Origin of the sequence: Camelimonas lactis (genome assembly GCF_004342915.1) — a bacterium.
GTDB classification, from domain to species: Bacteria; Pseudomonadota; Alphaproteobacteria; order Rhizobiales; family Beijerinckiaceae; genus Camelimonas; species Camelimonas lactis.
In genome coordinates this window covers 515358-573028 of the sequence record NZ_SLWL01000001.1, presented here as the reverse complement: position 1 = coordinate 573028, position 57671 = coordinate 515358, and the positions used below count along the sequence as shown (strand labels likewise).

General features: G+C 67.3%; 41 protein-coding genes (1 of these 41 only partly in view). 28 read left to right on the top strand and 13 right to left on the bottom strand.

Annotated features, from left to right (window positions below; translation table 11 throughout):
• Nucleotides 1-44: 44 nt before the first annotated feature.
• The gene (locus EV666_RS02410) at nucleotides 45-1994 is read left to right on the top strand and encodes an SDR family NAD(P)-dependent oxidoreductase (protein WP_132002381.1); all 1950 of its coding nucleotides are present in this window, start codon (nucleotides 45-47) and stop codon (nucleotides 1992-1994) included.
• A 285-nt stretch (nucleotides 1995-2279) separates the two neighbouring features.
• Here the strand turns inward: EV666_RS02410 and EV666_RS02405 are convergent, their stop codons facing one another.
• The 4 genes from EV666_RS02405 to EV666_RS02390 form a co-directional block, all read right to left on the bottom strand.
• Nucleotides 2280-2627 (bottom strand): hypothetical protein, encoded by a 348-nt coding sequence (locus EV666_RS02405; RefSeq protein ID WP_132002378.1) that lies wholly within the window; start codon nucleotides 2625-2627, stop codon nucleotides 2280-2282.
• A gap of 382 nt (nucleotides 2628-3009) precedes the next feature.
• A complete protein-coding gene (locus EV666_RS18855; RefSeq protein WP_425359561.1) occupies nucleotides 3010-5034 on the bottom strand; it encodes a translocation/assembly module TamB domain-containing protein in 2025 nt (674 codons plus the stop codon).
• Nucleotides 5035-7361: 2327 nt separating this feature from the next.
• Nucleotides 7362-9413, bottom strand: a complete 2052-nt coding sequence (locus tag EV666_RS02395; RefSeq protein ID WP_132002372.1) for an autotransporter assembly complex protein TamA — start codon at nucleotides 9411-9413, stop codon at nucleotides 7362-7364.
• Nucleotides 9414-10029: 616 nt separating this feature from the next.
• Complete coding sequence (locus EV666_RS02390; protein WP_245514160.1) at nucleotides 10030-11265, bottom strand: ABC transporter substrate-binding protein; 1236 nt, start codon at nucleotides 11263-11265, stop codon at nucleotides 10030-10032.
• 478 nt (nucleotides 11266-11743) lie between these two features.
• Here EV666_RS02390 and EV666_RS02385 point away from each other — a divergent pair, with 478 nt between their 5' ends.
• Both EV666_RS02385 and EV666_RS02380 read left to right on the top strand, forming a co-directional pair.
• Entirely contained in the window at nucleotides 11744-12229 is a 486-nt protein-coding gene (locus EV666_RS02385) for a Ros/MucR family transcriptional regulator (RefSeq protein WP_132002369.1), read from the top strand.
• Between the two features lie 844 nt (nucleotides 12230-13073).
• Nucleotides 13074-14000: an MBL fold metallo-hydrolase gene (locus EV666_RS02380; protein WP_132002366.1), complete on the top strand. Its 927-nt coding sequence runs from the start codon at nucleotides 13074-13076 to the stop codon at nucleotides 13998-14000.
• 275 nt (nucleotides 14001-14275) lie between these two features.
• Here EV666_RS02380 and EV666_RS02375 read toward each other — a convergent pair whose 3' ends face one another.
• Both EV666_RS02375 and EV666_RS02370 read right to left on the bottom strand, forming a co-directional pair.
• Complete coding sequence (locus EV666_RS02375) at nucleotides 14276-15034, bottom strand: DUF1499 domain-containing protein (RefSeq protein ID WP_245514183.1); 759 nt, start codon at nucleotides 15032-15034, stop codon at nucleotides 14276-14278.
• A 260-nt stretch (nucleotides 15035-15294) separates the two neighbouring features.
• Nucleotides 15295-16923, bottom strand: coding sequence for a long-chain-fatty-acid--CoA ligase (locus EV666_RS02370; RefSeq protein WP_132002360.1), 1629 nt, complete (start codon nucleotides 16921-16923; stop codon nucleotides 15295-15297).
• 246 nt (nucleotides 16924-17169) lie between these two features.
• Here EV666_RS02370 and EV666_RS02365 point away from each other — a divergent pair, with 246 nt between their 5' ends.
• The 3 genes from EV666_RS02365 to EV666_RS02355 all read left to right on the top strand — a co-directional run bounded on the left by EV666_RS02365 (nucleotide 17170) and on the right by EV666_RS02355 (nucleotide 20952).
• Nucleotides 17170-17592 (top strand): MarR family winged helix-turn-helix transcriptional regulator, encoded by a 423-nt coding sequence (locus EV666_RS02365; RefSeq protein ID WP_132002843.1) that lies wholly within the window; start codon nucleotides 17170-17172, stop codon nucleotides 17590-17592.
• Between the two features lie 159 nt (nucleotides 17593-17751).
• A complete protein-coding gene (locus EV666_RS02360) occupies nucleotides 17752-19206 on the top strand; it encodes an amidase (RefSeq protein ID WP_132002357.1) in 1455 nt (484 codons plus the stop codon).
• Between the two features lie 375 nt (nucleotides 19207-19581).
• Complete coding sequence (locus EV666_RS02355) at nucleotides 19582-20952, top strand: aspartate aminotransferase family protein (protein ID WP_132002354.1); 1371 nt, start codon at nucleotides 19582-19584, stop codon at nucleotides 20950-20952.
• A gap of 61 nt (nucleotides 20953-21013) precedes the next feature.
• Here EV666_RS02355 and EV666_RS02350 read toward each other — a convergent pair whose 3' ends face one another.
• Both EV666_RS02350 and EV666_RS02345 read right to left on the bottom strand, forming a co-directional pair.
• Nucleotides 21014-21931, bottom strand: a complete 918-nt coding sequence (locus EV666_RS02350) for a DnaJ C-terminal domain-containing protein (RefSeq protein WP_132002351.1) — start codon at nucleotides 21929-21931, stop codon at nucleotides 21014-21016.
• 325 nt (nucleotides 21932-22256) lie between these two features.
• Nucleotides 22257-22589 carry an RT0821/Lpp0805 family surface protein gene (locus tag EV666_RS02345; RefSeq protein ID WP_245514159.1) on the bottom strand — a complete coding sequence of 111 codons (333 nt, stop codon included), beginning with the start codon at nucleotides 22587-22589 and terminating at the stop codon, nucleotides 22257-22259.
• Between the two features lie 510 nt (nucleotides 22590-23099).
• Here EV666_RS02345 and pdxH point away from each other — a divergent pair.
• The 4 genes from pdxH (at nucleotide 23100) to EV666_RS02325 (ending at nucleotide 25403) form a co-directional block, all read left to right on the top strand.
• Complete coding sequence (gene pdxH / locus EV666_RS02340; RefSeq protein WP_132002345.1) at nucleotides 23100-23717, top strand: pyridoxamine 5'-phosphate oxidase; 618 nt, start codon at nucleotides 23100-23102, stop codon at nucleotides 23715-23717.
• Nucleotides 23718-23737: 20 nt separating this feature from the next.
• The gene (locus EV666_RS02335; protein ID WP_132002342.1) at nucleotides 23738-24247 is read left to right on the top strand and encodes an NUDIX hydrolase; all 510 of its coding nucleotides are present in this window, start codon (nucleotides 23738-23740) and stop codon (nucleotides 24245-24247) included.
• Between the two features lie 26 nt (nucleotides 24248-24273).
• A complete protein-coding gene (locus EV666_RS02330) occupies nucleotides 24274-24837 on the top strand; it encodes a TIGR02301 family protein (RefSeq protein ID WP_245514158.1) in 564 nt (187 codons plus the stop codon).
• Nucleotides 24838-25148: 311 nt separating this feature from the next.
• Nucleotides 25149-25403: a hypothetical protein gene (locus EV666_RS02325; protein WP_132002339.1), complete on the top strand. Its 255-nt coding sequence runs from the start codon at nucleotides 25149-25151 to the stop codon at nucleotides 25401-25403.
• A 1044-nt stretch (nucleotides 25404-26447) separates the two neighbouring features.
• Here EV666_RS02325 and EV666_RS02320 read toward each other — a convergent pair.
• The gene (locus tag EV666_RS02320) at nucleotides 26448-28406 is read right to left on the bottom strand and encodes a potassium transporter Kup (protein WP_132002336.1); all 1959 of its coding nucleotides are present in this window, start codon (nucleotides 28404-28406) and stop codon (nucleotides 26448-26450) included.
• A 434-nt stretch (nucleotides 28407-28840) separates the two neighbouring features.
• Between EV666_RS02320 and fabI the strand changes: the two genes are divergently transcribed.
• The 6 genes from fabI (at nucleotide 28841) to EV666_RS02290 (ending at nucleotide 38728) form a co-directional block, all read left to right on the top strand.
• On the top strand, nucleotides 28841-29671 hold the full coding sequence (fabI, locus tag EV666_RS02315; RefSeq protein ID WP_132002333.1) for an enoyl-ACP reductase FabI: 831 nt from the start codon (nucleotides 28841-28843) through the stop codon (nucleotides 29669-29671).
• 8 nt (nucleotides 29672-29679) lie between these two features.
• On the top strand, nucleotides 29680-30387 hold the full coding sequence (locus EV666_RS02310; protein WP_245514156.1) for a histidine phosphatase family protein: 708 nt from the start codon (nucleotides 29680-29682) through the stop codon (nucleotides 30385-30387).
• Between the two features lie 467 nt (nucleotides 30388-30854).
• Nucleotides 30855-34931, top strand: a complete 4077-nt coding sequence (locus tag EV666_RS02305; protein ID WP_132002330.1) for a Pls/PosA family non-ribosomal peptide synthetase — start codon at nucleotides 30855-30857, stop codon at nucleotides 34929-34931.
• A 138-nt stretch (nucleotides 34932-35069) separates the two neighbouring features.
• Nucleotides 35070-36182, top strand: a complete 1113-nt coding sequence (aroC, locus tag EV666_RS02300; RefSeq protein WP_132002328.1) for a chorismate synthase — start codon at nucleotides 35070-35072, stop codon at nucleotides 36180-36182.
• 149 nt (nucleotides 36183-36331) lie between these two features.
• A complete protein-coding gene (ribB, locus tag EV666_RS02295; protein ID WP_132002325.1) occupies nucleotides 36332-37414 on the top strand; it encodes a 3,4-dihydroxy-2-butanone-4-phosphate synthase in 1083 nt (360 codons plus the stop codon).
• A gap of 132 nt (nucleotides 37415-37546) precedes the next feature.
• Nucleotides 37547-38728, top strand: coding sequence for an ROK family protein (locus tag EV666_RS02290; protein ID WP_132002323.1), 1182 nt, complete (start codon nucleotides 37547-37549; stop codon nucleotides 38726-38728).
• Nucleotides 38729-38730: 2 nt separating this feature from the next.
• On the opposite strand, the gene EV666_RS02285 is transcribed toward EV666_RS02290, so the two are convergent.
• Together EV666_RS02285 and EV666_RS02280 are read right to left on the bottom strand one after the other, a co-directional pair.
• Nucleotides 38731-39378: an FMN-binding negative transcriptional regulator gene (locus EV666_RS02285; protein ID WP_132002320.1), complete on the bottom strand. Its 648-nt coding sequence runs from the start codon at nucleotides 39376-39378 to the stop codon at nucleotides 38731-38733.
• An 18-nt stretch (nucleotides 39379-39396) separates the two neighbouring features.
• On the bottom strand, nucleotides 39397-40329 hold the full coding sequence (locus EV666_RS02280; protein WP_132002317.1) for a histone deacetylase family protein: 933 nt from the start codon (nucleotides 40327-40329) through the stop codon (nucleotides 39397-39399).
• 205 nt (nucleotides 40330-40534) lie between these two features.
• On the opposite strand from EV666_RS02280, the gene EV666_RS02275 reads away from it, so the two are divergent.
• Entirely contained in the window at nucleotides 40535-41122 is a 588-nt protein-coding gene (locus EV666_RS02275; protein WP_132002314.1) for a L,D-transpeptidase, read from the top strand.
• Between the two features lie 62 nt (nucleotides 41123-41184).
• Here EV666_RS02275 and EV666_RS02270 read toward each other — a convergent pair whose 3' ends face one another.
• Nucleotides 41185-41880, bottom strand: a complete 696-nt coding sequence (locus EV666_RS02270; protein WP_132002311.1) for a hypothetical protein — start codon at nucleotides 41878-41880, stop codon at nucleotides 41185-41187.
• Nucleotides 41881-43247: 1367 nt separating this feature from the next.
• The gene (locus tag EV666_RS02265) at nucleotides 43248-44585 is read right to left on the bottom strand and encodes a dihydroorotase (protein ID WP_132002308.1); all 1338 of its coding nucleotides are present in this window, start codon (nucleotides 44583-44585) and stop codon (nucleotides 43248-43250) included.
• Nucleotides 44586-44825: 240 nt separating this feature from the next.
• Between EV666_RS02265 and ygfZ the strand changes: the two genes are divergently transcribed.
• The 11 genes from ygfZ to EV666_RS02210 all read left to right on the top strand — a co-directional run.
• Nucleotides 44826-45716: a CAF17-like 4Fe-4S cluster assembly/insertion protein YgfZ gene (gene ygfZ / locus EV666_RS02260; RefSeq protein ID WP_132002305.1), complete on the top strand. Its 891-nt coding sequence runs from the start codon at nucleotides 44826-44828 to the stop codon at nucleotides 45714-45716.
• An 84-nt stretch (nucleotides 45717-45800) separates the two neighbouring features.
• A complete protein-coding gene (locus EV666_RS02255; protein WP_132002302.1) occupies nucleotides 45801-46475 on the top strand; it encodes a DNA-3-methyladenine glycosylase I in 675 nt (224 codons plus the stop codon).
• A gap of 100 nt (nucleotides 46476-46575) precedes the next feature.
• Complete coding sequence (locus tag EV666_RS02250; RefSeq protein ID WP_376885976.1) at nucleotides 46576-47241, top strand: HD domain-containing protein; 666 nt, start codon at nucleotides 46576-46578, stop codon at nucleotides 47239-47241.
• A 601-nt stretch (nucleotides 47242-47842) separates the two neighbouring features.
• Nucleotides 47843-50677 carry a DUF2339 domain-containing protein gene (locus tag EV666_RS02245; protein WP_132002299.1) on the top strand — a complete coding sequence of 945 codons (2835 nt, stop codon included), beginning with the start codon at nucleotides 47843-47845 and terminating at the stop codon, nucleotides 50675-50677.
• A gap of 54 nt (nucleotides 50678-50731) precedes the next feature.
• Entirely contained in the window at nucleotides 50732-51010 is a 279-nt protein-coding gene (locus EV666_RS02240) for an exodeoxyribonuclease VII small subunit (RefSeq protein WP_132002834.1), read from the top strand.
• A 154-nt stretch (nucleotides 51011-51164) separates the two neighbouring features.
• Complete coding sequence (dxs, locus tag EV666_RS02235; RefSeq protein ID WP_132002296.1) at nucleotides 51165-53090, top strand: 1-deoxy-D-xylulose-5-phosphate synthase; 1926 nt, start codon at nucleotides 51165-51167, stop codon at nucleotides 53088-53090.
• Nucleotides 53091-53096: 6 nt separating this feature from the next.
• On the top strand, nucleotides 53097-53855 hold the full coding sequence (locus tag EV666_RS02230; RefSeq protein WP_132002293.1) for a TlyA family RNA methyltransferase: 759 nt from the start codon (nucleotides 53097-53099) through the stop codon (nucleotides 53853-53855).
• Nucleotides 53856-53983: 128 nt separating this feature from the next.
• Nucleotides 53984-55264, top strand: coding sequence for a class I SAM-dependent RNA methyltransferase (locus tag EV666_RS02225; protein ID WP_132002290.1), 1281 nt, complete (start codon nucleotides 53984-53986; stop codon nucleotides 55262-55264).
• Entirely contained in the window at nucleotides 55261-56715 is a 1455-nt protein-coding gene (locus tag EV666_RS02220) for an FAD-binding oxidoreductase (protein ID WP_132002287.1), read from the top strand. Before EV666_RS02225 ends, EV666_RS02220 begins: the two co-directional genes overlap by 4 nt.
• Before the next feature lie 318 nt (nucleotides 56716-57033).
• A complete protein-coding gene (locus EV666_RS02215) occupies nucleotides 57034-57459 on the top strand; it encodes an ElaB/YgaM/YqjD family protein (RefSeq protein WP_132002284.1) in 426 nt (141 codons plus the stop codon).
• Nucleotides 57459-57671: the 5' end (the start) of a hypothetical protein gene (locus tag EV666_RS02210; protein WP_132002281.1), read on the top strand. Its footprint extends 306 nt past the window's final position; the window shows 213 of its 519 coding nt (coding positions 1-213); it begins with the start codon at nucleotides 57459-57461; its stop codon lies beyond the right edge, outside the window. Before EV666_RS02215 ends, EV666_RS02210 begins: the two co-directional genes overlap by 1 nt.

The window sequence follows — 57671 nt, the reverse complement described above, 5'->3', positions numbered from 1 at the left end:
GTACAGCACAGTTTCGCCGTTCGTCGGCGCATCCGGGGAGCACCATGGCGTCGCGACGCGCGATCAGGACCATCCTGCTGAACCTGACGGCGGATCTCGTCGTCACCGCTGGCGCAACGGCGCTCGCCTTCTTTCTGCGGTTTCAGGACCAGCGTCTTGGCGTCTACCTGCATGATCTGCCGCTGATTCTGGCTGGCGTGCTGCCGCTGGCGGCGATCGTGTTCCTGATCGTGCGCCTGCCCCAGTCGAAGTGGCGCTTCACGTCGCTGCCCGACATTCTGAAAATCGCCAAGGCCTCGCTGATCCTGTCGCTGCTGCTGCTGGCCTTCGACACGGTGATTTCGCACCCGGACCTGCTGGGCCGCAATTACTTCGGCCGCGCCTGGATTCTGCTGTTCTGCCTGCTGGAAATGCTGCTGCTGGCGGCGCCGCGCGTCGCTTACCGCGCCCTGAAGCAGCGACAGCTCACCTCCGCCTCCCCGGCCAGCAAGCGTGACGCCGCGCTGATTCTGGGAACCGGCATCGAGATCGAAGCGATCCTGCGCGGCATCGAGCAGGGCGCCCTGTCGCGGCTGCGCCCGGTCGGCGCCCTCAGTCGCCATGGCGCGGACGCCGGCCAGTCAATCCGCGACATCCGGGTGCTCGGCGGTTTCAACGACCTGGCCAGCGTCATGCAGGGCCTCGCCGCCCGCGACCAGGCCCCCGCCATCGTCGTCATGGCCCCCTCCGCGCTCGCTGACGAGGTCAACCCTGGAACCATCCTCACCACCGCCCGCCGCTTTGGCGTGGAAGTGCTGCGCACCCAGGGGCTGGACGAAGGCGCGCAGAACGTCTCCGCCCGGCTCGCGCCAATCTCCATGGAAGACCTGCTGCTGCGCCCGGCGATCAGCATCGATGAGGCCACCATCACCACGCTGGCGGCGCACCGGCGCATCGCCATCACCGGCGGCGGCGGCTCCATCGGCGGCGAGCTGGCCCGCCGCCTCGCCCGCTTCGGCGCGACGGACATCCTGATTCTGGAAAACTCGGAGCCGGCGCTGCACGCCATTCTCGAGGACCTCGGCCGGGTCCCTGGCTGCAACCCGGTCGGCCGCATCTGCGACGTGCGCGATCGCGACCGGCTGTTCGCCATTCTCGGCGATTACCGGCCGCAGATCGTTTATCACGCCGCCGCGCTCAAACATGTCCACTATCTGGAGAAGGACTGGAGCGAGGGCGTGCGCACCAACGTCTTCGGCGCCATGAACGCCGCCGACGCCGCCATTGCCTGCGGCGCCGAAGCCTTCGTGATGATTTCCACCGACAAGGCGGTGAAGCCGGTGTCGATCCTCGGCGCCACCAAGCGCCTGGCGGAAATGTACGTGCAGGCCAAGGACGCCGAGCTGGCGGCGCGCAACGGCGCGACGGGCGATGCGGAAGCGCCGCGCCTGACGCGCCTCGTCGTGGTGCGCTTCGGCAACGTGCTGGGCTCAAACGGTTCGGTGGTGCCCAAGTTCCGCGAGCAGATCGACAAGGGCGGCCCGGTCACCGTCACCCACCCGGACATGGTGCGCTTCTTCATGACCATACCGGAGGCCTGCGATCTGGTGGTGGTGGCGTCGTTCCACGCCATCGACGACCCGGACAAGGGCACCTCGATCTATGTGCTCAACATGGGCCGGCCGGTGAAGATTCTCGATCTCGCCACCCGCATGATCGAGATGGCCGGCCTGCGCCCCAACGTCGACATCGACATCGTCTTCAGCGGCATGCGCCCGGGCGAGCGGCTTGAGGAAATCGTGCTCGACGACGGCGAGGCCACGCGCGACGTCAACCTGCCCGGCATTATCGCCGCCGACCCGAGCTTCCCGGACATCAACGAGCTGGAGCGTTGCCTCGACGCCCTCGCCGGCGCGGTGACGCGCGGCGAAAAATCCAAGGTCTACGGCGTCATCCACACGGCGCTGCCGACCTTCCCGGCGACGCCAGAACAGGCCCCCCAGGCGGTCACCTGAGGGCGCTTCCCTCCTGGCGTGGGCCGGCCCCGCCCGCCCTCGCGCGCATACCCTTGCGGGCCCGTTATCCGGCCTCCGCTGCCGCCTCCGGGCGTCTTCCGGCCGCCGTGACGCCACGCCGCCGTTACTGCACGCCCCCGCCACCGTGGCTGGATGCGTCGCGACCATCCGCGCAATGACAGGAGCCTCACGCACCAACGGCGGCGACCGCGCCGCAGGCGCACGTCTCGCGTTGACCATCAAAACCGCCGGCAGGCAGAGCGATATCCGCCGCCCGAAAAAGCGTCAGAAGCCGTTGTAATTCCGGGAATTGGCCAGGCGACGCCCATTGGCTCCCACCTCGGCCTGCTTCACATCCTCGCCAATCAGCTCATAGAGCTGCGCGTCGGTGATCAGCGTGCCGGCGAAAACCCCGGCCCCATCCGCCCCCGCGCCGCAAACGCATGGCCCGCCAGAAGCGGTGACGAACACGCGGCACCAGCGGTGCAGGGCCGCGGCGTTGAAACAGACATTGCGCGGCGCGCCAAGCGGATCATTGTACCGGTTGGTCGCGCCCGGAAACGCCCAGGTCGCATTCGCCTGGTATGCGGGAAGCGACTGCGCCGACGCCACCGAAGCAGCCGAAACCGTCATGCCCGCTATCGCACAGAAGATGGCCCAACGCTTCATCCGCCGCCCCCCAACATCGCGCCTTGCTCACGGCCCCGTGAAAGCGTGAGGCTCCGGACCGTGGAGGGAAAACCGGGCCGCTGGCGACAACGTCGCCAGCGCCTCCCGACATGTCCATCCCCAGAAGGAACACCCCGCGATCACACGGCGAACAAATCAGCGGCCTCACCAAAACGTGAAAACCTGGGGACAATAGTAGGGCGGCGATGGGGCGGCAACAGCTATTGCCGGCAACCGGCGCTTTCCAAACGAAAAATAAACGAATGGGCGCCCTGGCCGGCCCCACGCCATGAGTTTGCTGGCCCTTTGGACGCCCGCGCTCCGGAGCGCTGCTCCGGGTTTGCGGTCAGTACTCCCATTCGGCGCCGATATTCACCGACGTGTTGCCGGTGGCCCCCACCAGCCCCTGGACCCGGATATGGCGCGTCACGTTGACATTGACGCCAAGGCCGGTGGTTTCCGGTGAGGTGCCGGGCTTGACGCTGAACCGGATGCGCTTGCCAAGCGCCCGGCTGACCCGCGCCAGAAAGCCCTGATTGCTGTCCCCGTCCATGTCGGAGCCGCCAAGCCCGAGCGTGCGGCGCAGGCTGTCAAACGCGCTGTCGCCGTCGCCGGAGAACTGGGCGGCGATCTGCGCCAGTTGCAGCGCCTCAAGGCCGGAGAGCTCGCCGGCCGACTGGCCAAACAGGATGCGCGAGATCACCTCTTCCCGCGACATCGCCGGGCTGGAGCTGAAATCAAACGCCGGATCGCTGGCCGGGCCGGAGATCTGGATTCGCGCCGTCACGCCGCCGGCGATGGTTTCGGCGATGAAATCCAGCTCCGGGCTGAGGGTGCCGCTGAAGGTGACCTGGCCGCGCGTGAAATCCAGCGTCTGCGAGCCGAGATCGAAGCTGCCGCTGCGCATGGTGAAGCCGCCTGTTGGCGCCGGCGCCGACAGGGTTCCGGCGATGCGCAACTGGCCGCCCAGCACCGCGTTGATGCCGCGCCCACTCACCTGGATCGTGTTCTGTGACGTCACAATCAGATCGAGAACCGCGTCAAACGGGGTGGAGCGGGCCCCCTGGACGCGGGCGCGCTGTTCGAGCGCGAGGCGCGCCTTCGCCTGTGGCGTCGGCGCGATCTGCCGGACGTTGGCCAGCGGACGCAGCGAGCCCGGCAACTGGTTGGGGACGCTGATATTGAGCGAACGGATGCTGATGGTTCCGCTGATGCGCGGCCGGGAGGCCAGCGGCCCCGCCGCGGCAAGATTCAGGTCTGCAGCCGCGCGCGCCATGCCATCGTTCATCAGCAGGGCGTTGGAGCCGGTGATGCGGAACGAACCCGGGAAACCAGCCGCCGGATCGACGCGCACATTGCCCGTGACGGCAAGGGAGCCGCCGTTGGGCGTGGAGGCGGCGATGCGCTGCACCACTATTTCCTGGCCGCGCGCGATGATCTGGCCATTGATATTGGTCAGGCGCACGCCGGTGACAGCGTCGGAAAACGCCCCGCCAGACAGCGCGCCGCCGCCGGTGATCTGCGGGTGCGTCACCGAACCGCCCACGCGCACGTCCAGATTGGCGGCACCCGTGAGACGCCGGCCCGCCGGCGCGAGCTGGACATTGGCCACGCCCAGATCAATCCGTCCCCGGGCGCCGATGTCGAGGCGCCCGCCAGGATCGAGCGGCGCGCTGCCGGTAATACGCAGATCGGCGATCCGGCCGGCGGTCACCGTTGCATTCAGCGAGGTGCGCCCTGCGCCGTCCAGCGCGCCGCTGGCCGCGACCGTTGCCGGCGGGAGGCCGGCGGCGCGCACGGCGGCGGCGGAAACCCCGCTCAGGTTGAGCCGCCATTGGCCCGACGGAACCAGCGACGAACCGCGCACGGTCGCCTCGCCGTTCAGCACGCCGGTCAGGCCAAGGCCGGGCGCGAAAATCTCGGCGACGGACAGCGGCACGGCGCTGGCGCCAACGTTGAGGTCCAGCGTTTTGCCCAGCCTGCCCTGGGCGGTCAGCCGCCCGCTGCCCAGCGCCACCGCCAGCTGCCGGATATCGACGCCGCCGTCGACAATGACCAGGCTGGCCGGCCCGGCGAGGCCAATGCGGTGGGAGCCGCGACGCGCCGTGAAGCTGGAGACGTCGACCCGCGTCTGGTCCCCGGGCGTCAACCGCGCCTTCGCGTCCAGATCGAACCCGGCCGCTGCCGCCGCCAGCGTGATGTCGGTGGCGGCGCCAGCGCCCCGCGCCTCCAGCCGGGCGCGGGTCAGGGGCTGGCCGCCGACAACGGCGTTGTCGATATTGACGAAGCCATCCGCCGAAGGGCGACGCAGAACGTCACTGGCCCGCAAGTCGGCGTTGAGGCGATCCGCCCTGATCTCGCCAAAGCGCATGCGCGTCCCATCCGCCCGCACGGCGACATTCTGGCCGCCATCAACGCTTTCAAGCGTCAGGTCAGCGTTCAGCTGCCCGGCGAGCTGGCGCAGGGCCAGGGCCGAAATATCATCCAGACTGCCGGCCCGCACCGTAAGCTGCCCCTTCGCCAGATTGGCCGCGTCGATGGCGAGCGCGCCCCGGGCGGTGACGGAGCCCATGGCGAAGTCCAGCCCCCGGATGTCCCAGCCGCCGGCGGCAAGGCGCGCCGCCTCGACGACGCCTTTCACCGGTTTGCGATCAAGCTCGCCCGTGAGGCTGGCGTTGGCGACCAGATTGCCGGTGAGGTCCGTGGCCTTCACCGCCAGTTGCAGCAGCGGCGCCGGCCGGCCCAGCATGGAGCCGTCGCGGATGCTGAGCGTCGCGGCGGCGTCCGGCCGGGTCAGCGGCCCGGTCAGGCTGGCCTGAAGCTCCCCCCTGCCGGTCATGCGCCGGTCGGCGTAGCGCAGGTCGGCGATGCTCGCCAGCGCCTCGATGGCGGACTGGTCCTCCCGCGCCTGCCCATTGACGCGCATGGTGGCGTGCGCGCCGGCGAGCGTCAGATTGTCGAAGCCGAAGCCGCCGCGCGGCGCCATGTCCACCGCGCCAGTCAGGGTCACCCGGCCGCCGCTCAGCCCATCGACGGCTTCGATGCCCGTGCCCAGATCGCGCGCGCCGCCATTCAGTTCGGCGCGGATGCGGTTGAAACGCGGCTCGCCGGTGAGTTTGGCGCCAAGGTCAAGCGCGCCGCTGATCCGCATGCCGGTGAGCAGGCGCAGACGAGCCAGATCCGGAATTTTCGCCGACAGCACGCCATCCAGCCGGCGGTTGCCGGCGACGCCCTTGAAATCGACCGCGCCGGAGGCGGTGGCCAGGTTGAAAACGTCCACGTGGGCCGTGCCATAACGCCCAAGCGCCGCCCGCAGCGTCAGGGTGACCTTGTCGCCGATCGCCGCGTCGAGGCCCTTGTCGGCCAGGGCGATACCCGAGGCCGCGGCGTCCGCCCGCACATTGAGGCGGGTGCCGCGCTCACCGATCACGCCGGTGGGCTCCGCGTCCAGCGTCGCTGTGGCGGCGGCGATGCTGCCGGTCGGCAATTTGGCCCTGGCCAGTTCAAGGCTGGCCTTCACGGTCGGCATCGACGGCTGGCCGGTGACGCGCGCGTCGAAATTCAGCTTGCCGATCTCGGCGTTGCCCGTGCGCAGCACGCCGCCGTCATTGGGCACGGCCCCGGCCATGATCCTGACGTCGAGCTGCTTGCCGGAGGTCATGCCGCCGCTGATGGCAAGGCGCGCCGCCTCGGCCTGCACCGCCACGTCATCAAGCCAGAAGGCGCCGTCGCTGTTGAAGAAAATGCGGCCGCCAAGCCGGGTGTCGCCGGCGAACACCGGCGCCACGGGGGCGGGAAGCACCCCGGAGACACGCGCGGCCATATCCAGCGCCATCACCCGGCCGCCGCCGGAAACCTGTTGCTGGGCCTGATCCTGCTGCGTCAGCCGGGCCGAGCCGCGCGCGGAAAGATCCGGGCCGCCGTCAAAGTTCAGGTTGGCGGTGAAATCATCCAGCGGTCCCGCGCCGTCCACGTCCAGCTTCATCGGCGGCAGCCCGGGAATTGACGCCAGCCGCGCCACCAGGCCGCCCGCCGGCTCGTTGGCGTGCAACTGCACCTTCAGGTGCTTGTCGGCCGGCGTGAACGCCACCTGCACATTGAACTGCCCCGGCGCGTCGAGACGTTTCGCTTCCAGCCGGAAATTCAGCCCCTGGGCCGGATCGCCCAGCCGCGCCTCGCCATTGGCGCCAATCTGCGCGGCGACGCCGGCAAAGGCCTCGCCAAGCGACAGGTCCTTGAGCTGGAACGCCCGCACAATCACTTCCACCGGCAGTTGCGGCAGCAGCGGCTCGTCGCCTGGCGGCGTCACCTCGCGCTCCGGCGGAACCGGCCGGCGGATCAGCTCCAGCGTGCCGATCTCCAGCCGGTCGATCTCCAGCCGCCCCGACAACAGCGCCAGCCGCCGCCAGATCAGCCGCGCCTCGTTCAGGCGCAGCCACGGCCCCTGGCGGTCGGAAATCACCACATTGCGGATGGTGGCGTCAGACGACAGCGCGCCGTCCACCGCCCCCACCGACACGGTGGCGTTGTCGGTCGACAGCACCCGGGAAATCAGGTCGCCCAGCACGGTGCGCTCGGAATCGTCCGAGCGGACATCCTCCGGCGCCAGCACCCACGCCAGCGCGCCCAGCGCCAGCAGCACCAGCGGAGCCAGAACAAGGGCCTGCCAAAGCGACCGGTTTTTGAAAAGCCGGATCATCAGAACGACTGCCCTATGCTGATATACATGCTCACCGGCCTGTCACCCTTGCGCCGGTCCAGCGGGAAGGCGAAATCCGCGCGGATCGGGCCGATGGGCGTATAATAACGCAAGCCAATGCCCGCCGCTTTGTACAGCTTGTCCTTCAGGTGCGGCGTGGTGCTTTCGAAGGCGTTGCCCGCGTCGAAGAATGGCACGACGCCAATGGTGTCGGTGATCTTGATGCGCGCCTCCAGGTTCACCGTCAGGAGGCTGCGCCCGCCGACAACGAAACCGAACCTGCCGTCCTGGGGACCAAGCGAATTCAGCCGGTAGCCGCGCACCGACGCGGCGCCGCCGGCATAGAAGCGGTGATTGGCCGGGATATCGCTGAGCTTCGGCCCCCCAAGCATGCCGAGCGTCACCCGCCCGGCCAGCACGATGCGCGCGTCCTCATCCACCGCGTAATAGGTGGACGCCGTCAGCTTTCCTTCGGTGAAATTCACTGTCGATCCGAGGAACGACGGATAGGGCGTCGCCGAGGCCACGACCTTGAAGCCCCGGGTGGCGTCCAGCGGATTGTCGGTGGAATCATAGGTCACCGAAACCGGCGTTCCAACCAGGGTGTAGTCGATCGACGACAGCACGTCGCTGGTCTGGCCACGCTCGACTTTCAGGCCGCCCTGAACGGAAAACACATCGCTGATGCGATGCCGGATCGACGCCGTCGCCTGCACGTCGCGCACGGTATAGCCGCCATAGCGGTCGCCGCCGGTGCGGTCGCGCTCGGCCATGGCCTCAACGATCAGGTCGTTGCGCGTGCCGCCCAGCGCCGGCTTGATGAAGGTGGCGCGAAAACGCCCGCCAAAGTCGCCCTCATTGAGATCCGCCACGCCCTTGCGACGGGTGCCGTCGTTGCGCGGCGCAACGAAGATGCTGCCTTCGAGCCGCAGTTGCTCGGCGCCGCCGAACAGGTTGCGATGCTCCCAATAGGCGCGCACGTTGGGACCATCCACCGTGGAGTAACCGGCGGAAAAGCCGATGACGCGCGGCAGCCGCTCCGTCACGTCGACGAAAACCGGGATGCGCCCCTCGGCGTCGAGCCGGTCCGGCGTGGTGACGCGCACGCCGCCGAGAATGGGAAGCTGGGTGAGCGAACGGCGCGTGTCCGCCAGCTTCTTTGGCGAATAGGGCTCGCCAGGCTCCAGATAGATGAACGAACGGATGACGCGCGGATCGACGGTGGGGCCGGCGCCTGGCCTGGCGCCGCCCGCATTGCGCACCTCCACCTCGCCGATCGGCGCCATCTGCCCCGGTGAAACGACGATGGTCGCCGCCATGGTGCGCGTGTCATGATTGACGGTGGCGCCGATATCGACGCCTTTGGCCAGCGGATAGGACTGGGCGCGATACCAGTCGACGGCGCGGGCGCTGGCGGCGCGCAGATCACCGGCGCGCGCCGGGTCGCCATCACCGATCTTCAAAACATTTGGCGGCAGTTCGGCGCCGGTCAGCATCCGCCCCTGGGCGTCCTTCACCGCCACGGACGACAGGGTGTACTGCTCGCCTGGATCGACGCTGACGGTCACGGGAACGACCTGACGGCCGCGCATGGCGCTGGCGGCCCGGCCGGCCGCCTGCAACGTCGCCTCGCTCACCGGCAACTGCATCCGCACTCCGGCCACGTCAATGCTGACGGCGGCGTCGTAAAAGCCTTCCGCCCACATGGCGTCGACCAGCGGCGCCAGGTCGATGGCGGCGCGCTGCGCCAGCGCCATGCCGTCTGGCGGCGCATCCTTGCGCAAACGGTAAAGCGTTGAGGCATTTTGCATGGCGCTGGCCAGCGACCTGTGGCCATCCGCCTCGAAGCTGACCTCATAGGTCACGGCGTCGGCGGACGGCTCCGGCTTTTTGTCGCCAAACAGGCCAAAGAAATCGAAGGCGCGCGCATCCGTGGCCGCAGCGGTCAGGCCGAGGGTCGCGACCGGCGCGGCGACCGAAGCCAGCGCCGCGCCAAAAACCAGTTCCTTACACCGGGGGGCACGCCATCCACCCCGCGACCGCCTCGTCATACATATCTCCGGCCTGTGAACGGCGTCACAGAAGTTTCAGTCCGCATCGGCGCGGCATGACGCCAGGACGCGGGGATGCTGGCGCACCCGCGTCCTGAAAAGCTCAGGCGCCGCCCGGGCCTGCAGCACCCCGCCCATCAGGCGGAGTGGCAGACCCACAAAGGATCCTGACCGGCGGCGGCAAACTGGCCTGCTGTCTTCCTGCCATTTTTGCCGCCGTCCTGCAGCGTCCCATGCGCAACAGTTCTGATATTGCACGTTTCCACCATGGAAATGGAGGTGTGAGCGGGAGGTTTATTTTCTGGTCGCTGGCAGCAGAATTGTCCGCCGCCAGGCCAACACGTTCGACTTATGGTTCACGCAAGGTGAACGTCACGCCCCCCACTCACAAAGGCGCGAGCCCGCGTCAGCGCTGGCGGGCACGGGCCATGGGACCCGCCCCCCAGGGGACATGATGAGCCAGGAATTGGCGGGCCGGAAACTGGCGCGCAGGAAACTGGCGCGCCAGCAGGCAGCGACCCGGGACACGGCGAACACGGTGATCACCGGCTCCGGCTCGCCTACGCCCCCCCTGTTGGCCTTGCCTCCCGCGCCCGGGACCCTGGGGGCGCAGATCTTACTGCCCTGAGAGCAATGGCCCGAACGGCTTCCACTGGCCATTGGTGAAGCGCGCCAGATAGCCGGAGCGCAAGGGACGGTAGTCGTCAGGCGTCGTGTTGAGGGTAATGCCGTCCAGCAGCATCGGCAGCGCCACGCCTTTCATCGTCGCCGCCTGCTTCATGATGTTTTGCCGCGACAGGTTATCGCCCGCCGCCTTCAGCACCTCGTTCATGGCCCCCGCGACCGTGTAGCCATAAACCGCGTAAAAGTCGGTGGGATCGATGCCAGGCGCATATTTCTTCATGAAGGCGAGATATTCGGAAACGCCGCTGTCGCCCTGCTGGTCGGCGCCCACCGTCTTGAACGCCAGCATGGTGATGATGCCTTCCGCCTTCTCCAGCCCCGCCGGCTTCAGGATCTGGTCGGGATTGATGCAACTGCTGGCGAGAAAACGCATGGGCCGCCAGCCGATTTCCCAGGCCTTGCGAATGGCCTGCGAGCAGGCGCGCGGCGTGACGCCGAGGATCATGAACGCGTCGGCCTTCGTCGCGGCGAGCGCCAGCACCTGGGAGTCGACGGTTGGGTCGGTCACCTCGAACGGCATGGCCGCGGCGATCACCCTGTCGGCGTCGGCGCCCAGCGCCTCGCGCAGGCCGCGCATGTATTCCTTGCCGCTGTCATCGTTCTGGTAAAGCACCGCTACCCGTGCGTCCGGGTTATTCTTGCGCATATGATCCAGATAGATCCGGCCCTCGGTGCTGTATGGCGGCTGCCACGGGAAGGCCATGGTCAGCGGGAAGTTCTTTGGATCATTCCATTTGCCCGCCGAACTGATCAGGAAGATCAGCGGCACGCCCTTGCCGCTGAGATAACGCTGGATGGCGGAGCTGGGCGCCGTGCCCATGGTCGCGAACATGAACGCAACCTGATCATCTTCCACCAGCTTTCGCGTCTGCTCCACCGTTTTCGGCGGCGAGAAAGCATCGTCCATGGAGCGCAGGTCAATCTTGCGGCCATTTATGCCGCCCGCATCATTGATCATCCTGAAGTATGCGGAAATAACCTTGCCCGTATTGCCCAACGCCGACGCCGGCCCGCTATAGGGCATGGTGTTGCCAATGCGAATTTCGGTTTCCGTTACGCCTGGCCCGGTAAATTTGCCGGAGCCGGCGAGCGTGGTTCCGGAAAACAGAAAAGATACGGCAAATCCTGCGACAGCGGACAGCATGCCCGCGCGTAACCACTGGTTCATCGTCATTCCTCCCCATCGGACGGAAACGCCGGCTTATGTGTTCTTGCGTTTCCCCCGCCTGCGCGCGACGCCTGATGGCGTCCGCCCACGAATATTAAACACAAGCCGTCCGCCGTGAGGATTGAAATCGACCGTGGACGCTGCGCGGCCAGAACGCCATCGCCCGATGGCGCGCGCGGGCTGGAACGGGCGCCCCTTCCCACAGGCAAAAGAGAATATCACGCCCATGAATACAACATTCGTCGACATTACGCGCGTAATATACCTTACGCACGTCAATAGAATGGAAATATGTTGATGTGAAAATGCAAAAAAAATTATCCAAATCCGATTTTTTCGGAAAAAACTGTTGCCCCAAATATAAAACCCTCTTAGCTTTGAAAAGGTTGCAACAAATAAATCATTAAAGTCCGCTTGAGCCGATTGCTGGCACGGCTCCAGATCGTTTATGGGCGCTTGTATTTTTTGGAGCAGACTGATGTCACAACCTGAAACAGTAACAAGTCTTATCAATCTCACCGCGCGCATCGTAGCGGCTTATATTCAAAATAATGCAATTGAGCGCACGCAGGTTACGGAGATTATAAACTCCGTTCATGCATCGCTAAACAAAATATCTGGCGCCAAACCCGAAGCTACCGAAACGCAAAAGCCCGCCGTTCCCATTCGGCACTCCATAACGCCAGATTATATTATTTGCCTCGAAGACGGTAAAAAATTCAAAATCATGAAACGTCACCTCACGACGGTTTATGGTATGACGCCGACCGAATACCGGCGGAAATGGAACCTGCCGCCTGATTATCCGATGGTCGCGCCAAATTACGCCAAATCCCGATCCGAATACGCCCGGGAAAAGCAGCGTCACTCTGCCGTGATTCATAATCTCAAGGCAGGAACGCGGGCCAGGGGCCGCGCCCTTGCGCGAGAACATGGCCTGCCGGTTATTGTCCGCCCCAGTTGAACGCTACCCAGGCCCCCATGCAGAAAGAACATCGCGACGGGCGCCGGGCCTGATCCTGACGCCTCCGTTCCCGGAGCGGATGGAAACCGGGCGCTGAAATGAGATGAAGATCATGACGCGCTGACTGTCCCGAACGTGCATCTCGCGGGCCGGAGCGGCTAAGCAATTGCCCAGCCAGCCGAATTGCAAGCCATAGCAGTTTTTCGCAATTCATTACCCAGTGCGTCATGATTAGAAAATTCGCTTTCAATTTTAATATACCTCAATACAAATTGAAAATTATGCGTCATACTTTCGCAGGAACCAAGCATCCTTCTCGTAAATCTGACGCCTGCCACCCGGAAAAAAAACAACAGCCCACATCAAACATTGCTTCCTGGCGTCATATCCAGTGTTACTCTTGCAAAATTTCGCTTTGTCAGGCGTCATTTCCGTCAGTATCTGTCCATACTTACAAGATCACTGGCGCCACAGGGATGAAACCAGCCGCCGGATCGCCCCAACCGGTATGGGTTCAAACGGCGTCCAACGCGCCGCATGACGCCCGCCGCGCGCGCCGCAAAGCCTTTCGCTACCCTTGTCGGCTCACGAGCCATCCCACTTCCGCGCCACGGGGCGTGCGCATTACGGCGCGCCCGGATGGCCGTGGCGACAGGCTCCGGCAACTCGCCCCTCCCCTGCCCTCACGGCTCTGGTGATCGTCGCGAGGCTGCGCTACTTGATAGGGCAGCCCGCCCGGCTCCGGCGAAGACCGCGCGAGACTGCCGGAGAAGGCGCGACAAAACACAAGGACAAGGCGCGTCGCCAGCCATATCTGGCGACGTGCTCCGGGAGAGACAGCGAGATGGCTCAACAGACGTCAGGGGAAGCGCCTTTCATCAAGGAATTCGATGTTCCTGCGGGCGTCGCCATGGAACTCAGCCCGCTGGTCCGGCGCATTCTCGTGGACAACCCGGGCCCATACACCTTCCGGGGCACCAACACCTATATCGTCGGGCGTGGGCGCGTCGCTGTCATTGATCCAGGCCCGGTGAACGATGCGCACCTTCAGGCCATTCTTGGCGCAACCCAGGGTGAGACCATTACCGATGTGGTGATCACCCATACGCACAAGGATCATTCGCCGGGCGCTGCGCCGCTGGTTGCGGCCACTGGCGCCCGTCTGGCCGGCTGCGGCCCCCACCGCCCTTCCCGCCCCCTGGGCGAGGGTGAAGGCGCCAGCCTCGACGCCAGCGCTGATCTGGATTACGCGCCGGATATCATTCTGGCCGAAGGCGATTCCATTTCAGGACCAGGCTGGACACTGACCGCAGTTGAAACCCCCGGCCACTGTCTCAACCATCTGGCCTTCGCCCTGCCGGAAGAGAATGGCCTGTTTTCCGGGGACCACGTCATGGGCTGGTCAACCACCATCGTGGCGCCGCCCGACGGCTCCATGTCCGACTACATGGCCTCGCTGGAGAAATTGCGCGGACGCACGGAGAGTGTCTACTGGCCAGGGCATGGCGCGCCGATCGCCGATCCGCAGCGGCTGGTCCGTGGCCTGCTCGTCCACCGCCGCCAGCGGGAAAACGCCATCCTGGCGCGGTTGACCGAAGGGGATGAAACCATCGACCAGATCGTCCCGCGCCTTTACGATGGGCTGCCGCCGGAACTGGTCGGCGCCGCTGGTCTGTCGGTGTTCGCCCACCTGGAAGACCTGACCAACCGCGGCAAGGTCGTCACCAACGGGCCGCCGAAGCTCAAGGGCCGCTATCGCCCGGCCCCCTGACCGGCGCCCGCCCCGGGCCGCATATCTTCAGCAGGGCGCGCCTCCAGAAGGCGCATCCTCCTCCCAGGATCGCGCTTCACGCCAAGCCGCGCCTTGCCAAAAGCCGCGCCGGCCCGCGCAGATCCGCCACGCTCGCCCAGCGACCCCACCTGGCCAGCCGCAGGCCCACTCCCGCAACTGGCGTGGCGGCGTTCTGGCCAATGAACCCGGGCTTGCCGCAATTTTGCATGTCGCCGGAAGTCCGCCGCACCTTCGCGCATCTTCGCGGTCTGGCGCTATCCCTCATCGACGGCCTGCACCGCCTCATGCAGATTCAGTATCCGCTGCACCCCGGAGCCTGGGCTGTAGCGACCGAACACCGACAGCACCCGCACATCCAGCTGCGCGCCATCCGCCGTCGGCCGCACCCGCACGGCCACGTACTGGGGAAACCGCAGCAGGTCGCTTCTGGCGACAGCCTCGAACTGGCCGCCGCCATCCGGCGCCCCGGCAATGTCCGTCAGCGTCCAGCCGAGTGTGCGCGCCGCCGTTTCCGCCGCCTTCAGCGCCTCGGCCGGCTGCTGGTCCAGGAACAGCGGCAGGGCCATCAGACGCGCCTGATCCTGCGAAGGGCGTTGAACTGGCGGGGCCAGGGGCGGGATCAGGCCGCCGCGACCGGCCACGGCCCCGGCCGTCGTGGCGAAGGCAGGCGGCGAGAATGTATCGGTTGAAATGTCCGTCTGATCGGGCGCGCGCCAAATCTGCCCCGCCAGAATCGCTGGCCAGGCCAGCGCCAGGCAGCTGACGACGAGGCCGTGCATTGCCGCGACGCCGCCCCGCAAACCCTGCCGCCACACCACGACCAGCCCGATGATCGCCAGCAGCAGGGCGATGGCCGACAACGCCCAGCCGGCGCAGATCACGGCGATCACCGGCCACGGCCCCACCTCGCCAAATTGCGCCGTGAGAACACCGCCAATCGTGACGAACAGGCCAAACCAGGCGAGTTTTGGCGAAAACCCGCCCGCGCGCGTCCGCGATTCCGTCAGACGCATCCGCTTCAAGCTGCTCTCTCCATTGCCACGAACATCCGCCCACGCCGGTCCAGCCCAGGCCGCGCCATTTTTACGCCAGCGCCTGGGACACATGAGGCAGCCGGGAGGCGCTCCGCGAAATGCCGGCTCACGAAGCATCCTGCAGGGTGACCGCGCCGCCCGGCGCCTGTCAACAGCCAGCGCGGGGCAACGCCGCCCCGCGCCAATCCGCGACGGGTCGCGCGCGCGGCCCGATCCGGTTACGCCGGCGCGCGCTGTTGTCAGGCCGTGGGCAGGCGATAGTTGGCGAACTGCTCGCGCAACTCCATTTTCTGGATCTTGCCGGTGGCGGTGTGTGGGATCTGCTCCACGAACACCACGTCGTCAGGCATCCACCATTTGGCGATCTTGCCGTCCATCCAGGCCAGGATGCCGGCCTTGTCCGGCGTCCGCCCTTCCTTGCGCACGATCACCAGCAGCGGCCGCTCATCCCATTTGGGATGGGCGACGCCAATCACCGCCGCCTCGGCGACGTCAGGGTGGCCGACCGCCAGGTTTTCGATGTCGATGGAAGAAATCCACTCGCCGCCAGACTTGATGACGTCCTTGGCCCTGTCGGTGATCTGCATGGCGCCATAAGGATCGATGGTCGCCACGTCGCCGGTGTCGAAAAACCCGTCCGCGTCGAGAATCTCGCCGCCCTCGTTGCGGAAGTAGGCGCGGGCCACCGCCGGGCCACGGGTCTTCAGCCGGCCGAAGGTCTTGCCGTCCCAGGGCAACGCCTCGCCGGCGTCGTTGGTGATCTTCATCTCCACGCCAAACGGCGCCGCGCCCTGTTTCACCTTCAGGTCGAACAGCGCCTCCTGGTCGAGGTCGCCATAATCCGGCTTGACCACGCCGCTGCTGCCAATCGGGCTCATCTCGGTCATGCCCCAGGCATGACGGACCGAGATCCCGTAGCGGCTCTCGAACGCCGCGATCATCGAGCGCGGGCAGGCAGAGCCGCCAATCACCACCCGCTCCAGGGTGGTGGGCCGCAGGTCATTCGCCTCCATGTATTGCAGCAGCATCAGCCAGACCGTTGGCACCGCGGCGGTGATGGTCACCTTGCCGTGCTCCAGCAACTCATACACCGAGGCGCCGTCCAGCTTCATGCCCGGCATCACCATGCGCGCGCCGGACATCGGGCCGGAGAACGCCAGCGACCAGCTGTTGGCGTGGAACATCGGCACGATCGGCAGCACCGTATCGCGCGAAGACAGGCCAATGGCGTCCGGCGCCACGCACATCATGGCGTGCAGCACGTTGGAGCGGTGGGAGTACACCACGCCCTTGGGGTTGCCGGTGGTGCCGGAGGTGTAGCACATGCCGGCCGCCGCGTTTTCGTCGACGGTGACCCAGGCGAAGTCGTCATCAACTTCGTTGATCCAGTCCTCATAGGCGACCGCGCCGCGCAGGCTGGTCTGCGGCATGTGGGCGGCGTCGGTCAGCACGATATAGCGCTGCACGGTCGGCAGGCGGTCCTGCAACTTCTCCATCAGATCGACGAAGGTAAGATCGAGAAACATCAGCCGGTCTTCGGCGTGATTGGCGATATAGATGAGCTGGTCCTCGAACAGACGCGGGTTGAGCGTGTGATAAACCGCGCCGACCCCGGTCACGCCGTACCACACCTCCATGTGCCGCCAGGTGTTCCAGGCAAGGGTGGCGATGCGGTCGCCCTGGTTCACGCCCTCCTTCGCGAGGCGCTTCGCCACCTTCAGCGAGCGGGCGCGCATGTCCGCATAGGTCGTCGTATGAAACGGCCCCTCGATGGAACGCGTGATCACCTCCCGGTTCGCATGTTGTATCGCCGCATGATCGATGATCCGGTGTATCAACAGCGGCCAATCCTGCATCAGACCCAGCACGTTCGTCCTCCCGTTCCCATTCTTCCGGTCGCGCGCCCGCCACAGGTTCCGTTCGCGTTCGCCAGCGCCGATCATCGTTCAGGCGCGCCCGATTGCAATGGTTTATATCTGAACCTGTGTGCTGATAAGAAGCCGGCGGACAGCGCCGGTCGCGGCGTTGTCGCATGGCAGGACCTGGAGGCGATATTGAACGCGTCAATCGAACCGCTTCCCGGCGCGGCGGGCCCGGACGAGACGGCGGACGTCATGAAGGTCTGGCTGCGCTTCGTCCGGCTGAACCGGCGGCTGTACGCCGCGATCACGGCGGAGTTGCGCGACATCGCCCTGTCGGTGCCGCAGTTCGACGTGCTCTCCACCCTGTCGGAGTGCGAGGGGCTCAGCCAGCAGGAACTGGCCGACCGCCTGTACGTCACCAAGGGCAACGTCTCCGGCCTGGTCGACCGCCTGGTGCGCGGCGGCTTCGCCGAGCGGCGCCCCCTGCCTGGCGACCGGCGCAGCCACGCCCTTTACCTCACGGACAGCGGGCGCGACGTGGTCGCCCGCGGCCTCGCCATCCAGCGCGCTTATGTAAACCGCACCCTCGGCCGCCTCCCCGCAGCCGACATCGCCGCCCTTGATCGCATCCAGCGCGCCTGGCGCGCCGCGCTTGACGGCGACGCGGCCCCGTAAACCGCCTGCGGACCTGTTCATGGCGCGCGCCTTCTGAAGGCGCCGCGCGCTCCGGGGCCGGCGTCGCAAACAGTTGCGCAAATTCCCCATGAATGTATCGATAGCGCCGCCTGCCAGCGCGCGGGCAGTAGTGAACGATGCGGCAAGGGGGAATACGCCATGGATCTGCTGACACAATCCGCCAGTGACCAGCTCGCGGCGCTGGCGCGTGGCGAGATCACGGCGGTTGACCTGCTCGAACAGGCCCTGGCGCGCGTGACCGCGCTCAACCCGGCGCTCAACGCCGTGGTCGCCATGGATGTGGAAGGCGCCCGCGCCGCCGCCCGCGCCAGCGACGCCCGCCGCGCCGCCGGCAAGGCGCTGCCGCTCGATGGGCTGCCGGTCACCATCAAGGATTCGTTCGCTGTCAAAGGCATGCCCGCCACCGCGGGCGCGCCGCCGCTGAAGGATTACGTGCCGCAGGAAGACGCCGCCGCCATCGCCCGGTTGCGCAATGCCGGCGCGGTGATTTTCGGCAAGAGCAACGTCCCGGCCTTCACCAGCGACTGGCAGGCCTTCAACGCCGTCTACGGAACCACCAACAACCCGTGGGACGTCGCCCGCAGCCCCGGCGGTTCGTCGGGCGGCGCCGCGGCGGCCACCGCCACCGGCATGTCGTCGTTTGAGTGGGGCTCGGACATTGGCGGCTCGATCCGCTGGCCGGCCCATTGCTGCGGCCTGTTCGGCCACAAATCCACCTGGGACCTCGTCCCCATGCGCGGCCACATTCCGCCGGCGCCCGGGACCACCAACCATAACCCGGACCTTGGCGTCGGCGGCCCCATCGCCCGCTCGGCCGCCGACCTCGACCTGATCCTGTCGCTGACCGCCGGCTCTGATTCACCCGATGGCGCGCTGGCCCGGCTGGAGCCGCCGCGCCGCGCCACGCCCGAGGGCCTGCGCGTCGCCGTGTGGCTGAATGAGGCCGAAGCGCCGGTGTCCGCCGCGGTGGCGGGAGCGGTGGCGAGCGCCGCCCGCAGCCTCGCTGACGCAGGGGCAATCGTTGATGAAAACGCCCGGCCGGATTTCAGCTTCTTCGAGGCGTTCGAGGTCTACGCGCTGATGAACCACGCCATCGCCCTCTCCGCCGTGCCGGAAAAGGCGCGCCAGCGCCTCGCCGACAACGCCGCCGCGTTTGCCGCTGACGATCACAGCCACCAGGCCCAGCAATGCCGGGCCGCCGGCCTCGGCGCCGCCGAATGGCAGGAGCTTGTGGCCCGTCGCGAGAAGCTGAAGCAGGCCTGGAGCCGCTTCTTCGAGAATTATGACGTCGTGCTGATGCCGCCGGCCTCGGTCACCGCCATCGCCCACGACCACGGCAAGGACATTCACGGCCGCCGCATCGACATGGGCGACGGCGTCCAGGCGCCCTACTTCAACCTGTTGCACTGGGCGGCCCTCGCCACCGTGGCCCATCTGCCGGCGACGGTCGCGCCCATCCCCCAGGGCGACGGGGCGTTGCCCGCCGGCGTGCAGATTGTCGGCGCGGAGGGCGCCGACCGCACCACTATCGCCGTCGCCGGCATGCTGGAACAGCTGAACGGTGGTTTTCGCGCGCCGCCCATGGCGTGGTGAAACGCGCCTGAAGGCGTCAGAAAAACCACGCCGCGTCCATCACGGCGGCTTCCCTGCCCGCCTCCGCCCATCCGTCATGGCTGGGCGCTCCCGCCATCCGCGAAAACGCCCGCGTTGCAATGGGCCGCGCCTGGCCCGGCGGCAGGCGCGTGGATGGGCGCGGCTGGCGCGGGCATGACGCACCCGGGAGAAACCAGGGCGCGCCTCCCGACCCAAGGGCTTCTTCCGCTCCCGCCTCCGTCCCGGCGGTCCCGAACGGAAACGGCGCGATCATCCGCGCGTCCAGGGATCATGGCCTCCGGCAAGAACTGTGGCAGACTGCAACAAAGTCTGGCCCTGCAGCCGGTGGCCAGTCCATACAGGGAAGGGAGCCGCATGACCGACAATTACGCCGCCCGCGATCTGGCGACCATCGCCCACCCTTACGCCAATCTGGCGACCTTGCCCGACCAGGGGCCGGTGGTGATGGAGCGCGGCGATGGCGTCTATGTCTATGACAGCGCCGGCAAGCCCTATCTGGAAGGCATGTCCGGCCTGTGGTGCGCCTCTCTGGGCTTCAGCAACGCCGAACTGGTCGAAGCGGCGCGCGAGCAGATGGCGCGCCTGCCGTTCAATCACCTGTTCGCCGGCCGCAGCCACGACCCGGCCATCGCTCTGGCGGAAAAACTCAAGGACATGGCGCCGATCCCGGTTTCGCGGGTGTTTTTCTGCAATTCCGGCTCAGAAGCCAACGACACCCAGATCAAGCTGGTCTGGTACATGAACAATGCGCTTGGCCGCCCCAACAAGAAGAAGATCATCAGCCGTCAGCGCGCCTACCACGGCGTCACCATCGCCAGCGCCTCGCTGACCGGCCTGCCCGGCAACCACGCCGATTTCGACCTGCCCATCGCCGGCATCCTGCACACCGCCTGCCCGCACCATTACCGCTACGCCCTTGAAGGCGAGAGCGAGGAAGATTTCGCCACCCGCCTGGCCAATGAGCTGGAGGAGATGATCCTGCGCGAGGGGCCGGACACCGTGGCCGCCTTCATCGCCGAACCGGTGATGGGGGCCGGCGGCGTGATCGTTCCGCCCGCCGGCTATTTCGAGAAAATCCAGGCGGTGCTCGACCGCCATGACGTTTACATGATCGCCGATGAGGTGATCTGCGGCTTCGGGCGCCTTGGCGAGATGTTCGGCTCGCAGGCGCTGGGCATGCGGCCGGTCAGCATGTCGCTGGCCAAGGCGCTTTCCGCCGCCTACATGCCGATCAGCGCCGTGCTGATCCCCGAACGCATGTATCAGGCGATGGTTGACGAAAGCCGCAAGAACGGCGCCTTCTACCACGGCTTCACCTATTCCGGGCATCCGGTGGCGGCCGCCGTGGCGCTGAAAACCATCGAGATTTATGAGCGCGACGACATCGTCGGCCATGTGCGCAAGGTCGCGCCCCTGTTCCAGCAGCGCCTGCGCGAATTCACCGAGCATCCCCTCGTCGGCGAAGCCCGGGGCATGGGGCTCATGGGGGCCCTGGAGCTGGTGGCGGACCGGGCGACGAAAACCGCTTTCCCGGCAAAGGCCGGCGTCGGCGCCATGTTCACGCGCTATGCGGCGGAGGAAGGGCTGATCGCCCGCAGCCTTGGCGATTCCATGGCCCTGTGCCCGCCGCTGATCATCACGGAGTCGGAGATCGATCTGCTGTTCGCGCGCCTCGCCATCGCCCTCGATCGCACCACGGTCTGGGTGAACAGCACGCTGAAATAAAGGAAAACGCCTTCACGCTGTCTGGCGTGAAGGCGTTCAGACGTGGCCTGACCGCTGCGTCTCAGACGCGGGCGTCGCGGCGTTTCTGCATCAGCGCTGTGAGTTCGTCGTCCGCCCCGTCCGGCAGGCGCACCTCCACGGTGACGATCAGATCGCCGCGTGTGTCACCCTTGCCGGTCGGAAAGCCCTTGCCACGCAGGCGCAGGCTGCGGCCGCTGCTGGTCATCGGCGGAATGGTCATCGCCACTTCGCCGTCCAGGGTCGGCACGCGCACCTTGCCGCCCAGCACCGCGTCCTCCAGGTCCACCGGCAGACGGGCGCGCAGGGTGTCGCCGTCCAGCGTGAAGCGCTCGTCCGGGGCAATGCGCACGGTGAGCAGGGCGTCGCCATGTTCGCCGCCGAACGGGCTCGGATCGCCCTGGCCCTTCAGGCGCATCACCTTGCCGTCGCGAATGCCGGCAGGAATATTCATGTTGACGTCCCTGCCACTGGGCAGGTGCAGGCGCTTCTGCCCGCCTTCGGCGGCGTCGCGCAGGCTGATGACGATTTCGGCTTCGATGTCGGCGCCGCGCGGCGGCGCCCGGCGGGCCCGCGCCCGCCCGCCCATGGCGTCACGAAAAGCGTCGCCGAAAATGTCCGAGGGATCGACCCGGCCGTCCTGACCGAAGCCAAAGGAAAAACCCTCGAATCCCTGGCCGCCGCCGAAACCGCCGCGCCCGCCGGCGCCCGGGTGAAAGCCCTCGAAGCCCTGAAACTTCGGCTTGCCCTCGGCGTCAATCTCGCCGCGATCGAACTGACCGCGCTTTTCCTTGTCGCCGACGATTTCATAGGCGGCGTTGATTTCCGCGAAGCGCTCCTTGGCCTTCGGGTCCTTGTTCTGGTCCGGATGCCATGTCTTGGCGGCCTTGCGGAACGCCTTCTTGACGTCCGCCTCGCTGGCATCCCGCGCTACGCCAAGAACCTGATAAGGATCACGCATTACCTGTCTGCTCCCGCGCCCGGCAGGGCGTTAATGTCCCCAAAAGCAATCCCCATAGACGCGCACGCCGTCAACCCGTCGCACCATTCATCCCGCCCGGATTTCCATTCCGCCTGGATTTAATGGGCCCGCGCGGTTCACCCGGCGACCGGCGCCGGCGTGCGCCGGTTCCCGGCTTCTGGATGGAAACTGTAGAAAACCACGGGGCGCGCCATGGAAGGCTCCCTGGCATATGGGCGCCTGTTGCCATTATGCAACGGCGACAACGTCGGCAAAACGCGAAATTCCGCGCGCGGCGCCCCGGTTGGCGGCGGCGCGCGCGCGCCTAGCGCGCCTCGGCGACCTTCTGGTTGGCGGCGATGCGCCAGTCCTCGCCCGGGGCGCGACAGGACGTGCCCTCCTGGTGGCGGCTGACCACTTTGGTCTTCACGTCGGCGACCCACGCCCGGCAAACCTCTCCCGCGCGAACGAACGGCAGGCCCGCCGGGCGGAAGGCGCCGGAATGGCCGGTTTCCGGATTGTCCCATCCGGCGCGCTCGCCATTGCCGAGCGGATCGAGCGCCACCGACATGGCGTTGCTGGCGCGCCGCCAGTCCTCATCCGTCAGACCCGGAGCCAGCCGGATTTCACTTTCAGCCGGAGTGATGGAGCCGGTCACGACGTCATCGCCCGCCAACGGCTTGATGGGGATGCTGAAACCACAGCCGGACAACGCCAGGCAAACGGCGACGGCCGCCCCACAGCGGGCGGATAAAAACAGCCGCGGGCGGCGGGCGCTTCCGTTTCGTCCCATTTCGCAGCGCGCGCGCCCTTCGCGAAACGCCAGATGGCGCATATAAAGCGCCAGGGCGGACGCTGGCGTTCTGGATGTCGCGGAAGACTGCAACGCGTGGTCTCCAACAGGGGTGGCTTCCAGCGGCCGGGACCGGCCGGCGCCTGGAAAAGGCGTTTTGTTCAGTGGCCTGGCGCATAAGACACCGGTGCACTCTGGCCGGATTTTGCGTCAGGGATCAGGATCCCGTCCCTTGCCGGAGCATTGGCGGACCCGATCGTCGTAAAACTGGAGTTCCGGCGGAGCGGGGATCTGGCGCCTGAATCGCCTCCCGACGTAAACCGGGGCTTCAGACATCAGATTTCACGCCGCCAGGATGGCTGAAGGAGATTGGCCTTGGAACCGTTAATTACCGGTGACTTCACGCAGGCGTCCGACCCGTTTGCGCTGTTCCGCGCCTGGATGGCCGACGCCTCGGCCTCCGAGCCCAATGACCCGAACGCCATGACCCTCGCCACCGTGGACGCCGATGGCCTGCCCAACGCCCGCATCGTCCTGCTCAAGAGCTTTGATGAACGGGGCTTCTGCTTCTTCACCAACACCCGCAGCGCCAAGGGCCGCGAACTCGACGGCGCCGGCAAGGCCGCCATCGTTTTCCACTGGAAGAGCCTTGCCCGGCAGGTGCGCGCCCGGGGGCTGATCTCCCGCGTTTCCGACGCCGAGGCGGACGCCTATTACCTCAGTCGCCCCTGGGGCAGCCGCGTCGGCGCCTGGGCCAGCGACCAGTCGCAGCCCCTCGCCTCCCGCGACGAACTGGTCGCCCGCGTCGCCGAGGTGGAAAAGCGCCACCCGGAAGGCTCCGACCTGCCGCGCCCGCCCCACTGGACCGGCTACCGGCTGACGCCGCTCGCGATCGAATTCTGGCATGACCGCCCCTTCCGTCTGCATGACCGGGTGGCGTTCACCCGCCCGGACGAAGCTACCCCGTGGTCGCGACTGCGCCTGTTCCCATAAGGCGACAGGAGGTGGCGGAAATGGCCCGGGAAGTGGAGTGTGAATCACAGGAAGCGCCCGGGCGGCGCTTCCCGGTCCGGCCGTTCGTCGCCGCCAGTTGCGCGGTCATTCGCGACGGCCGCGTTCTGCTGGCGCGGCGCGCCGCGCCGCCGCTGGTCTGGAGTTTTCCCGGCGGCGTGGTGGAGGCCGGCGAAACCCTGGAGGCCGCGGCCCTGCGCGAGCTGGCCGAGGAAACCGGCGTGTCCGCCCGCATCATTGGCCTTGCCGGCCATCTGGAGCACATCGCTTTCGCCCGCGGCGGTCGCATCCCGGCGGATTCCGCTGACCGTGTGCTGCGCCATTATGTTATCATGTGCTTCGCCGCTATCTGGACCGGCGGCGAAGGGACGGTAAGCGCCGAAGCGCCTGACCTGGCGTGGGCGACGCGGAGTGAGGCTGGCTGTCTGCCAGTCACCGACAATTTGCTGACCATTCTCGATCAGGCGTTTCACATGGCGTCTCACCAGCAGGCGGCGACGCCTCCGGCCTGACGGTCTCCCGAACAGATGGGCAGGGAATGTTGCGCACCCGGTTCACCGAAAATCACCACAGCCACCTGGCGCGACAACCGGCCGCCGGCGCCGCCTCCCGCATCGCGCGCCGGGCAATGGCGCGCGCGTCTGGCCTTGCTGCGCGCCTGGCGGTTGCCCAGATTGCCTTTGCCCAGATTGCCCTGGCTTCGATTGCCTTGAGCCCGGTTGCTTTGGCCCAGCCGGCGGCGCCAGGGGCCGGGCCGCCGCCCCCGCCTTCCCTCGCGCCGCGCGGCCCGCGCGGCGCCGCCCCCACCACCGAGCAGAGCATGCTGCGCCTGGCCGAAATCATGGGCTCGCTGGCCTGGCTGCGAAACCTGTGCGGCGCCAATGACGGGCGGTTGTGGCGCGACCGCATGACCGCGCTGATCGAGGCGGAGTCGACGCCGCCCGAACGCAGGCAACGTCTGGCCGCGGCGTGGAACGACAGCTATCGCGCCTGGAGCCTGTCCTACAAGCGCTGCACCCCTTCCGCCGAGCTGGCCATCCAGCGTTATGTGGCCGAAGGCGCCGCCCTCTCCCGCGCCCTGTCCGCCCGCATCGCCCGTTAAAACGCCCCCCTTTGGGCCCGACGCCGTCAAATTGCCTGCATTTGCCGCCACTGGAGAAATTTACCGGGCTGCGCGGACATGTTAACTGTTTGGCAAGAACTTCGTGGCGCTGCGGTCCCCAAGCGCTATTCTGCCTCCATCAGAGGATACATCGGGCGAACAGGTCGCCGCTTCGCATGCGAAGCGCGTGACCACGCGCCAGAAAACCCAACAGACGTCCGGGCGATCGTGTTCAGGAATGGACGGTTTCGCCCATGGCCCAGTTGACGTCTCCTGTTTCACGTCCAGCCCCCGGCATTCAGGCGCGATTGATGAACGACTCAAATTTTGACTACGATCTTGGCGAAACCAGTGAAGAGAAGCGGGCGGCGCTGAGCTATCTTTCGGAAGCCTTCGCCGAGGCCCAGCTTGACGGGCTGGACGGTGATTGCGTCGCCCACGCGGCGCTGTTCACGGCCTTCCGCGAGCTTGTTGACGCCTATGGCGAGGAGGCCGTCGCCACCTTCGCCGAAAGCCTTCCCGCCCGCGTGCGCAGCGGCGGCTTTTCCACGGGCCGCCGGCACTAGGACGCCGCGCGCCGACATTGGCGCCAAAACCTGGAAGCCAGAGGACCCGGGCGCCAGAGGATTTGGACCCAGAGGACCTGGGCGCCAGAGGATTTGGACCCAGAGGACTTGGGACGCCAGAACATCGGCGCCGTGACATCAGCGCTGACCTTCAGGACAGCGCGGGGCGCATTGAAAAGTGAGCCAGCTTTCGTGAAGGCGCGCGCCTGAACAGTGCGCCAAATCCGCAGCCCGCAAAATGCGGCGGGCCAAAAGCGGCAGCAGTAATTTGTGAGGCTGGAGCGCTTTTCCGTGAACTGGTTTCGCTGAAAAGCCTCACGCATTCAAAACGTCAGGCTGCCTCAGGCCCACCCCATGTGAAACTGCCGGTTGCGAGTTTTTCCGGGAGCCGCCGCCTCGTGGCGTCAAACCATGCAGGGCGCAAAACCTTGCAGGCGCGCGCCATGCACCACGGCCGACATCCCATATACCGGGCTGCGGCGGGTTGCAGGATGCAACGCCGTCTGCCCGCCGGGTTCGGAACATCCGGCCAGGGCTTGCCCGTTAACGCCAGGCGGATTGGTCGCCAGGCGAGCGCCAGATCAACTGGACGCCAGATCAGTTGCGGGAGCGCAGCGCCACCATGTCGTCCGTGTCCACGTCCTGCCGCGCCGCCGTCGCAGACGCCGACCGCCCGTGGTCCCGGCCTGGGGCCGGCTTGCGCGGGGCCGAGGCCAGCGCCCCGGCCAGGGCCGGTATGCCCACTGCCCGGAATGTCAAACCCGCGTCGCCGCGTCGATCCTGATGGTTGCTTGCGACGCCACCCGCGCCGCCGCCTTGCGCTCTTTCGCTCATCGTCCTTGCCCTGAAGCTCCCGAAACGCGCCCCCATGGCGCGTGGCAGCCTCCCATGGGGCCTGCCAAGCGCGTCAACAATTAGGCATTTTCTGGCTGATTTTGTTGAATTTTCATTGACATGGCTAACCGCTTCCTAATGGGCCGGCGTCGCCGGCCGCATTGGGAAGGCCCGGAGGACAGGCCGGCGCCCCCGCCCTGGAGTGTTGGCTTACAGGGTAACCTGGGTGCCAACCTCGACGACGCGGCCGGTGGGAATCTGGAAGAAGTCCGTGGCGTCCGAGGCGTTTCGCGCCAGGAACATGTACATCTTCGATTGCCACAGACGCATGCGTGGATTGGCGCCGATGCGGATCGAGCGGCGCGACACGAAGAACGACGTGGACATGATGTCGAAACGCCAGCCCTGGCTGCGGGCGATGGCGAGGCCACGCGGCACGTTGGGCGTCTCCGCATAGCCGAACGCCATGGTGACGCGGCTGAAGCCGTCGCGGATCGGCTCGATGGACACCCGCTCGCTGTCCGGCACCCGCGGCCTGTCGTCGGTGATCACCGTCAGCATGACGTTCTTTTCGTGCAGCACCTTGTTGTGCTTCACGTTGTGCAACAGGGCCGCCGGGGCGAAATCCGGGTCGCTGGTGAGGAACACCGCCGTGCCGCGCACCCGGTGCGGGTTGCTCTTGGCCAGGATGTCGACCAGCTCCTCCATCGGCATTTCGGCCTTGCGGGTCTTCTCCAGCACGATTCGGGTGCCGCGCCGCCACACCAGCATCATGGTCATGATGATCGCCGCGACGATGATGGGGAACAGGCCGCCGTGCAACGCCTTCAGCAGGTTGGCGAGCAGGAAGGTGCTGTCGATGATCAGGAACGGCAGCATGATGGCGGCGGCCAGCCACAGCGGCCGCTTCCAGTCTTTCCAGATCACCACGAAGGCGAGGATGGCGGTCACCACCATGGTGCCGGTCACCGCCACGCCATAGGCCGCCGCCAGATTGCTGGAATTGCGGAACAGGCCCACCGACAGCAGAACGCCGGCCAGCAGCAAATAATTGATGCGGGGCATGTAGATCTGCCCTGCGTGCACGTCCGACGTGTAGCGGATTTCAAGGCGCGGCAGCAGGCCGAGCTGGATGGCCTGGCGGCTGAGGGAGTAGGCGCCGGTAATCACCGCCTGACCGGCGATGATGGTCGCCAGCGTCGCCATGCCCACCATGGGCGCCAGCGCCCATTCCGGGAACAGCAGGAAGAAGGGGTTCTCGATCTTTTCGGGATGCGCCAACACCAGCGCGCCCTGGCCAAGATAGTTCAGCGCCAGCGCCGGCAGCGCCATGAACCAGGTGAAGCGGATCGGGCTGCGGCCGAAATGGCCAAGATCGGCGTAGAGGGCTTCGGCGCCCGTGACAGCCAGGAACACGGCGCCCAGGATCGCCATGCCGATGGCCCCGTTGTGGATGATGAAATCCACCGCGTATTTGGGATTGAGAGCCCAGAACACGCCGAGGTCATCCTTGATGTGATAGAGGCCGCCCACCGCCATCAGGAAGAACCACAGCATCATGATGGGGCCGAACAGGCGCGCCACCTGGGCCGTGCCCCGGCTCTGCACGAGGAACAGCAGCAGCAGGATGGCCGTGGTGATCTGCGGCACGTAATCGTCGAGGGCCGGCGTCACCAGCTTCAGGCCTTCGACCGCCGACAGCACCGAGATGGCCGGAGAAATGATGGCGTCGCCGTAGAACAGCGCCGCGCCCAGCATGCCGAGAAAAATAATGAGGCGGCTGTTGGCGTGCCCCATCGCCCGCTGCGCCAGCGCCATCAGCGAGAGAATGCCGCCTTCGCCGTTGTTGTCGGCGCGCAGCAGGATGAAGACGTATTTCACCGTCACCACGAGCATCAGCGCCCAGAGAATCAGTGACAGCACGCCGATGACGGAGGCGCGAGCGTCGAGACCGCCCTCCATGCCCACCTTGGCGGCTTCACGGAAAGCATACAGCGGGCTGGTGCCGATATCGCCGAATACAACGCCGGCGGCGCCAACCACCAGGGTCCAGAAGCCGGTCTTGGGATCATGCCCGCCGGGGACGGCGCCGTCTGGAGAACCGGCCGCGCCACCCGCCTGTAAACCGGCCGCGCCGCCTGTTTCTTCCCGGCCTTGCATTGCTGACATCAAAATTCCGCCCCTGGATGCAACGCCCGTTATGCGGCGGCGCCGGCAATGATCGCGCGATCCGTTCGCCAGCGTTTCGCAGATTGCCATTGCGTTGTCAGACAACCGCCATCATTGAGGCGTGCAAATCAGTTTTGCGCAATGGCCGGACGTCATTCTCTCACCAGCTTGTCAAAGTTCGGCGACAACTTCCGGAGAGCCGATCGACGCTGCGCCTGCGCCCTGAACGCACGGCGCACATAGCGGGCGGCGGTATAAACCATCCAGCATCTGACGCAAGCTCAGCCATGGGAGCCCGCTGGCGTGATGGTCCGGCCGCCCGCGCTTGTGAAACAGTGGAACAATCCGGGCTTCCGTCCCCCGCCCGCGTCGGCTAATGATGCAACGGAAGAAGCGTCGGCGGTTCCGGCGAGCACCAGGGTCCCAGTTTCACCATGGCAGGCAACGTTGCGCAAATCAGTTCCCTCATGGCCGGCAAGCGCGGCGTTATCATGGGGTTGGCCAACAACAAATCGATTGCCTGGGGCATTGCCAAAGCGGCGCGCCAGCACGGCGCTGAAATCGCCCTGACCTATCAGGGCGACGCGCTCAAGAAGCGCGTTGAGCCGCTGGCAGCCGAACTTGGCGCCGCCGTCGTCGGCCATTGCGACGTCACCGACGCCAGCACCATCGACGCGGTGTTCGCCGAGGTGGAGAAGCTCTGGGGCAAGATCGACTTCCTCGTCCACGCCATCGCCTTTTCCGACAAGGACGAGCTGACCGGTCGCTATCTCGACACCAGCGAGGCCAATTTCAGCAAGTCGATGCTGATTTCGTGCTACTCGCTGACCGCGATCGCCCAGCGGGCCGAGAAGCTGATGACCGATGGGGGTTCGATCCTGACCCTGACCTATTACGGCGCCGAAAAATGGATGCCCCATTATAACGTGATGGGCGTCGCCAAGGCGGCCCTGGAAGCCAGCGTGCGCTACCTCGCCGCGGATCTGGGCCCGCAGCGCATCCGCGTCAACGCCATTTCCGCCGGTCCGATCAAGACCCTCGCCGCCTCCGGCATCGGCGATTTCCGCTACATCCTGAAGTGGAACGAATACAACTCGCCCATGCGTCGCTCGGTGACCGTCGAGGACGTCGGCGAGAGCGCCGCCTATTTCCTCTCCGACATGTCGAAGGGCGTCACCGGCGAGGTGCACCATGTGGACGCGGGCTACCATGTGGTCGGCATGAAGAACCCCGACGCGCCCGACATCGTTCTCAACAAGGAATAACCCGGCCCGTGGACGCCATACGGACGCAGGCCGAAAACGCCGGACAACCGGACGCGGGGCGCCAGGAGGCCCTCCCTGCCGAGGCGCCCGTCGTTTGTGGGGTCCGGCCGCGCGGCGTCATCTGGTTCATCCGCCACGGCGAGACCGACTGGAACGCCGCCGGACGCCTGCAAGGCCGGCGCGACACGCAGCTGAACCGCACCGGCAAACGCCAGGCGGCGGTCGCCGGCCGGCTTCTCGGCGGGCTGCTTCCTGATCCAGCCCGCCCCCTCTGGCTGGCCAGTCCCCTGGCCCGCGCCGCCCGCACCATGGAAATCCTGCGCCAGACCATGGGGCTCGAGCCGGCCGGCTACCAGGCCGACGAACGGCTGGCCGAAATCTCCTTTGGCCGCTGGGAAGGCCATCCCTGGAAAGACATCAAGGCGCGCCATCCGGCCGCCCACGCCGCCCGCAAGGCGTCGCCGTGGACGTACACGCCGCCGGACGGCGAAAGTTACGCCGACGTGGCCGCCCGCCTCGCCCCCGCCATCGCGGCGCTGGACGGCGATGCGGTCATCGTCTCCCACGGCGGCGTCGCCCGGGCGCTGCTGGCTCTCACCTGCGCCATTGATCCGCTTGAGGCCGTCCATTTCCCGGTCTGGCAGGGCCGCGTGCTCCGCATCGACGCCCACGGCTGGCGCTGGCTGCCCGAAGACGCTCCGCCGGGCCACGGCTGAGGTTTCGGGCGCCTTTCGCATGTCCGCCTTGCGGACCGGAACGCCCGGGCGCCCTCGCGCCGGCGCCCCATCCTCTCCCGTGGCCCTCCCATGTGTGACGTTCCCATATCTGACGTCCCCATGTGTGGCTGAAACGCCACATTTGCGTCATGACCTGCGCGAGCCCGGTCATGAGCTGTGGGTGGCCGCCCAGACATCCGGAGGGGCTTCCACTGGCCTGTGGGCGCCTGAAAAGCCTTGATATCCCGGCGGCTCCGGCTATCCCCCGCGCCGTCGCGGCTCCCCCGCTCCAACCCTGCCTGAACGCTCCCCGGCCCCGCCTGGTCGCGTTCATCATTCCGTTCATTTTCGTTCATGCGCGGTTCAGGCAGCCAGGCGCAATCATCCGCCCATGCAGGCCCTTTCCCTGTGGAATCCTGGGTCTGCCGCAGCATCCATGGACGGAAGGCCGTCCAGGCGAGGGCAAGATGAGAACACCAGGCGAAGACGTGAATGTGGGGGCTACCGCCGGCCATGTGGCGTCGCAATTCATGCTGTCCGGTCCCGTGCGGCCGGAGTTCGCGCGTGATGAAACCCTGGCCGAGATTTTCGCCGCGACCGTGCGCCTGCGCGGCTATCGCATTGCCTACGCCAGTGGCGACCAGGTCTGGACCTACGCCCAGGTCAACGAACTGACCGGCCAGATGGCCCGGGCGCTGGCGGCGAAGGGCATCGGCCCTGGCGACGTGGTTGGCCTGTGGGCGCCGCGCGGCGTCGCCCTGCTGATGGCCCAGATCGCCGTCACCCGCACCGGCGCCGCCTGGCTGCCGTTCGACGCCGACGCTCCGGTTGATCGCATCGCCGTCTGCCTCGCCGACGCCGGCGCCAGGGGCCTGCTGACCTGCGACAGCTTCGCCGCCCGGGCGCGCGGCGCCAAATTCGCGGTCTGGAGCGTCGAGGCGCTGCAGGCGGAAGCCGCCGCCGGCGACCTGCCGGACCTCCCCGACCCGCGCGCGCGCGGCCAGAGCGCCGACAGCCCCGCCTATATGATCTATACCTCGGGCTCCACGGGCGCGCCCAAGGGCATCGTCATCAGCCAGCGCAACATCTGCCACTTCCTGCGCGCCGCCAATGACGTCTACGGCCTGACCTCCGACGACGTGGTGTTTCAGGGCGCCTCCGTCGCCTTCGACCTGTCGATGGAGGAAATCTGGGTTCCATACCTGGTTGGCGCGACCCTGACGGTGGCGACGCCGGAGGTGATGAGCGACATCGAGCGCCTGCCCGACGTGCTGGAGGCCGCTGGCGTCACCGTGCTCGACACCGTGCCGACCCTGCTGGCCCTGCTGCCGCGCGACGTGCGTGGGCTGCGGGTGATCCTGCTTGGCGGCGAGGCGCTGCCGGCGCCACTGATCGCCCGCTGGGCCCGTCAGGACCGGCGCATTTTCAACACCTATGGCCCGACGGAAGTGACCGTGGTCGCCACCGTGGCTGAAGTTGTGCCCGGCGAAACCGTCACCATCGGCAAGCCGATCCCCAATTACACCTGCTATGTGGTGGACGAGCAGCTGAACCCGGTCGCCCCCGGCGCGGAAGGCGAACTGCTGATCGGCGGCCCCGGCGTCGCCCAGGGCTATCTGCGCCGTCCGGAGCTGACGGCGGAGAAGTTCATCGCCAATCCCTTCGCCACGGACAAAAAGCCGGTCGACCCGGTGCTGTACCGCTCCGGCGACGCCGTCAGCCTCGACGCCACAGGCAACATCGTTTTCCACGGCCGCATCGACGACCAGGTCAAGATCCGCGGTTTTCGCGTCGAGCTGGGCGAGATCGAAGCGGCGCTTGCCGATTTCCCCAACGTCGCCCAGGCCGCCGTGGTGGTGCGCCAGGATGAGGGCGTCGACCGGCTGGTCGCCTTCCTCGTCGCCCAGCCGGGCCAGAGCATCGACCGCATGGCCCTGCGCGCTGGCCTGCGTGAGCGCCTGCCGTCCTACATGTGCCCGTCGCATTTCGAGCTGGCGACGACCCTGCCCCGCCTCACCTCCGGCAAGATCGACCGCAAAACGCTGAAGGGGGTTGCGCTCACCGCCCGCGAAGCGGCTGAGGACGAAGCGCCGCAGAGCGACGCCGAGGCGGTGCTGCTGGCGGCGGCGAAGCATGTCTTCCCCGGCCAGGCCATCCCGTTCGACGCCGACTTCTTCCTCGATCTCGGCGGCCATTCGCTGTTGGCGGCCCGCTTCGTCTCGGAGGTGCGCCGGCATCCGGCCTACGCCACCTTGACCATGCAGGACGTCTACGCCGCCCGCACCCTGCGCGCCATGGCGGCGCTGGTGGAGGCCAATGGCGGCGGCGAAGCCCTGGACCTGTCGTTTGAGCCGCCGCCGCTGCTGCGACGCTTCTGGTGCGGCCTTGCCCAAGCTGTCGCCTTGCCGCTGATTCTCGGCGTGGTGACCATCCAGTGGCTTGGCCTGTTTCTGGCCTCCATCGCCCTGCTGCGCGAGGACGCCTCGATCTGGGCCGAAATGGCGGCGCTGTTCACCGTCTATGTCGCGCTCAACATCGGCGCCAAGCTGCTGATCGCCGGCCTGAAATGGGCGGTGCTCGGCCGCACGAAACCCGGCCGCTATCCGCTGTGGGGCGTCTATTACTTCCGCGTCTGGTTCGTGCAGCGCATGATCCAGGCCACGTCGCTGAAGTTCCTGCAAAACTCGCCGCTGATGCGCGTCTATCTGCGCATGCTGGGCGCGAAAATCGGCCGCGACGCCATCATCGGCGATTTCGAGGCTGGCGCCATCGACCTGATCACCATCGGCGACGGCGCCTCCACGGGCGCCAAGAACCGCTTCGCCAACGTCCAGGTGGTGGGCAATGAACTGGTTATCGGCGCGATCGACATCGGCGCCGACGCCTATACCGGCAACACCTGCTCGTTCGGCCCCAACAGCCGCGTCGGCCGCGGCGCCGAACTCGCCGACCTGACCGCGATCCCGGAGAACGGCGTCGTCGGCGACGGCGAGAAATGGGAGGGCTCCCCCGCCCGCAAGACCGGCATGGTCGATCTCGCCGCCCTGCCGCCCCAGGCGGAAGCTGGCCCGGCCCGCCGTGCCGCGCAGGGGGCGGTCTATGGCGTCGGTTATATCGTCATGCTGATGCTTGGCCTGCTGCCGATCTTCCCGGCCTTCTACATTCTCTACAACCTTGACCGGCTGTTCAGCGGCGTGAACGACCATGAAGTGTCCTGGTCGATGCTGCCGCTGCTCACCATCCCGACGGCGCTGGCGCTGATCCTCGTTTCCATGGCGGTGATCATCGTCTGCCGCTGGGTCATCCTGCCGCGCGTCCGCCCTGGCGTTTATTCGATCCACTCCTGGACTTATGTGCGCAAATGGCTGATGGGCCTCGCCACCGAGGTGACGCTGGAGACGCTGAACTCGCTCTACGCCACGCTGTTCATGCGCATCTGGTATCGCCTGATGGGCGCGAAGATCGGCAAGGGCTCGGAGATTTCCACCAACCTCGCCGGCCGCTACGACCTGGTCGACATCGGCGCCGGCAACTTCCTTGGCGACGAGGTGATCTTCGGCGACGAGGAGATCCGCCGCGGCTACATGGAGCTGCGCACGGTGAAGACCGGCGACCGGGTGTTCCTCGGCAATGACGCCATCGTCCCCGGCGGCTCGGTGATCGAAGACGGCGCGCTGCTCGGCATCAAGTCGCGCATGCCGGAAGACCTGCATATCGGCGAGAACGAGACCTGGTTCGGCAGCCCGGCCATCAGGCTGCCGGTGCGGCAGAAGTTCGACGTGGCGGCCAACTTCACCTACCAGCCGCCGAAGCTGAAGCTGCTGGGGCGCGGCCTGTTCGAGGCGTTCCACACCTCGCTGCCCACCGCCCTGTTCATCACCTGCGGCTACATGACCGCCGACGTCATCGCCAACCCGATCGGCCGTGGCGACTGGCTGACCGCCACCGGCGTCTTCCTCGCCGCCGGCGTGGTTATCGCCCTGGCGCTGGTGGCCTTCGCCGCCATCGTCAAATGGCTGATGATGGGCGCCTACAAACCCACCGCCCATCCCATGTGGTCGTGGTGGGCCATGCGCACCGAGGCCGTCGCGGTGATCTATGGCGGCCTCGTTGGCAAGGCGTCGCTGGAGTTCTTCCGCGGCACGCCCTTCCTGCCCTGGCTGCTGCGCCTGTATGGAACGAAGATCGGCAAGGGCGTGTGGATGGACTGGACCGACCTGACCGAGTTCGACTGCGTCAAAATTGGCGACTACTGCGCCATCAACATGACCTCGACCCTGCAAACCCACCTGTATGAGGACCGGGTGATGAAGGTGGGCCGGGTGGAGCTCGGCAAGGGCGTCACGGTCGGCGCCGGCTCCACGGTGCTCTACGACACCCATGTCGGCGACTTCGCCCGCATCGGCCAGACCACGGTGGTGATGAAGGGCGAGAGCCTCCCGGCGCATTCCGAATGGGCTGGCGCCCCGGCCCAGCCGGTGCGCCGCCCCCAGGGCGACGCAGCCGCCCGGACGAAGGGCGCCGCCCTGCGCATCGCGGCCTGAGCGAAGCGCGCGGACAACGCAGGGGGCCGGCGGCAACGCCGGCCCTTTTGCATGCGCCGCTGCTCCCGGCGCCGGAAAATGTGGAGCGCGGTTTGACCGGACGCGACGCCAGCCCTATGCAGACGGCAGAGGAAGTCCATGTCGCACAACTCATTCGGCCACCTGTTCCGCGTCACCACCTTTGGCGAAAGCCACGGCCCGGCCATTGGCTGCGTGGTCGACGGCTGCCCTCCAGGCCTTCCGCTGACGGAAGCCGACATCCAGCATGACCTCGACCGGCGCAAACCCGGCCAGTCGCGCTTCACCACCCAGCGCCGCGAGGCCGATGAGGTCAAAATCCTCTCCGGCGTGTTCCCCCACCCGGAAAGCGGCGAGCAGATCACGACGGGTACGTCCATCGGCCTGCTGATCGAGAACACCGACCAGCGCTCGAAGGACTACGGCGACATCAAGGACAAGTACCGTCCCGGCCACGCCGACTTCGCCTATGACGTGAAATATGGCGTGCGCGACTATCGCGGCGGCGGCCGCTCGTCGGCGCGCGAAACCGCCATGCGCGTCGCCGCCGGCGCCATCGCCCGCAAGGTGGTCCCGGGCCTCGTGGTGCGCGGCGCTGTCGTGCAGATTGGTCCGCACAGGATCAACCGCGCCAACTGGGACTGGTCGATCATCAACGATAACCCGTTCTTCTGCCCCGACGCGGCCATGGTCGACGTGTTCGCCGCCTATCTGGACGGCGTCCGCAAGAGCGGCTCCTCCATCGGCGCGGTTATCGAGGTGGTGGCGGAGGGCGTTCCGGCAGGCCTTGGCGCGCCGGTCTACGGCAAGCTCGACACGGACATCGCCGCCAATCTGATGAGCATCAACGCGGTGAAGGGCGTCGAGATCGGCGACGGCTTCGCCGCTGCGGAGCTGACCGGCGAGCAGAACGCCGACGAACTGCGCATGGGTAACGACGGGCGGCCGCTGTTCCTGTCCAATCACGCCGGCGGCGTTGTCGGCGGCATTTCCACCGGCCAGGCGGTCATCGCCCGGTTCGCGGTGAAGCCGACCTCGTCGATCCTGACGCCGCGGCAGACCATTGACCGCGCCGGCCACGAAGCCGACATTCTGACCAGGGGGCGCCACGACCCCTGCGTCGGCCTGCGCGCCGTGCCGGTGGGCGAGGCCATGGTCGCCTGCGCCATCGCCGATCACTACCTGCGCGATCGCGCCCAGACCGGCGGCGTCCGCCACTGGCCGGGCGCCTGAAGCATTTTCGGGAAAGGTGCGGTCCATTTTTCCCGGGGAGAGTGCGTTTGATCAAAGCGGCGGAGCAATATCCGGTTCAGTGTGAACGGATGTCGCGCTGGCGCGGCGCCGACAAGACCGCCCCATGAAAACGTCCGGACGGAAACCTCATGTCGAACAACGTCAACGAAGCCATCGAAGCCATCGCCCGCGGCGAAATCATCATCGTCACCGATGACGACGACCGCGAGAACGAGGGCGATCTGATCTGCGCCGCCTCCTTGTGCACCACGGAGAAGATGGCGTTCATCATCCGCAATACCTGCGGCATCGTCTGCGCGCCGACATCGCGCGAGGAAGCCCAGCGGTTGCGGCTTGATCCGATGGTGGCCGCCAATGACGCGCCGCTCGGCACCGCCTTCACCGTCACCGTCGACGTGCGCCACGGCCTCACCACCGGCATTTCCGCCGAGCAGCGCGCCAACACCGTGCGCGCCCTGGCCAATGGCAACATGGGGCCGGACGATTTTGTCCGCCCGGGCCACGTTTTCCCGCTGATTGCCCGCGACGGCGGCGTGCTGATGCGCTCCGGCCATACGGAAGCGGCGGTGGACCTGTGCCGCCTCGCCGGCCTGCCGCCGGTCGGGGTGATCTGCGAACTGGCCAATGATGACGGCACGGTGATGAAGGGCGAGCAGATCGACGCCTTCGCCGCCACGCACAATCTCAAGCGCATTTCGGTGGCCGATCTGATCGCCTTCCGCCGCTCCCGCGAAAAGCTGGTGGAGCGCGTGGGAACGTTTCCGGTGCATACCCGATACGGCGACCTCACCGGCTACGCTTACGAAACCAATCTCGACACCGTGCAGCACTTCGCCTTCGTCATGGGCCCCATCGGCAATGGCGAGGCTGTGCCGGCCCGCCTTCACCGCGCCGACGTGGTGGCTGACCTGTTCGGCCCTTCCGCCGTCGATCAGGCCCTGGCCAGGTTTGCCCGCGACGGCCGCGGCGTGCTGATCTATCTGCGCGATGGCTCCGCCGGCGTGCCCCTGCACCGCCAGGACGAGGGCAAGCACCCGGTCAGCGCCGAGGAAAGCCGTGTGCGCGAATGGCGCGAGATTGGCCTCGGCGCGCAAATCCTGCGTGATCTCGGCGTCTCCTCCATTGTCAACCTGTCCTCGACGCCCCGCGCCTTCGTCGGCCTCGCCGGCTTCGGCATCGAAATCGTCCGCACCGAACCGGTTGAAGGCTGACGCCTGGCCTGCGGAACGAAAGCACGCCCCGGCGGTTTTCTGACTGAAGAGGCCTGAAGGCGCCCTTGCGCTTCAGGCCATTTTGTCAGAAGGCGGACGCGATGAACCATTGCGTCCCGAACCGGGGGATGAATGGCCAGATCAGCGTCAGCCCGATCGGGCAAAAAAACGGCGGCCGGAAAATCCGCAAAACCCAAGAAATCCGCCGCCGGCAAGGGCCGGAAGCAGGCGAAAGGCGACGATGCGCCGTCGCCCGCCGGTGTCGCCGTCCACGGCGCCCAATCCCTGTCATCCGTTCTGGTTGACAGCTACAACCTGGAAATCCGCGACAGGGAAGGCTTTGTCGGCGATCGCGCCAGCGGCCGGGCGTTTCGCGCCACGCTTGATGAAATCCGCAAGGCGCTGCGCCAGAACGACCGCGACGGCGACCCCCTCGGCGACAACCCCAGCGCCGACATCAGCAAATCCACCCTCGACCGGCTTCTCACCAAAGGCGATCTGGAAGCGGCGGGCGTCGTGCTCGGCGCCATCGAGCACTTTGCCGGGGAGCTGGCCCATGTGGCGCGGCGCTTTCTCAATGACACAGCCTGGAAGGGCACGGAGCGCATCGTCGTCGGCGGCGGGCTGAAACAGAGCCGCGTCGGCGAACTGGCCGTGGGCCGGGCGATGGTGCTGCTGAAAAGCCAAGGCGTCGACATCGACATGGAGATGATCCGCCACCACCCGGACGAAGCCGGGCTGATTGGTTGCGCCCATCTGGCCCCGGCGTGGGTTTATGAAGGCCACGACGCCATTCTGGCCGTGGACGTGGGCGGCTCGAACATCCGCTGCGGCGTCATCGACGTGAACCTGAAGAAGAAAAAGGACCTGTCGAAGGCCCGGGTCTGGAAATCCACCCTCTGGCGCCATCGCGACGATGACCCCAAACGCGATGAGGCGGTGAGGCGGCTCACCGACATGCTGGCGGAGCTGATCGCCATGGCCGACAGCAACGGCCGCCGCCTGTGCCCGCTGATCGGCGTTGGCGTTCCAGGCGTCATCGGCCCGGACGGCGCCATCACCCGGGGCGGCCAGAACCTGCCGGGCAATTGGGAAAGTTCACGCTTCAACCTGGCCCACTGCCTGCGCGAGGCAATCCCGGAGATCGGCGGCCATGAAACGGCGGTGGTGATGCACAACGATGCGGTCGTGCAGGGCCTGAGCCAGACGCCCTTCATGCAGGACGTAACCCACTGGGGCGTGCTGACCATCGGCACCGGCCTCGGCAATGCTCGCTACACCAACCGCGCCAGGCTGGAGGACGGGGAAGGATAGTCTTACGACTTCCCCAGGCCGGCGACGATGGCCGCGACCATCTGATCGCCGGGACGCGGGCTTTCCGAGAGGCCCGCGACGACGCCAGCCTGATCGTCCGCGCTGCGGTTCTGGCTCATCTTTGATTTGGCGTCGACGCGGGTAATGCGCAGCCGCACGCCGACGACGCCGCGCAATTGCGCCGCCACGAAGGGCTCCGGCGCATCGCTCACCCGCCACGTCTCCATTCCCGCTTCAGCCCGCTCCGCCTCGTGCAGGTCGGTCAGCCGCGTCACCGCCGCGCGCAACCCGTCCGGGTCGTCGAAAAACGTCGCCTCGCCATGCACATGCACTGCCTGGTAATTCCAGGTGGGGACCACCTTGCCGGTTTCCTGCTTCGAGGGATACCAGGACGGCGTCACATAGGCGTCGGGGCCGGTGAAAATCGCCAGCGCCTCGCCAACCGGCGGGCGCTTCCACTGGTCGTTGGCGCGCGACAGGTGGCCAAGCAGCGTCGCCTCCCCGCCCTCCGGCGCATCCAGAATCATCGGCAGCGGCGTCGCCTCAAGCCCCTCCGCCGTCGCCGTCACCAGCGTGCACAGGCGCGTCGCGCGGATGAACTGGCGCCACCAGGCGGGATCGTCCTGACGGAAAGCTGGCGGCGTGTACATGGTGGCTCCTGCCGGCGATCAGCCCGCCATCAGCGCTTCCACATGCGCGGCTGTCGAACGCTGTAGCGCGTCCAGATCATAGCCGCCTTCCAGAACCGAGACCACGCGGCGCCTGCTGCGCCTGTCCGCCAGATCGAGCAGGCGGCGCGTCGCCCAGGCGAAATCATTCTCGGTGAGGTTGATATTGGCCAGCGGATCGCGCCAGTGGGCGTCAAAGCCGGCCGAGATAATCACCAGTTCGGGCTTGAACGAGTCGACGCGCGGCAGCACCATCAGGTCGAAAATCTCGCGATAGGTGCGGCCATTGGTGCCCGGCGTCAGCGGAATATTGACGATATTGCCGTGCTCGCCGCGCTCGCCCATGTCGCCGGTGTGGGGGAACAGCGGCGCCTCATGCGTTGAGCAATAAAGTACGGTGGGATCATTCCAAAAGATGTTCTGGGTGCCGTTGCCGTGGTGCACGTCCCAGTCGATGATGGCGACCCGCTCCAGCCCATGCGCCTCGATGGCGTGCCGGGCGGCGATGGCGGCGTTGTTGAAGAAGCAGAACCCCATCGCCCGGTCACGCTCGGCGTGATGGCCTGGCGGGCGCGTGGCGACGAAAGCATTGGTCACCTGCCCGCCCAGAACCTCGTCCACGGCCCTGACGGCGCCGCCGACGCCGCGCAGCGCCGCCTCCCAGGTGCCCATGCTCATGGTGGTGTCGCCATCGACCTCGACCAGACGGCTGTCGGTGGGGGCAAGCGCGCGCAACTGCTCCACATATTGCCGCCCATGGCAGCGCAGGACGTCCGCCTCCGTGCCCAACGGCGCCTGCTCCCGCGCCAGCAGGGCGAATTTCTCGTCTTCCAGGGCCCGTTCGACGGCGCGCAGGCGGTCGGGACATTCAGGATGGCCGGGAAATGTCTCATGCAGGAGACTGGCGGGATGCGACAGAAAAAGCGTCGTCAATGGAAGGCCCTGTTAAACCATATGTGAAGCGCCAGTCTTGCAAGCCGGCGCTGGCTTGTCCATGGCGCAGGCCAGGGAAGGCATGCTCTCATTTGGTTGAGGTTGCCGATGATTGTACGCAGACCGCCGGTCGGATAACGCTGGTGACGCTGATTTTGAATGACGATTCGCCGGCCCGCCGGCGCCGCCGGCTCAGGGACTGGGAATGCCGTATCTTTCGAGGGTCGTTGTCGCCGTCGCGACCACTGTTTTGCTCGCCGGCTGCTATACGACGACGCCGGACCCGCAGGTTTCCAGCCGCGACGCCGAATGGCTGGCCCAGGTTCCCAAAGCCGAACAGGACCCGATCTACGCCCGCTACCTGATGAAGGACGACACCGGCGAGAAGCCGGGAACCATCATCGTCGACACCAGGGCCCGCCAGCTTTATTACGTGCTGCCCGGCGGCAAGATGATGCGCTACGGCGTCGCCGTCGGCAACGAAGCCTTTGGCTGGACAGGAACCGCCATGGTGCAGCGCAAGGCCGAGTGGCCGGACTGGCATCCCCCGGCGGAGATGAAACAGCGCTGGCCGCATGTGCGCGACACGAAGGGCGGCCCTGGCAATCCGCTGGGCGCGCGGGCGCTGTACCTTTACCAGAACGGCAGGGACACCCTGTACCGCATCCACGGCACCAATGAGCCGGAGAAGATCGGCCGCGCCGAATCGTCCGGCTGCATCCGCATGCGCAATATCGACGTCATCGACCTCTATAACCGCGTGCAGACCGGCGCGAAGGTGATCGTCAGATAAAGCGATTTTTGACGAAACGCCGCCGCCTTTGCCAAAAGGCGCCCAAGGGCAGCGCCGTCATCCTAGGGTTCCACACACCGCATCGCCAGCCGTTCCACGCGCTCGTCCACGCCCGCCCGGACCGCCGAACGCGGCAGCGAAGCGGCGGCGTCACCGCCAACGGACGACGCGGAGCCCGACCGCCTCACCCGACCCCCGGCATTGTGGACATGCGCTCCGGCGCCGGCCGGCAATCCGGAGATGCCTTCCAGTCCAAACTCTCGCCGCAACGCCTCATTGCCGGCCCGCAGGGCCTCGTTTACACCCGCCAGTTGATCAGCATTCAGCGCCGGCATGAAACCGGCAGACCGCGCGCCTGTTCTCACGGCGGCGGCGTCGGAAAAGCGCCGGCTGATGTCCAGGAATGCCACCTCATCGGGATCAAACAGCAGCGGTTCTACCTCTGGCGGGACGCCCGGTATCCCGCGCCAATCTATCTCCACCGTCTCCGCGCGACGCTGGCGCTCTGGCATGGAATGGGCGACCGGCCTGGCCAGGCTGGAGTCACGGAGTGGCGCTACGGACGTCGGAGGCTTCAGCGCCGTCGGGGTCCGCGCCGGCAATGGTTTTATCCCCCCGCCGGACTTGGGGCGGGGACGCGCTGTTGGCGTCTCATGACTGTTGCCGGCCATGCTCCAGAACATGAATCCAAACAGGCCGAGCGGCACGAAACTCGATTGTTGCTGATCCTGATCTTCGTCATCGCTGGAACTTCCCATCGCACGCTCCTTTCTTTCAGGGCGATAATGACAGCTTGGGCAGGCCCGGCGGCAAACGGCGCAAGCCGGGTGGCCTGAATATCTGTCAGGGGCTCGCCAGAGAAGCGTGAAGCAGCGCCGCGCCAGGGCGTTGTGACCAACGCGCCAGGGGCGCGGACCGCACGTCCGTTGTAACAGCATGGACGCCCTGCACCTCATGCGCGGGGCCAATGAGCCGGTGGAGATCGGCTGCGCCGGGGCTGGCAGGCTGCGTCCGCAACAGCGATGTTTTCAGCCATATGGCCGTGTGCAACCGGCGAAGGTAATCGGCAGGCAAGCGTGACGCCGGCTCTACCCGCGAGCAAGGTCCTGCGCCCGGCCGCGCCCCAGCGTCCAGGCGACTGATCATAAACTTGTTGACATAGCCTCAAAAACAGCTGACAGCCGCCGGCGTTCACGTTCTGTCGCGACGGAGCCCACAGAGTCAACCCTATGCAGGATCGGCGTTTCATCGCGCACGGCGCCCAGGCGGTCCGCTGCAGGGCAGGCCGCGCGCGGCATGTCGGTTAACGCGCCTTCCTGGCTGGCCGACCGCCAGGGAGCCATGCTTCCGCCCACGTCGCCGACGCTGCCCCCATATCCTGCAGGGCCCATGTCTCCTGCAGGACCCATGACGTCCCAGGGCGCCCGGTCGCCTTCCCGCCCAAGACTCGCCACTCCATCGCCGCCGTTCTGCATTGCATCCAGCAGACCCGCTTGCCGTGCGGGCGGAGGAACGCTGGTCGCCGACGCAGGCGCGCGACGCCAGAATGCAGCGGGCCGCCAGCGCGAAAACAGATCTCGCACAGGTTTCGTCGTGTATTCCAGCAATGCCTCCTGGATATCACCGAGAGCGGGACCTTTCCGGCGCACTTCCAGGGAAGTGGGTGGGGCAAGTGGCAATGACTTCAGCTCCCCGCCGGGCCTGGGGCGGGGACGCGCTGTTGGCTCCGCCCCATGACTGCTGCCGGCCATGCTCCAGAACATGAAGCCAAACAGGGCAAGCGGTCCGAAATTCGACGGTTGCTGATCCTGATCCTGATCCTCGTCGTCGTTGGAACTTCCCATCGCAGGCTCCTTTCTTTCGGAGCGACAATGACAGACCAGGCCGGTCCCCGGCAGCCGCGGGCGCAGGCCGGTTGACCTGGCCTTCCAGCCGCCAGGCGCTGCTTCATTCAACAGCGCACTTGAAGAGATGGCGCGAAAGCAGAGGCCAGCTGCACATGTCCGTTCCTGAACATTTCCTGGAAACCCGATCACGAAACGCCCTGTGCGGCTGCCTGACGCGCTTTGGCGCGCCATTTCAGCCTGCCTTCGAGAAAGCGCCTGGCGCTTTTCTCAAAGGCGCCTCACCCGCGCGGCAGCGCCTGGGTGAAGCGCACCGTCTCGCCCTGGGACGGCGTGGTCAGTTCGCCTTCCCACATCACCACGTGCCCGCGCACCACCGCGCCCACCGGCCAGCCGGTGACGGAGACGCCGTCATAGGGCGTCCAGGCGCAGCGCGAGGCAATCCAGCTGTTGCGGATGGTTTCCGTGCGCTTCAGATCGACCACGGTGAAATCCGCGTCATAGCCGACGGCGATGCGCCCCTTGCGGGCGATGCCGAACAGCCGGGCCGGGCCGGCGCTGGTCATGTCGACGAAGCGCGCCAGGGTCATGCGCCCCTCGGCCACATGGTTGAGCATGGTGGGAACCAGCGTCTGCACCCCGGTCATGCCGGAGGGCGAATCCGGATAGGCTTTCGCCTTCTCTTCCAGTGTGTGGGGGGCGTGGTCGGAGCCGAGAATGTCGGCGACGCCCTGGGTCACGCCCTCCCAGATGCCGGCGCGGTGAGCGGCGTCGCGCACCGGCGGGTTCATCTGCACCAGGGTTCCCAGCCTGTCGTAAGCCTCCGGTCCGGCCAGCGTCAGGTGATGCGGCGTCACCTCGCACGAGGCCACGTCCTTGCAACCGGCGAGAAACCGCATCTCATCGGCGGTCGAAATGTGCAGCACGTGGATCGCCGCGCCCTCGTTGCGGGCGATGCGCACCAGCCGCTCGGTGCAGCGCAGCGCCACTTCGGCCGAACGCCACACCGGATGGCTCGACGGATCGCCGGGGACGCGCAGGTCCTTGCGCTCCCGCAACATCATCTCGTCTTCGGAGTGGAAAGCGGCGCGGCGGCGCGTCTGACGCAGGATGCGGCCAACCCCCTCGTCGTCCTCCACCAGCAGATCGCCGGTGGACGAACCCATGAACACCTTGATGCCGGCGGCGCCAGGCAGACGCTCCAGTTCAGGAATCTCGGCGGCGTTGTCATGGGTGCCGCCAACCCAGAAGGCGAAATCGCAGTGCATGCGGTGATGGCCGCGCCGCACCTTGTCGGCCAGCGCCTCCGCCGTCACTGTCTGCGGGTTGGTGTTCGGCATTTCGAACACCGCCGTGACGCCGCCCATGACGGCGGCGCGGGAGCCGGTTTCCAGATCTTCCTTGTGATCGAGCCCCGGCTCGCGAAAATGCACCTGGGTGTCGATAACCCCCGGCAGAACGGTGAGGCCGCGGCAATCAATGACGCGCCCGGCCTTCGACGGATCGACCGCGCCGATATGCACGATGCGGCCATCGCGCACCGCGACGTCGCGCACGCCCTCGCCATCCTGGTTGACGACATTGCCGCCCGCGAGAACGAGATCGTAAATATCGGCCATCAGCCTGTTCTCCTGCCTGCGCCCCGTCCGCCCACTTTTCAAACCACACCATTCCGGCATGTTGGAACCGGCGCAAGGTGGGATTATGTCAGCCAGCACAGGCGCGCAAGCGCCGCGCGTTTACCCAGGGCAAAATCCGTTCAGGTTGAGCCGGATTTTCGCTATATCACTTTGAATTCATGCGTTTTACCAACGGGAAGCGTCGCCTGCTTCTCTGGAAAACGCGCCAGGAGAACGCCGATGCCGGTCGCACATCTGTCAGATCGCGGAGTCGTTTCCGTCACAGGCGCCGACGCCGCCAGCCTGCTGCAGGGGCTGGTGACCTGCGATATCGACCGCCTGCAACCGGGGGAGGCCAGCCTGGGCGCCCTGCTGACCCCCCAGGGCAAGATCCTGTTCGATTTTCTCATCGTGCATGCCCCGGCGGGAACCCTGCCCGGCCTGGAAAACGGCGGCTTCCTGCTCGATGTCGCCGCCGCCAGCGCCGCCGATCTCGCCAAACGGCTGAACTTCTACAAGCTGCGCGCGAAAGTGGTTGTCAGCAACCACGGCGATGATTTCGCCGTCGCCGTCCGCTGGAATGACGAGGGGCCACAGCTTCCGGGCCTGGTCTGGGTTGATCCCCGCCTCGGCGCCCTCGGCCAGCGCGCCGTCGCGCCGGCGGCGGCCGTCGCCGGCACAGCGGACGCCGACGCGAATGCCGCCCATATGGCTGCCTGGCGCGCCCACCGCATCGCTTTGGCCGTGCCCGAAGGCGGGGCGGATTATGCTTTCGGCGACGTGTTCCCCCATGAAGCGGACCTCGACCAGCTCGGCGCCGTCGCTTTCGACAAGGGCTGCTATATCGGTCAGGAGGTGGTGTCGCGCATGCACCATCGCGGCACGGCGCGCACCCGCATGGTTGCCGCCCGCCTTGAAGCAGACGCCATCGCCAGCCAGGGCGACGACATCATGGCCGGCGAAAAACGCCTTGGCGACATCCGCGCCCGCGCCGGGGCGCACGCCATCGCCATGGTGCGGCTCGATCGTTACGCCGACGCGCTCGCCAACAATGTAACGCCGACGGTTGGCGGCGCCCCCGTGACCCTGACGCGGCCAGTCTGGGCGACCTTCGACATGGCGGGGAACTGAACAGCAACGTCACCGTTGGCCTTGCATTTGTTCCTTATATGTTCTTCAATGCGCCCACAGATTGTGGCGCGGGGGGAGCGGATCATGGCGGAAACTGGCGGAGCCCTCAGCGGCAATGATCTGATCATCCACGGCGATGGCCGCGCCCGTTGCTGGTGGCCGGGAACCGATCCGCTCTACGTGGCGTATCACGATGAGGAATGGGGCGTGCCGGAGCATGATGACCGCGCCCTGTTCGAGAAGCTGATTCTCGATGGCTTCCAGGCTGGCCTGTCGTGGATCACCATCCTGCGCAAGCGCGACGGCTTCCGCCGGGCCTTCGCCGGTTTCGAACCGGAGGCCATCGCCCACTTTGGCGACGACGACGTCACCCGGCTGATGAACGACGCGGACATCGTGCGTAACCGGGCCAAGATCGTCGGGACCATCGCCAGCGCCCGTGTCTGGCTCGATATCCAGGAAAAGCAGGGGTTCTCCCGTTTTCTCTGGGATTTTGTCGACGGCGCTCCGGTGCAGAACCGCCTGCGCTCCCGCGCCGACGCGCCCACCGAAAGCGAAGCCTCGCGGCGCATGTCGAAGGAACTGAAGGCGCGCGGCTTCAAGTTTTGCGGCCCCACCATCACCTATGCCTTCATGCAGGCGGTGGGCATGGTCAACGACCATCTGGTCGACTGCTACCGCCATGGCGCATGCGCCGCCTGCACCAGTCACGCCAACCCGGCGCCCCTGCGCTGCGATGACGGAGCCGCCGCCGGATAGGGCGTTTCCGGGAGCAGCAGGGGCGGCGCTGGGCGTCATGACCGTCGCCAGCGCTGGTTCAGCAAATTTGTCCAGGAAAAGCTGTTCAGGAACACTGCCCTTGACGCGCAAAGACACCAAGGCTCCGCCCCGCGCCTGGCAACGCATGCTGTCGGGACGCCGGCTCGATCTGCTCGATCCCTCGCCGCTGGATATTGAGATCGCCGACATCGCCCATGGCCTGGCCCGGGTGGCGCGCTGGAACGGCCAGACCCTGGGGCCGGCGATTTTTTCGGTCGCCCAGCACTGCGTCTTCGTCGAGGCCATCGCCGCCGACCTGCACCCACACCTGTCGCGCAAGGGCCGGCTGACGGTGCTGCTGCACGACGCGCCGGAATACGTTATCGGCGACATGATCTCACCGTTCAAGGCGGTGCTCGGCGACGACTACGGCCGGGTCGAACTGCGGCTTCAGGAGGCGGTGCATCGTCGCTTCGGCCTGCCAGCGCGGACCGCGCCGCTGATCCATCGCATCGTCAAGCAGGCCGACCGTCAGTCCGCCTGGCATGAAGCGGTCCGGCTGGCAGGCTTCGACGCGGAGGAGGCCAGCGCCCTGTTCGGCCCGCCACTGCCCCTGTCCTTCGCCATCGACGATTTCCTCGCGCCCTGGAGCGCCGACGACGCCAGCCAGCGCTTCCTGCAACGCTTCGCCTGTCTGTGCGAGGCCGAGGTCCAGGCCGAAATCCACGACGCCAGCCAACAGGACAGAGCCCGCGCCACCCCATGAAGGCGCATCATGAAAGCGCATGCAGTCAATGAGATAGCTGGATATCCCGATTCATTTCCCAGGACGCCGTCCCGGCCCACCCGGCTTCCCTGACGAATTTCAACGTTTTCCCCGGTTGCAACCGGGCCATGGGCGACAGAGCCTGAACGACGTTTTCCCGTCGCCGTCAATGACCTGGCGGCGAACAGCGATTCTGAATCAGAACGTGAGGAATTGCGCGCAAACGGGCCGCGCCGGATCCGGCGCGGCGTTCCATCGCTCCGGAGAATCTGGGCCGGAATGAGTTAAGATATCGCCAATACGCCCCGGCCTGGCGACTTGCCCCCCGTATGTTGCTGGGCGCGGTCCCTGACCATTTTGTGAGCGGCCGGCGCCGGTGAGGCGCGAGGCGGCGAGGCCGGGCAAGAGGAACCCGCAAAAGTCCAGCACGACCAACGTCATATCCCCTCCTGCTGAATCAGGTTTTCCGCCGGATCGCCGCCAACGCCCGCCGCCGTCACGGACCTGGCAAAAAGCGGACCTCCGGTCAGATTTCACAATTCCGGTCATTTGCGGCTAAGAAATCAGCCAAACCGGGCGATGATCGCGAAGGGAGACAACCTTGGACAGCGAACTGACACTTCTCGTCCTGCTCGTGCTGTCCATCCCGGTCATCGCCATTGTCGCCCTGTTTCTGAGCGTCGGCGCCCGCAACCGCGCCTCCCTGCTGGAGGCCCGGGTGATGCGGCTGGAGCAGACCATCGCCCAGCTCAGAACTGCGTCCGAAACCACCGCAACCCGGGCGACCCCACAACAGGCGCCCACCGCCCCGCCCGCTGAAGCATCTCCCGCTCCAGCCGCCGCCAGTCCTCCGAAACCGGCCATGGACCCGGGCGCCGCCGCGCCTCCCTCCGCGCCGCCAAAGCCCGCGACAACAGCCCATGGCCAGGGCTCCACCCCCGCACCCCCTGCATCGCGCAAAGCAAAAGCCGACGGTCGCAGCCTCGAAGAAAAGCTGGGCGCGCGCTGGAGCGTCTGGGTCGGCGCCCTGGCCCTGGCCATTGGCGGCCTGATGCTGGTTCGCTTCAGCATCGAGGAAGGTTATTTCGGCCCTGCCGCGCGCGTGCTGCTTGGGCTGGCGCTTGGTCTTGGGCTGACCGGCGCCGGCGAATGGCTGCGGCGCCGCGACCTGCGCGCCGGCCGGGCGGCGGCCGTCGCCGATCACCCCTTCGCCGCGCCCGGCGCCCCCGCCGCCCTCACCGCCGCCGGCGCCGCGACCATCTTCGGCTCGGTTTACGCGGCTTATGCGCTCTACGCCTTTATCGGTCCGGCGCTGGCCTTCGTCGTTCTCGGCGTCGTCGCGGTGTTGGCCATGTTCAGCGCGGCGCTGCAAGGCCCGGCGCTGGCCGCGCTTGGTCTGCCGGCCGCGCTCGCCGCGCCCCTGCTGGTTGCGTCGAACCAGCCCAACTACTGGGCGCTGACGCTTTATCTTGCCGCCGTGGTCGGCGCCGCTTACGCGCTCGCCCGCATCCGGCGCTGGCGCTGGCTGGCTGGCGCCGCCGCCGTCGGCGCATGGTTGTGGGGACTGGCGCTGGTTTCCGCCGGCCATGACGCGCCGCTCGCCGTCAATGCGCACATCATTATCCAGTTGTTGCTGGCAGCCGCCGTGCTGGCGGCGGAGCCCCACTGGCGCACGCCGGACGCGCAGGCGCGGCCAGACTGGTTCGCCCTCATGGCGCTCACCGCGTTCACGGTGCTCGGCTTCGCCGCATCCGACCTGCCGCTGACGCCGGCGGCGCGCATGCTCGCTGGCGGCGCCATGGCGGGGCTGCTGTTCGCCGCGGGCTGGCGCATCGCCGCCGTGGCGCCGGCCACGGTGCTGGCCGGCGCCATCACCGCCGGCGCCCTGTGGAACTGGCGCGTCGTCGCGCTGGCCATGCAGGAGCCGCAAACCCTCGCCCCTGGCGGCGTCGGCGCCCATCCGATGCCGGAGAACCTCGCGGTCTATCTCGCCTTCGCCCTCATCGCCGGCTTCGCCATCGCCGCCGGCGCCCTGCGCCGTCTGCTGGCCGGGCGCGAACTGCCCCTGTTCGCCGCCGCCAGCCACGCCGCCGCCGCGACGCTGACGCCGCTTGGCGTCATGACCGTGGTGTGGATGAAGATCGCCGGTTTTGCCGTCAGCATTCCCTTCGCCATCGTCGCCGCCGTGCTGGCGCTGGCCGGCGTGGCGCTGACGGCGCGGCTGCGCGCCGGGCCGGAAAGTGCGTCGCCCAACCGCCAGCTTGCCGTCGGCGCCCTTGCCTCCGGGGCTGTCGCCGCCGTGGCCCTCGGCCTCACCTTCGCGCTCGACAAGGGCATGCTGACCGTGGCCTTCGCCCTCGCGGCGGCGGGCGCGGCCTGGGTGGCGGCGCGGCTTGAGCTTCCCGCCCTGCGCTACGCGGTGGGCGCCCTCGGCCTCATCATCCTCGGCCGCCTGGTCTGGAACCCGGCCATCGCCGCCCATGGCGCCATGGGAACGACGCCGGTGTTCAACTGGCTGCTCTGGGGCTATGGCGTCCCGGCCCTCGCCTTCTGGACCGCATCCACGTTGCTGGCGCGCCACCGCCGCGACCGGATCACCGGCCTGTGCGAAAGCCTGGCCATCATCTTCTCGACGCTGCTGGTTCTGTTCGAGATCCGCCACGCCCTCAACGGCGGCGATCCGTTCCGCGTCGCGTCCGGTCACCTCGAAACCGGGCTGCTGGCCAGCAGCTCCCTGCTGTTCTCGCTGGCCCTGTCGCGCATGAACCGGCGAAGGGCCGATCCGGTCTATCGCGTCGCCAGCCTGGCTTTCATGGCCGTTTCGACGGCGCTGATCGTCATGGGCCTGTTCGTGCTCGTCAATCCGCTGTTTACGGGTGAAGTCGTGATTGGCGGCGCCCTGTTCAATTCGCTGATCCCCGCTTACCTCGTCCCGGCGCTCATTGCCGGGGGGCTGGCGACGCTGAACCGCGCATTCTGGCCGCGCTGGCGCACCCTGGCGACCGCCGTGCTCGGCCTCGCCCTGTTCACGGCCTGGGTGATGCTGGCCATCCGCCGTTATTTTCAGGGGCCCGTGCTCTCCATATGGCGGAGCGCCGGCGAGGCGGAATGGTGGTGCTACACCGCCGCGCTGCTGGTCATTGGCGTCGGCCTGCTGGCCTGGGGCCTGGCGCGCCAGCGCCGCCTGGCGCGTCTCGCCTCGGCGCCGTTCATTGTCGCGGCGGTGCTCAAGGCCTTCCTGTTCGACATGGCCAGTCTCGACGGCGTCTGGCGCGCCCTGTCGTTTATCGGGCTTGGCCTGGTGCTGATCGGCATCGCCCGCGCCTACCAGCTGCTGCTCTACCCGCCATCGGCGCGCCAGGCGCGCGACGGGAGTGCGGCCGGAAGCGCCGCCGAAAGTGCGGACGGGGGTGCGGACGGCGACGTTTCCGCGTAAAAGGACCCTCTTTGGAAGGCGCGAAGGAAACAGGCCAGAATGACCGGACCCGAGATGACCAGTCCATCGCCCGGAACGACCGCCGGAAAAAACCCCGGCGACATCGCCGCGCTGCCGTTCGAGGCCGCCATGTCCGAGCTGGAGGCCATTGTGCGCCGGCTGGAGGAAGGGCGCGTCGAACTGGAGGAATCGATCGCCATCTTCGAACGCGGCGAGGCGTTGAAGCGGCATTGCGAAATGCTGCTGCGCAACGCGGAAGCCCGTATCGAGAAAATCGCCCTCGGGCCGGACGGCGCGCCGGCCGGCGTGGTCCCGCTGGATCCGCAGGAATAGGGCGGCAAATCCGCTTCCCAATCCGCGTCCCCCCGCGTGGCGCTGTGTCGCGGGCTTTGACCTGCGGCCCCTGAAGGCTTATGTCCAGCAGGCGCGCGGGCTCTCCCGTTTCCGGAGAATTCGTGGCGCGGCAACCGGTTGAAGGTACGTTACTTTGGCAGTCGAGACCCCGCTCCTCGATCAAGCGCGCATTCCCGCCGACCTGCGGGCGTTTCCTGAAAGCGATCTGCCGCAGATCGCCGCCGAGCTGCGCGCTGAAACCATTGACGCGGTCTCGGTCACCGGCGGCCATCTCGGCGCCGGCCTCGGCGTGGTCGAGCTGACCGTCGCCCTGCACTATGTTTTCAACACGCCGGATGACCGCATCATCTGGGACGTCGGCCACCAGGCCTATCCGCACAAGATCCTGACCGGGCGCCGCGACCGCATCCGCACCCTGCGCCAGGCCAATGGCCTCTCCGGCTTCACCAAACGGGCCGAGAGCGAATACGACCCCTTCGGCGCCGCCCACTCGTCCACCTCGATCTCCGCTGGCCTCGGCATGGCGGTGGCCAGCGAACTGAAGGGCGAGCGGCGCAACGTGGTTTGCGTCATCGGCGACGGCGCCATGTCCGCCGGCATGGCCTATGAGGCCATGAACAACGCCGGCGCGCGCGGCGAGCGGCTGATCGTCATTCTCAACGACAACGACATGTCGATCGCCCCGCCGGTTGGCGCCATGTCAGCCTACCTGGCCCGGCTGGTCTCGGGCGGCGCTTACCGCTCCCTGCGCGAGATCGGCAAGCAGCTGGCCAGCAAACTGCCGCGCTTCTTCTACCGCAACGCCCAGCGCGCCGAGGAATACGCCCGCGGCATGCTCACCGGCGGCACCCTTTTCGAGGAGCTTGGCTTCTTTTACGTCGGCCCGATCGACGGCCACAATCTGGAGCACCTGCTGCCAGTGCTGAAAAACGTGCGCGACGCGGAAAACGGCCCGGTGCTGGTGCACGTGGTGACCCAGAAGGGCAAGGGCTACCCGCCGGCGGAGGCTTCCGCCGACAAATACCACGGCGTCGTCAGCTTCGACGTGGTCACCGGGGCCCAGAGCAAACCCAAGGCCAACGCCCCCGCCTATACCCGGGTGTTCGCCGATGCGCTGATGGCCGAGGCGCGGGCCGACGACCGGGTCGTCGCCGTCACCGCCGCCATGCCCTCCGGCACCGGGCTCGACCTGTTCGGCAAGGAATTTCCCACCCGCACCTTCGATGTCGGCATCGCCGAGCAGCACGCCGTCACCTTCGCCGCCGGCATGGCGACGGAAGGCTACAAGCCGTTCTGCGCCATCTACTCCACCTTCCTGCAGCGCGCCTATGACCAGGTGGTGCATGACGTGGCGTTGCAGAACCTGCCGGTGCGCTTCGCCCTCGACCGGGCCGGCCTCGTCGGCGCCGATGGCCCGACCCACGCCGGCGCCTTCGACATCGCCTATCTCGCCTGCCTGCCCAACATGGTGGTGATGGCCGCCGCCGATGAGGCGGAGCTGGTCCACATGGTCGCCACCGCGGCGGCCCATGACGACGGCCCCATCGCCTTCCGTTATCCGCGTGGCGAGGGCGTTGGCGTCGACATGCCCGAGCGCGGCGTTCCGCTGCCCATCGGCAAGGGCCGTATCGTGCGCGAAGGCTCCCGCGTCGCCCTGCTGTCGCTGGGCACGCGCCTCGCCGAGGCGCTGAAGGCGGCGGAAGATCTGGAGGCGCGCGGCCTCTCCACGACGGTGGCCGACGCCCGCTTCGCCAAGCCACTGGATCTGGAGCTGATCCTGCGGCTGGCGCGCACCCACGAGGTGCTCATCACCATCGAAGAGGGCTCCGTCGGCGGTTTTGGCTCGTGGGTTTTGCAGGCGCTGTCCGATCACGGCGCGCTCGACGGCGGCCTGAAGGTGCGCGCCATGACGCTGCCGGATGCGTACCAGGATCACGACAAGCCGGAGCGCATGTACGCCGACGCGGGCCTTGACGCCGCCGGCATCGTGCGCAAAGCACTGTCGGCCCTCGGGCCGGCGACCGCCGCCGCGCACGCCGCGCCGCGCCGGGCGGGCTGACGGATCATGGCGCGCGAACGCGCCGATACGGAAACCGCGCGCGATCGCGCCGACCGGGTGCTGACGGCGCGTGGTTTTTTCGACAGCCGCGCCAAGGCGCAGGAGGCGATCGCCGCCGGCCTGGTGCAGGTCGACGGCAAAACCATTGCCAAACCGTCGGAGCAGATCGACGCCAATGCGGCCATCGTCGCCGGGGCGCCCTACCCCTGGGCCTCGCGCGGCGGCGTCAAGCTGGCGGCGGCGCTGGACCATTTCGGCCTCGATCCGGCCGGGAAAACCTGCGTTGATCTGGGCGCTTCAACTGGTGGTTTCACCGACGTTTTGCTGGCGCGCGGCGTTGCCCGGGTGCTGGCGGTGGACGTGGGCCACGGCCAGTTGCACCCGCGCATCGCCGCTGATCCACGGGTCGTCGTCTTCGAAGGCCAGGACGCCCGCACGGTGACGCCGGACCTGCTGGGCGGCCCCGTCGACATGGCGGTGATGGATCTGAGCTTCATCTCGCTGCGCCTGGTGCTGCCGGCGGTTCCGCCGCTGCTCAAGGCTGGCGGGCGCCTTGTGGCGCTGATCAAGCCGCAGTTCGAGGTTGGACGGGCGCTGGTCGACAAGGGGCTGGTGCGCGACGCGGCGGCGCGCCTGCGCGCCTGCGACGACGTCACGACGCTGCTGGCGCAACTGGGCTTCGCGGTCCACGGCGTCGTTCCGTCGCCCATCGCCGGCGGCGACGGCAACCAGGAATTCCTCGTGGCGGCAACCCGCGCCGCCTGAAAGCTTTTCCCGCGCGGCGGATGCAAAAAAGCGCGGGCAGCGTGCGAAACGCGCCAGATAAAAGAGATATGGTGACAATCCGGTCGGCCTGAACGGATTTTCGCCCGACTGTCAGAAAGGTCCCGCGCGTGGCGGAGCAACTCACCATTGATCATCTGGGCGCGCGCGGCGATGGCGTGGCGCTGACGCCGGATGGCCCCGTCTATGTCGACCGCGCCTTGCCGGGCGAGGTGGTGGACGTCGAGATCAGCGGCAATCGCGGCCGGCTGCTGTCGGTGGCGCAGGCCTCGCCCCAGCGGCGGACGCAGGATTGCGCATGGCAAGCCGACGCCGCGCCAGCCCAGTGCGGCGGCTGCGTCGCCCGCCATATGGCCCCGGACCTGTATGCGGGCTGGAAGACCGGCGCCGTGCGCGCCGCCCTGCAACGGGCCGGCGTCGCCGACGCCCTGCGGCCCATGGTTGACGCGCGCGGGCTGGGTCGCCGGCGCGTCACCCTGCACGGCCGGGTTTCGCCCGGCAAGCCCGCCGCTGGCTTCATGGCCCCGCGCAGCCACGATCTCATCGCCATTGACCGCTGCCTTGAACTGGAGCCGGGCCTTGACCGGGCCCCCGCCGTAGCCACGGCCCTGACCCGCCTGCTCGCCAGCTTCGGCAAGCCGCTCGACATCCAGCTCACCGCCACCCAGGCCGGGCTCGACGTCGACATTCGCGGCCTTGGCCAGAAAAACCTTGGCAAGCAGGCGGACGCCACCCGCCTGCGCCTGGTGGAAATGGCCGAAAAGCTTGACCTTGCCCGCCTGTCGCTGCACGGCGACGTGCTGGTGGAGCGCCGGCCGCCGCTGATCGCCATGGGCAAGGCCCAGGTGGTTCCGGCGCCTGGCGGCTTTCTCCAGGCCACGGCGGCGGGCGAACAGGTCCTCGCCGATCTGATGCTCGCCGCCATCGGCAAGGTGAAACGCGTCGCCGACTGCTTTTCCGGCTGCGGCCCTTTCGCCCTGCGCCTCGCCCGGCAGGCCGAGGTTCACGCCATCGAGCTGGAAGCGCCGGCGCTGGCGGCGCTCGACCGCGCGTTTCGGGCGGCCCAGGGCCTGAAGCGCATAACCACCGAGAAACGCGACCTGTTCCGCCGGCCGCTGTTCCCGCAGGAGATCGACCGTTTCGACGCCCTTGTGCTCGATCCGCCGCGCGCCGGGGCCGAGGCGCTGGCGCAGCAGATCGCCGCCGCCCAGATCGGCAAGGTGGCGTATGTGTCCTGTGATCCGGCCACCTTCGCCCGCGACGCCGCCATTCTCACCGGCGGCGGCTTCACGCTCGCGAGCGTCACGCCGGTGGACCAGTTCCGTTATTCCGCCCACACGGAAGTGATCGGCGTCTTCGAACGCCCCCGCGCATCAAAGGCGAAACGATGAGCAAGCCTGTCGCAGTCACCACGCCCACCGCCCGCCCCGCCGTCGATCTCGGCGGCTTCGCCGCCATCGTCGGCGCCCGCCACGTCGTCACCGCCCCGGCCGACATGGAGCCGCACCTGCGCGAAGCCCGCGACCTGTATCAGGGCGTCGCCCGCGCCGTGGTGAAGCCGGCGACCACGGAAGAGGTCGCCGCCGTGGTGCGTCATGCGCGCCAGCTGGGTCTGGCCGTGGTGCCGCAGGGCGGCAACACCGGCCTCGTCGGCGGCCAGATTCCCGGCGGCGACATCGACGCCATTGTCCTGTCGCTGACCCGCATGGACCGGGTGCGCGAGATCGACCCGCTCACCGACACCATGACCGTGGAGGCCGGCCTCACCCTGCTGAAGGTGCAGGAACTGGCCGAACAGGCCGACCGGCTGTTCCCCCTGTCGCTGGCCTCGGAAGGGTCCTGCACCATCGGCGGCAATATCGCCGCCAACGCCGGCGGCACGGCGGTGCTGGCCTATGGCAACACCCGCGATCTGGTCCTGGGGCTGGAGGTTGTGCTCGCCGACGGCCGCGTCTGGCATGGCCTCAACAAGCTGCGCAAGGACAACACCGGCTACGACCTGAAGGACCTGTTCGTTGGATCGGAAGGCACCCTGGGCATCGTCACCGCCGCGGTGCTCAAGCTGTTTCCGCGCCCGCGCAGCCGCGCCATTGCCTTCTGCGCCGTGGCAACGCCGGCGGCGGCGCTGGACCTGCTGATGCTGGCCAAACGTCAGGCCGGCTCCGCCCTCACCACGTTCGAACTTGTGCCGCGCATCGGCGTGGAGTTCGTGGTGAAGCACATTCCCGGCGCCCGTGACCCGCTCAGCGACGCCGCGCCCTGGTACGTGTTGCTGGAGCTGTCATCGCCAGCGGAAAGTGGCCTCGACGAAATCATGGAAGGTTTGCTGGAAGCCGCCATCGAGGGCGGCCTGGTCACCGACGCCGCCATCGCCGCCTCCCTGGACCAGCGCGCCGCCTTCTGGACCCTGCGCGAGGCGCTGTCCGAGGTGCAGAAGCACGAAGGCGGCTCGATCAAGCACGACGTTTCGGTGCCGGTGGCGCTAATCCCGCAGTTCCTCGACGAAGCCATCGCCTGCGTCACCGCCATGGTCCCTGGCTGCCGGCCGGTGCCGTTCGGCCACATGGGCGACGGCAATATCCACTTCAACGTCAACCAGCCGGCGGGCAGCGGCGACCCGGCCGAAAAGGCGGCCTATCTTGACCAGTGGGACGCCATGAACGCCGCCGTGCACGCCATCGTCGCCCGCCATGGCGGCTCGATCTCGGCCGAGCACGGCGTCGGCCGGCTGAAGCGCGACCTGCTGCCCGGTTTCAAGGATCCGGTCGCCCTCGACCTGATGCGGGCGGTGAAGCGCGCCGTCGACCCGGACGGGCTGCTGAACCCCGGGGCGGTGCTTTAACGCCCTTACGGGCCCCTCCCCGGGGCCCCATGGGGCCCCGATTTTCCCTGCTCCCCTGCCGAAACTGCTCCCGCGCTCGCCGCGAGGGAACAACGGCGCGCCGCCGCCGTTATCCTGTAGTGCGACGCGCGCCGCGGCGGAATTTACCACTGTGGGCGATGTTGATTGCGCGTCGTAACCGGCAGGCGCAAGCTTGGGCTTGCCTGTCCGGCTGGCCTGGTCCCTGCGAAGCGTCCGGTTTCGCCGTGATGGCTGCCCCGCCGGAAACCCGTTTGTTGCGCCAGATGGCGCCGCGCACAGCAACAGGAGCGGATTGGTATGGCCCAGAAAGACGATGCGCCGTCAGGCGGCGGCGCCGGCGGCAAGGTGGCTGACGAGGTAAAGAAGGGCGCCGAGGAAATCCGGCAGGCTGCCGGCGCGGCCGGCGAGGATATCGCCGACGACCTGCGCCAGCTGCGCGAGGACATCGCCCGGCTGAGCGAAACCGTCAGCGCCATCGCCGCCAGCCGGGGCTCGGCGGCCGCCTCCGCCGTCAGCGACAGCATGCGCGCGGTGAAGGACAATGTGTTCGCCACGGCGGCTGACGCGTGCAGCGCCGGCGCCGACATCGCCGGCTCGGCCCGGCAACACGCCGCCTCGTTTGCGGGCGACGTGGAAGACACCGTGCGCCGCAATCCGCTGGGGGCCATTCTCACCTCCCTCGGGGTCGGCATCCTCATCGGCCTCATGACCCGGAGCCGCTGATGTTTGGCGCGCTGATGGCCGCAGCGTCGGCGCGGATCGCGGAAACACGCCAGAACATCGTCCGGCTGGCGATTGGCGTGACGGTGGCCGTTGCGGCCGTCATCATGCTGGTCTCGGCGCTGCTCAGCGCGCTGTTTCTCACCGTGGCGTTTTACTGGGGGCCGATCGCGGCGCATCTCATCGTGGCGGGCGCCGCCCTGCTGGTCGCCGTC

What these genes read in the sequence shown, in the direction of transcription:
- EV666_RS02220 (WP_132002287.1), top strand. Translation starts at nt 55,261, where the DNA reads ATGAGCAAGCCTGTCGCAGTCACCACGCCCACCGCCCGCCCCGCCGTC.
- ygfZ (WP_132002305.1), top strand. Translation starts at nt 44,826, where the DNA reads ATGCCGGTCGCACATCTGTCAGATCGCGGAGTCGTTTCCGTCACAGGC.
- EV666_RS02275 (WP_132002314.1), top strand. Translation starts at nt 40,535, where the DNA reads ATGCCGTATCTTTCGAGGGTCGTTGTCGCCGTCGCGACCACTGTTTTG.
- aroC (WP_132002328.1), top strand. Translation starts at nt 35,070, where the DNA reads ATGTCGCACAACTCATTCGGCCACCTGTTCCGCGTCACCACCTTTGGC.
- EV666_RS02390 (WP_245514160.1), bottom strand. Translation starts at nt 11,265, where the DNA reads ATGAACCAGTGGTTACGCGCGGGCATGCTGTCCGCTGTCGCAGGATTT.
- EV666_RS02290 (WP_132002323.1), top strand. Translation starts at nt 37,547, where the DNA reads ATGGCCAGATCAGCGTCAGCCCGATCGGGCAAAAAAACGGCGGCCGGA.
- EV666_RS02285 (WP_132002320.1), bottom strand. Translation starts at nt 39,378, where the DNA reads ATGTACACGCCGCCAGCTTTCCGTCAGGACGATCCCGCCTGGTGGCGC.
- EV666_RS02330 (WP_245514158.1), top strand. Translation starts at nt 24,274, where the DNA reads ATGTTGCGCACCCGGTTCACCGAAAATCACCACAGCCACCTGGCGCGA.
- EV666_RS02405 (WP_132002378.1), bottom strand. Translation starts at nt 2,627, where the DNA reads ATGACGGTTTCGGCTGCTTCGGTGGCGTCGGCGCAGTCGCTTCCCGCA.
- ribB (WP_132002325.1), top strand. Translation starts at nt 36,332, where the DNA reads ATGTCGAACAACGTCAACGAAGCCATCGAAGCCATCGCCCGCGGCGAA.
- fabI (WP_132002333.1), top strand. Translation starts at nt 28,841, where the DNA reads ATGGCAGGCAACGTTGCGCAAATCAGTTCCCTCATGGCCGGCAAGCGC.
- EV666_RS02240 (WP_132002834.1), top strand. Translation starts at nt 50,732, where the DNA reads ATGACCAGTCCATCGCCCGGAACGACCGCCGGAAAAAACCCCGGCGAC.
- EV666_RS02230 (WP_132002293.1), top strand. Translation starts at nt 53,097, where the DNA reads ATGGCGCGCGAACGCGCCGATACGGAAACCGCGCGCGATCGCGCCGAC.
- EV666_RS02215 (WP_132002284.1), top strand. Translation starts at nt 57,034, where the DNA reads ATGGCCCAGAAAGACGATGCGCCGTCAGGCGGCGGCGCCGGCGGCAAG.
- EV666_RS02395 (WP_132002372.1), bottom strand. Translation starts at nt 9,413, where the DNA reads ATGACGAGGCGGTCGCGGGGTGGATGGCGTGCCCCCCGGTGTAAGGAA.
- EV666_RS02360 (WP_132002357.1), top strand. Translation starts at nt 17,752, where the DNA reads ATGGATCTGCTGACACAATCCGCCAGTGACCAGCTCGCGGCGCTGGCG.
- EV666_RS02265 (WP_132002308.1), bottom strand. Translation starts at nt 44,585, where the DNA reads ATGGCCGATATTTACGATCTCGTTCTCGCGGGCGGCAATGTCGTCAAC.
- EV666_RS02335 (WP_132002342.1), top strand. Translation starts at nt 23,738, where the DNA reads ATGGCCCGGGAAGTGGAGTGTGAATCACAGGAAGCGCCCGGGCGGCGC.
- EV666_RS02355 (WP_132002354.1), top strand. Translation starts at nt 19,582, where the DNA reads ATGACCGACAATTACGCCGCCCGCGATCTGGCGACCATCGCCCACCCT.
- EV666_RS02365 (WP_132002843.1), top strand. Translation starts at nt 17,170, where the DNA reads ATGAAGGTCTGGCTGCGCTTCGTCCGGCTGAACCGGCGGCTGTACGCC.
- EV666_RS02375 (WP_245514183.1), bottom strand. Translation starts at nt 15,034, where the DNA reads ATGCGTCTGACGGAATCGCGGACGCGCGCGGGCGGGTTTTCGCCAAAA.
- EV666_RS02305 (WP_132002330.1), top strand. Translation starts at nt 30,855, where the DNA reads ATGAGAACACCAGGCGAAGACGTGAATGTGGGGGCTACCGCCGGCCAT.
- EV666_RS02325 (WP_132002339.1), top strand. Translation starts at nt 25,149, where the DNA reads ATGAACGACTCAAATTTTGACTACGATCTTGGCGAAACCAGTGAAGAG.
- EV666_RS02255 (WP_132002302.1), top strand. Translation starts at nt 45,801, where the DNA reads ATGGCGGAAACTGGCGGAGCCCTCAGCGGCAATGATCTGATCATCCAC.
- EV666_RS18855 (WP_425359561.1), bottom strand. Translation starts at nt 5,034, where the DNA reads ATGCGCTTTGGCGAGATCAGGGCGGATCGCCTCAACGCCGACTTGCGG.
- EV666_RS02350 (WP_132002351.1), bottom strand. Translation starts at nt 21,931, where the DNA reads ATGCGTGATCCTTATCAGGTTCTTGGCGTAGCGCGGGATGCCAGCGAG.
- EV666_RS02380 (WP_132002366.1), top strand. Translation starts at nt 13,074, where the DNA reads ATGGCTCAACAGACGTCAGGGGAAGCGCCTTTCATCAAGGAATTCGAT.
- EV666_RS02410 (WP_132002381.1), top strand. Translation starts at nt 45, where the DNA reads ATGGCGTCGCGACGCGCGATCAGGACCATCCTGCTGAACCTGACGGCG.
- EV666_RS02385 (WP_132002369.1), top strand. Translation starts at nt 11,744, where the DNA reads ATGTCACAACCTGAAACAGTAACAAGTCTTATCAATCTCACCGCGCGC.
- EV666_RS02320 (WP_132002336.1), bottom strand. Translation starts at nt 28,406, where the DNA reads ATGTCAGCAATGCAAGGCCGGGAAGAAACAGGCGGCGCGGCCGGTTTA.
- EV666_RS02270 (WP_132002311.1), bottom strand. Translation starts at nt 41,880, where the DNA reads ATGGGAAGTTCCAGCGATGACGAAGATCAGGATCAGCAACAATCGAGT.